Source organism: Acinetobacter geminorum (genome assembly GCF_013009345.1).
GTDB classification, from domain to species: Bacteria; Pseudomonadota; Gammaproteobacteria; order Pseudomonadales; family Moraxellaceae; genus Acinetobacter; species Acinetobacter geminorum.
On record NZ_JABELE010000020.1, the window covers coordinates 1 to 50,593 of the forward strand.

General features: G+C 38.3%; 46 protein-coding genes and 1 pseudogene. 28 read left to right on the plus strand and 19 right to left on the minus strand.

The features are described from left to right. Nucleotides 1-294 precede the first annotated feature (294 nt). Together HJG58_RS16160 and HJG58_RS16165 are read right to left on the minus strand one after the other, a co-directional pair. Nucleotides 295-852: a peptidylprolyl isomerase gene (locus HJG58_RS16160; protein ID WP_069037330.1), complete on the minus strand. Its 558-nt coding sequence runs from the start codon at nt 850-852 to the stop codon at nt 295-297. 157 nt (nt 853-1,009) lie between these two features. Continuing rightward, nucleotides 1,010-2,080 (minus strand): alpha/beta hydrolase, encoded by a 1,071-nt coding sequence (locus HJG58_RS16165; protein WP_069037331.1) that lies wholly within the window; start codon nt 2,078-2,080, stop codon nt 1,010-1,012. A gap of 210 nt (nt 2,081-2,290) precedes the next feature. Here HJG58_RS16165 and HJG58_RS16170 point away from each other — a divergent pair, with 210 nt between their 5' ends. After that, nucleotides 2,291-2,641: a hypothetical protein gene (locus HJG58_RS16170; protein ID WP_069037332.1), complete on the plus strand. Its 351-nt coding sequence runs from the start codon at nt 2,291-2,293 to the stop codon at nt 2,639-2,641. Nucleotides 2,642-2,806: 165 nt separating this feature from the next. Here the strand turns inward: HJG58_RS16170 and HJG58_RS16175 are convergent, their stop codons facing one another. Further along, nucleotides 2,807-3,037: a hypothetical protein gene (locus tag HJG58_RS16175; RefSeq protein WP_000733015.1), complete on the minus strand. Its 231-nt coding sequence runs from the start codon at nt 3,035-3,037 to the stop codon at nt 2,807-2,809. A 392-nt stretch (nt 3,038-3,429) separates the two neighbouring features. Next, entirely contained in the window at nt 3,430-4,296 is an 867-nt protein-coding gene (locus HJG58_RS16180) for an MBL fold metallo-hydrolase (protein WP_069037333.1), read from the minus strand. Between the two features lie 107 nt (nt 4,297-4,403). Here HJG58_RS16180 and HJG58_RS16185 point away from each other — a divergent pair, with 107 nt between their 5' ends. The 6 genes and pseudogenes from HJG58_RS16185 to HJG58_RS16210 all read left to right on the plus strand — a co-directional run bounded on the left by HJG58_RS16185 (nt 4,404) and on the right by HJG58_RS16210 (nt 10,885). Then, nucleotides 4,404-5,297 (plus strand): LysR family transcriptional regulator, encoded by an 894-nt coding sequence (locus tag HJG58_RS16185; protein WP_069037334.1) that lies wholly within the window; start codon nt 4,404-4,406, stop codon nt 5,295-5,297. Between the two features lie 162 nt (nt 5,298-5,459). After that, nucleotides 5,460-6,014, plus strand: a complete 555-nt coding sequence (grpE, locus tag HJG58_RS16190) for a nucleotide exchange factor GrpE (protein WP_002115470.1) — start codon at nt 5,460-5,462, stop codon at nt 6,012-6,014. Between the two features lie 118 nt (nt 6,015-6,132). Further along, nucleotides 6,133-8,073, plus strand: a complete 1,941-nt coding sequence (gene dnaK, locus HJG58_RS16195; RefSeq protein WP_002115449.1) for a molecular chaperone DnaK — start codon at nt 6,133-6,135, stop codon at nt 8,071-8,073. Nucleotides 8,074-8,399: 326 nt separating this feature from the next. Then, a complete protein-coding gene (locus tag HJG58_RS16200; protein WP_170249642.1) occupies nt 8,400-9,305 on the plus strand; it encodes a matrixin family metalloprotease in 906 nt (301 codons plus the stop codon). Between the two features lie 95 nt (nt 9,306-9,400). After that, nucleotides 9,401-10,409: pseudogene (locus HJG58_RS16205) on the plus strand (M57 family metalloprotease). Between the two features lie 101 nt (nt 10,410-10,510). Beyond that, nucleotides 10,511-10,885: a hypothetical protein gene (locus HJG58_RS16210; protein ID WP_014207668.1), complete on the plus strand. Its 375-nt coding sequence runs from the start codon at nt 10,511-10,513 to the stop codon at nt 10,883-10,885. 63 nt (nt 10,886-10,948) lie between these two features. Here HJG58_RS16210 and HJG58_RS16215 read toward each other — a convergent pair whose 3' ends face one another. From HJG58_RS16215 to HJG58_RS16230, 4 genes are all read right to left on the minus strand, one after another. Beyond that, entirely contained in the window at nt 10,949-12,241 is a 1,293-nt protein-coding gene (locus tag HJG58_RS16215; protein WP_069035710.1) for a lytic murein transglycosylase, read from the minus strand. Between the two features lie 623 nt (nt 12,242-12,864). Then, nucleotides 12,865-13,986, minus strand: coding sequence for a 5-(carboxyamino)imidazole ribonucleotide synthase (locus HJG58_RS16220; protein ID WP_032038269.1), 1,122 nt, complete (start codon nt 13,984-13,986; stop codon nt 12,865-12,867). Between the two features lie 9 nt (nt 13,987-13,995). After that, nucleotides 13,996-14,508, minus strand: a complete 513-nt coding sequence (purE, locus tag HJG58_RS16225; RefSeq protein WP_000994663.1) for a 5-(carboxyamino)imidazole ribonucleotide mutase — start codon at nt 14,506-14,508, stop codon at nt 13,996-13,998. 182 nt (nt 14,509-14,690) lie between these two features. Further along, the gene (locus tag HJG58_RS16230) at nt 14,691-15,053 is read right to left on the minus strand and encodes a DMT family protein (RefSeq protein WP_075384089.1); all 363 of its coding nucleotides are present in this window, start codon (nt 15,051-15,053) and stop codon (nt 14,691-14,693) included. Nucleotides 15,054-15,293: 240 nt separating this feature from the next. On the opposite strand from HJG58_RS16230, the gene mpl reads away from it, so the two are divergent. After that, the gene (gene mpl / locus HJG58_RS16235; RefSeq protein WP_069036311.1) at nt 15,294-16,667 is read left to right on the plus strand and encodes a UDP-N-acetylmuramate:L-alanyl-gamma-D-glutamyl-meso-diaminopimelate ligase; all 1,374 of its coding nucleotides are present in this window, start codon (nt 15,294-15,296) and stop codon (nt 16,665-16,667) included. 68 nt (nt 16,668-16,735) lie between these two features. Here mpl and HJG58_RS16240 read toward each other — a convergent pair whose 3' ends face one another. Next, a complete protein-coding gene (locus HJG58_RS16240; RefSeq protein ID WP_069036312.1) occupies nt 16,736-17,986 on the minus strand; it encodes a low temperature requirement protein A in 1,251 nt (416 codons plus the stop codon). Between the two features lie 135 nt (nt 17,987-18,121). Here HJG58_RS16240 and HJG58_RS16245 point away from each other — a divergent pair, with 135 nt between their 5' ends. From HJG58_RS16245 to HJG58_RS16280, 8 genes are all read left to right on the plus strand, one after another. Continuing rightward, the gene (locus HJG58_RS16245; protein ID WP_017481218.1) at nt 18,122-18,718 is read left to right on the plus strand and encodes an undecaprenyl-diphosphatase; all 597 of its coding nucleotides are present in this window, start codon (nt 18,122-18,124) and stop codon (nt 18,716-18,718) included. Nucleotides 18,719-19,035: 317 nt separating this feature from the next. Further along, complete coding sequence (locus HJG58_RS16250) at nt 19,036-19,992, plus strand: TerC family protein (protein WP_000447695.1); 957 nt, start codon at nt 19,036-19,038, stop codon at nt 19,990-19,992. A 188-nt stretch (nt 19,993-20,180) separates the two neighbouring features. Further along, on the plus strand, nt 20,181-20,546 hold the full coding sequence (locus HJG58_RS16255; protein WP_069036313.1) for a hypothetical protein: 366 nt from the start codon (nt 20,181-20,183) through the stop codon (nt 20,544-20,546). Between the two features lie 21 nt (nt 20,547-20,567). Further along, complete coding sequence (locus HJG58_RS16260; protein ID WP_069036314.1) at nt 20,568-21,728, plus strand: glutathionylspermidine synthase family protein; 1,161 nt, start codon at nt 20,568-20,570, stop codon at nt 21,726-21,728. Between the two features lie 292 nt (nt 21,729-22,020). After that, on the plus strand, nt 22,021-23,076 hold the full coding sequence (locus HJG58_RS16265) for an aromatic ring-hydroxylating oxygenase subunit alpha (protein ID WP_069036315.1): 1,056 nt from the start codon (nt 22,021-22,023) through the stop codon (nt 23,074-23,076). A gap of 56 nt (nt 23,077-23,132) precedes the next feature. Beyond that, nucleotides 23,133-24,458: a guanine deaminase gene (guaD, locus tag HJG58_RS16270; RefSeq protein WP_069036316.1), complete on the plus strand. Its 1,326-nt coding sequence runs from the start codon at nt 23,133-23,135 to the stop codon at nt 24,456-24,458. 214 nt (nt 24,459-24,672) lie between these two features. Further along, complete coding sequence (gene hpt / locus HJG58_RS16275; protein ID WP_004795560.1) at nt 24,673-25,200, plus strand: hypoxanthine phosphoribosyltransferase; 528 nt, start codon at nt 24,673-24,675, stop codon at nt 25,198-25,200. 172 nt (nt 25,201-25,372) lie between these two features. Beyond that, entirely contained in the window at nt 25,373-25,624 is a 252-nt protein-coding gene (locus tag HJG58_RS16280; RefSeq protein WP_000269732.1) for a GlsB/YeaQ/YmgE family stress response membrane protein, read from the plus strand. A gap of 53 nt (nt 25,625-25,677) precedes the next feature. Here HJG58_RS16280 and HJG58_RS16285 read toward each other — a convergent pair whose 3' ends face one another. Further along, nucleotides 25,678-26,376, minus strand: a complete 699-nt coding sequence (locus HJG58_RS16285) for a DsbC family protein (protein ID WP_069036317.1) — start codon at nt 26,374-26,376, stop codon at nt 25,678-25,680. A gap of 95 nt (nt 26,377-26,471) precedes the next feature. Then, nucleotides 26,472-27,437 (minus strand): CDF family Co(II)/Ni(II) efflux transporter DmeF, encoded by a 966-nt coding sequence (gene dmeF / locus HJG58_RS16290; RefSeq protein ID WP_216076595.1) that lies wholly within the window; start codon nt 27,435-27,437, stop codon nt 26,472-26,474. A gap of 57 nt (nt 27,438-27,494) precedes the next feature. Between dmeF and HJG58_RS16295 the strand changes: the two genes are divergently transcribed. Beyond that, nucleotides 27,495-27,758, plus strand: a complete 264-nt coding sequence (locus tag HJG58_RS16295; RefSeq protein ID WP_000018128.1) for a metal/formaldehyde-sensitive transcriptional repressor — start codon at nt 27,495-27,497, stop codon at nt 27,756-27,758. A 46-nt stretch (nt 27,759-27,804) separates the two neighbouring features. On the opposite strand, the gene mnmE is transcribed toward HJG58_RS16295, so the two are convergent. From mnmE to rpmH, 5 genes are all read right to left on the minus strand, one after another. Continuing rightward, on the minus strand, nt 27,805-29,160 hold the full coding sequence (gene mnmE / locus HJG58_RS16300; RefSeq protein WP_000556128.1) for a tRNA uridine-5-carboxymethylaminomethyl(34) synthesis GTPase MnmE: 1,356 nt from the start codon (nt 29,158-29,160) through the stop codon (nt 27,805-27,807). A gap of 90 nt (nt 29,161-29,250) precedes the next feature. After that, nucleotides 29,251-31,011 (minus strand): membrane protein insertase YidC, encoded by a 1,761-nt coding sequence (gene yidC, locus HJG58_RS16305; protein WP_170249644.1) that lies wholly within the window; start codon nt 31,009-31,011, stop codon nt 29,251-29,253. A gap of 5 nt (nt 31,012-31,016) precedes the next feature. After that, entirely contained in the window at nt 31,017-31,337 is a 321-nt protein-coding gene (yidD, locus tag HJG58_RS16310; protein WP_003656027.1) for a membrane protein insertion efficiency factor YidD, read from the minus strand. A 10-nt stretch (nt 31,338-31,347) separates the two neighbouring features. After that, nucleotides 31,348-31,740 (minus strand): ribonuclease P protein component, encoded by a 393-nt coding sequence (rnpA, locus tag HJG58_RS16315; protein ID WP_005063921.1) that lies wholly within the window; start codon nt 31,738-31,740, stop codon nt 31,348-31,350. Between the two features lie 29 nt (nt 31,741-31,769). Beyond that, nucleotides 31,770-31,904, minus strand: coding sequence for a 50S ribosomal protein L34 (gene rpmH / locus HJG58_RS16320; protein WP_000831329.1), 135 nt, complete (start codon nt 31,902-31,904; stop codon nt 31,770-31,772). A gap of 681 nt (nt 31,905-32,585) precedes the next feature. On the opposite strand from rpmH, the gene dnaA reads away from it, so the two are divergent. From dnaA to HJG58_RS16350, 6 genes are all read left to right on the plus strand, one after another. Further along, nucleotides 32,586-33,995: a chromosomal replication initiator protein DnaA gene (gene dnaA / locus HJG58_RS16325; RefSeq protein WP_069036320.1), complete on the plus strand. Its 1,410-nt coding sequence runs from the start codon at nt 32,586-32,588 to the stop codon at nt 33,993-33,995. 97 nt (nt 33,996-34,092) lie between these two features. Then, the gene (gene dnaN / locus HJG58_RS16330; protein ID WP_069036321.1) at nt 34,093-35,241 is read left to right on the plus strand and encodes a DNA polymerase III subunit beta; all 1,149 of its coding nucleotides are present in this window, start codon (nt 34,093-34,095) and stop codon (nt 35,239-35,241) included. Between the two features lie 14 nt (nt 35,242-35,255). Continuing rightward, entirely contained in the window at nt 35,256-36,338 is a 1,083-nt protein-coding gene (recF, locus tag HJG58_RS16335; RefSeq protein ID WP_069036322.1) for a DNA replication/repair protein RecF, read from the plus strand. A 52-nt stretch (nt 36,339-36,390) separates the two neighbouring features. Continuing rightward, nucleotides 36,391-38,859, plus strand: coding sequence for a DNA topoisomerase (ATP-hydrolyzing) subunit B (gyrB, locus tag HJG58_RS16340; protein WP_069036323.1), 2,469 nt, complete (start codon nt 36,391-36,393; stop codon nt 38,857-38,859). A 35-nt stretch (nt 38,860-38,894) separates the two neighbouring features. Continuing rightward, nucleotides 38,895-39,287 (plus strand): cytochrome b562, encoded by a 393-nt coding sequence (gene cybC, locus HJG58_RS16345; RefSeq protein ID WP_069036324.1) that lies wholly within the window; start codon nt 38,895-38,897, stop codon nt 39,285-39,287. 124 nt (nt 39,288-39,411) lie between these two features. After that, nucleotides 39,412-40,338: a TolB family protein gene (locus HJG58_RS16350; RefSeq protein ID WP_069036325.1), complete on the plus strand. Its 927-nt coding sequence runs from the start codon at nt 39,412-39,414 to the stop codon at nt 40,336-40,338. A gap of 50 nt (nt 40,339-40,388) precedes the next feature. Here HJG58_RS16350 and HJG58_RS16355 read toward each other — a convergent pair whose 3' ends face one another. Next, entirely contained in the window at nt 40,389-42,317 is a 1,929-nt protein-coding gene (locus tag HJG58_RS16355) for an ATP-binding cassette domain-containing protein (RefSeq protein ID WP_069036326.1), read from the minus strand. A gap of 253 nt (nt 42,318-42,570) precedes the next feature. On the opposite strand from HJG58_RS16355, the gene HJG58_RS16360 reads away from it, so the two are divergent. From HJG58_RS16360 to erpA, 4 genes are all read left to right on the plus strand, one after another. Continuing rightward, a complete protein-coding gene (locus HJG58_RS16360; protein WP_069036327.1) occupies nt 42,571-43,575 on the plus strand; it encodes a putative solute-binding protein in 1,005 nt (334 codons plus the stop codon). Nucleotides 43,576-43,830: 255 nt separating this feature from the next. Next, nucleotides 43,831-44,838, plus strand: coding sequence for a putative solute-binding protein (locus HJG58_RS16365; protein ID WP_069036328.1), 1,008 nt, complete (start codon nt 43,831-43,833; stop codon nt 44,836-44,838). Nucleotides 44,839-45,190: 352 nt separating this feature from the next. Continuing rightward, nucleotides 45,191-46,195, plus strand: a complete 1,005-nt coding sequence (locus HJG58_RS16370; protein ID WP_068615258.1) for a putative solute-binding protein — start codon at nt 45,191-45,193, stop codon at nt 46,193-46,195. A 124-nt stretch (nt 46,196-46,319) separates the two neighbouring features. Further along, the gene (gene erpA, locus HJG58_RS16375; RefSeq protein WP_002115421.1) at nt 46,320-46,655 is read left to right on the plus strand and encodes an iron-sulfur cluster insertion protein ErpA; all 336 of its coding nucleotides are present in this window, start codon (nt 46,320-46,322) and stop codon (nt 46,653-46,655) included. A 60-nt stretch (nt 46,656-46,715) separates the two neighbouring features. Here erpA and HJG58_RS16380 read toward each other — a convergent pair whose 3' ends face one another. Both HJG58_RS16380 and HJG58_RS16385 read right to left on the minus strand, forming a co-directional pair. After that, entirely contained in the window at nt 46,716-47,558 is an 843-nt protein-coding gene (locus HJG58_RS16380) for an alpha/beta fold hydrolase (RefSeq protein ID WP_069036329.1), read from the minus strand. 127 nt (nt 47,559-47,685) lie between these two features. After that, a complete protein-coding gene (locus HJG58_RS16385; protein WP_069036330.1) occupies nt 47,686-48,813 on the minus strand; it encodes an anhydro-N-acetylmuramic acid kinase in 1,128 nt (375 codons plus the stop codon). A 61-nt stretch (nt 48,814-48,874) separates the two neighbouring features. Here HJG58_RS16385 and tyrS point away from each other — a divergent pair, with 61 nt between their 5' ends. Beyond that, nucleotides 48,875-50,107: a tyrosine--tRNA ligase gene (gene tyrS / locus HJG58_RS16390; protein WP_017481201.1), complete on the plus strand. Its 1,233-nt coding sequence runs from the start codon at nt 48,875-48,877 to the stop codon at nt 50,105-50,107. The last annotated feature ends 486 nt before the right edge of the window (nt 50,108-50,593 follow it).

Consider the following 50,593-nt stretch of genomic DNA (forward strand, 5'->3'; position numbering starts at 1 on the left):
AATCAATCAATGAAAATTATTTCGATTAATCAATCAGTAAAAATCCACACAAGTTGTTCTTCAATTCTCTTAATGATTTTTCTGCTCTTCGTCAGAGACAGAATTCAACGCAACACTAAGCTTTCATCTTAACCCTGTGAGCTAAGATATTCTCGTGTATCGCGTCGGGATGAGTGCATTATAGGGAAAAAAAACTGGTACGCAAGCACTTTTATAAATATGCACGTTCGACCGGTTCTTTTTCAGCCAAAAAAAATCTCAAAAATAAGCAAATATATGATTTATATAGTTAATTTATTTTTGAAGAGTTTTAAACTTTATATCTACTATCTTTATAGACTGTTTTGGTACGTTTTGATGCATGCCATAGTTAGATGTAGGGACCTGAACAATACGGTCAACCACATCCATTCCTTTAATTACTTTTCCAAAAACTGCGTAACCCGGATTACCAGCAGAACGATTTAAAAAATTATTATCTGCAACGTTAATAAAAAACTGACTAGTAGCTGAGTCAGGATTTGCAGTACGAGCCATTGCCAGCGTTCCTCGTGTGTTAGCAATTCCATTCCCAGCTTCATTTTTGATAGGTGCTCGCGTAGTCTTTTCCTGCATATTTGCAGTAAGGCCACCACCCTGCACCATGAAGCCCGGAATTACACGGTGAAATATCGTATCTTTATAAAAGCCTGACTTTATATAGTCTTTAAAATTCTTCACACTCTTTGGTGCTTTATCATCATAAAGTTGTATTTCAATATTGCCTAAATTTGTTTGCATTTCAACCAAAGTGTCAGCCCATACTGAATGACTGCTCATACCCAAACAACATAACATTAATAATTTTTTCATATCTTCCTACAATAAAATGCAAAACTTAATGAAGAATAAATTTAATCATCTATATAAAAGAATTCTAGTGAGTATTTATTATCTTTTATTTAGCACTTTATATTTCAGATTTGACTATTAGTCCACGTTCCACGTGAAACATGGACTAGGCTTTTGTTTAACTATTTTTATCCCAGAACTTTCTGAAGTTCTTACTGATCTCGATAGTATATCTTTTTGCCTTTTTAGAAATAGGTGTCAAATTTATAAAACCATGGGTTTGGTCTGGATATTCTTCATAATGCATTTTGACGCCATTTTGTCTTAGCTTATAGCTATAAATTTTCGCTTCATCATGCAATACGTCATGACCAGCCGTAATCACGAAAGCTGGTGGGTTCTTTTTCAAATTACCATAGGTTGGAGAAATAATTGGATCATCTAATTCTATATTATGCTGAGTTGCATAATATTGAGTGACATAATTAATATCATTATCTGTTAAAACCAATCCTTCGTTATAAGCATAGAAAGAAGGATGTCGACTTTTAAAATCTACTGTAGGATAAATAAGAAGTTGTGCTTGTGGAACATAAGGTTTGTTTACTGATCGTTGAGCCACAACAGTACTGATATTTCCGCCAGCACTATCTCCTGCTACAGCAATACGATTTTTTAATATTTTTAGTTGTCTGCGATTTTGATATACCCAAGCTAAGGCATCTTCACATGACTGAATTAAATGTTGAGGTGAAACTTCAGGTGCAAGAGGATAATCAATACTGAGAACTTGTACTTTTGCATATTTTGCCAATATACGACAAACCTCATCATGAGTATCTAAACCACCCACAACAAACCCTCCCCCGTGATAGAAAACAATAAGAGGTAATTTTTTATTCGGGGACGGATGATAGTGTCTTGCGAAAACAGTTCCACTTTGGAGCGGTAAACGAATGTCTTCTACTGAATCAATTTCCGTTGATTTCTGGCGTATAGCCAGCATTTGTGTATCAAACTGCCGTCTAGACTCAATAGGATCTGGACCAATAAAACCAATACGCCCCTGTTTGATTTGTACGGCCATCATACATTTAGTAAATGAGTCGAGATCTGGGTATTGGTAGGCATATCCAAGGATTTTGGCAAGTGATTCTTGAGCTAATCGAGGTAACTTATCAAGAGCTCGAGCAGCAGGCCCTTGGCCCTTATCTAGCAATGTTTGAATTTTTTGATTAAATGCTGTCATGCCTATCTCCATGAATTCCTCTTATCCTTCATATTTTCTACAGAATTCTTTGTTGTTTGACTATATTCGCATACAACTCATGTAATCAAGATACAAAGGTAAAAACCAATCTACGCTAATCTGATTTATAGCAAATGTCATTAACAAATCTGTCGTTTCAAGCAGGAGTTTTTTGCCAATTATTGTTAACAGATAAAAAGAGGTACTACTATGTCAGCAAAACTAGTTGTTACTTTATTAGCAACCAGTCTTTTAACTGTAGGCTGTGTAGCTTATACAGATGATCCTTATTACCGCGGTGGTTACGGTTACCATGATCATGATGATGATCGCTATGACCGCAATGATGGACGTCGATATAGTGACTGGGAACGAAAACGTTGGGAAGAGCGTAAAAGAATATACGAACAACAACGTAAGGATGCTCGCGAACAAGACAAAAAACGTCGTGAATGGGAAAAAAGACGCCATCAGGAGGATAAAAAACGCCACGAGTGGGATAAGAAGCGAGTAGAGGATCGTGACCATAACAACCGTCGAGATTATCGTCATGATGATTAAATTTATGACTACATAAAAGCCCCAAAAGATAAGTCTTTCGGGGCTTTTTTGAGAAATCCACATTCTCTTGATTATAGAATAATGAGTAGCAGCTCATTTCATATATAAATTGGCATCTTAAATATATGCACTCTATAACCTTTTAACTGTTCTTATCGCTAAGAATTACTGAGCAGTTGCAGAACCTGAAACAGAACCAGAAGCACCAGCATCAACTTGACCTGGTTGAGCTTGACCAGAAACGCCAGCATCTACACCCACACCAGCTTGTACGCCAGATGGGCTAGCGCTAGTTTGAGCTGAACCTGATGCATTTAAACCAGCTTCAGATGCACAACCAACAGCTGTAAAAGCAACACCAGCAAGTACTACAGAGATAAGACCTAATTTTTTCATAATCACTTTCCTTTCATTACGACAAACATTTAAATGCAAAGTTCATCTTCGCGCTGCCTATAATTCACAATTTTTTTTTCTGGCGTGCGTATCATTGGTTGTCTTTTGTAGTAATAGAAGTACAAATTGTGCAATTTTTTATTAAAACCTCTTCCTTAGCCGCACCTCTACCTTTTATATAGAAGCTATAACTTAAGCTTTTGTTTAATTTTATCAATTTCTAATTTTTATCTTAGCCTTTTACTCTCGTTAAAAATTTTCTCTTTATAGAAACGCTATATAAGGTGCGTAGAATGTTACAGAGACTTTTTACTTGAAAATGTCTTATTTCATAAAAAAAGCCGGGGATGAACCACGGCTTTTTTAAAAAATTGATGGCGTTTCGATTTAAATTACGGCCATTGCATCTCGCCTTTTACAACTTTTGCGCCTAGCTCTAGGCTATCCACACTCTTTAATGTTGGATATTGTTTCTGCATGAGCTGACTTAGCTCACTCGCATTTTTACTTACTTTAATCGCTTTCTCATAGCTCTTGAGATAGTCGATAGAAAAGTTAACCGCATCTAAACCTTGTGGACCTCCCTCAACCATATGAGCTGGAACAACTGTTTGAGGTTGGAGTGATTTAATACTTTCTAAAGCTTGAATCACTTCATTGCGATCTTTAACTTTTGGTGTATCTGCCATCCACAAATGAATACCTGAAGATACTGGGATACCGCCTACAACAGCTTTCAAAGAAGGAATCCATAAATAAGTAAGTTCTTTCTTACCTTTAATCTCGATCGACTCATTCTCTAGTTTTAAAGTTTTAGCAGTATAAGCTTGAGGTACAATAATTTGGCTAGGCGCATTTGCACCCATTTGTGGACCCCAATACTTCACTTTAAGCGCTTGAGTATCTTGAATATGTTTAACAGTTTCCGGTGTAGCGATGATTTGTACATTTGGGAAGTATTGTTTAAATACATCTAAGCCAAAGTAATAGTCCGGATCGCCATAACTTACGAAAATTGTCTTTAGTGTTTTACCGCTATCGAGAATATCAGCAGCAATACGTAATGCTTCAGATTTTGAAAATTGTGCATTCACCAATAGAACTTCTTTATCGCCTTCAATTAAAGTAGAAGTCACACCGAAATGTTCGGGTTTAGCCAGAAAACTTTGGATTTTCAAATCTTGCGCAAAAGCTGAGGAAGCTACCGTTAAAGCAGTCGCAGTTGCTAGGGCTGAAGCAGTTAATTTAAAAAATTTCATTATGTATTCTCCAATTTCATGAGAAATACTTTAAATTGCAATTCTTGTGAGGTAAATGCACTAAATTAAGATAAACTGTTGCATATATTGTAATAATGATAAAACATATGGACACATTAAAAGCCATACACGTCTTTGTTTCTATTGCTCAGCATGGCAATTTAACCAAAGCTGCCGAACATCTAAATTATTCCCGTGCAATGGTTTCTCGCTATCTTGAGCACCTAGAGCACACATTCTCAACTCGACTATTTCAAAGAAATACCCGAAAAATATCTCTCACCCCAGCAGGTGAAAAAGCCCTCCTCTACTGCGAAAATATTTTACAACAACAGCAACTTTTACAAGAGTTAGCCGCACCTGAACAACATAATGGTACGATTCGTTTTACCTGCGGTTTATTTTTATTTCAATTAGGGGTTGGAGAATGTATCCGCCAATTTAAACAGCAACATCCGCATATTCAATTTGATGTATATCTGACTGAAAATACAATGGACTTAATTGATGCGCAGGTCGATTTAGCCTTACGTATAACGCAAAAAGTTGCAGATGGATTAATTGCGAGACCAGTTTGTCAAATCGAATCTGTATTCTGCGCTCATCCTGATTATTTAAAGCAACACAGCCCCCTCTCCCATCCAAGGCAACTGATTCAACATGAATGTTTAGCCCACCATAGCCAACATCAATTTTGGACTCTTTTTGATAATGAACAGCAGCCTCAAAACTATGCTTTGAACGTCACCTTTAAAAGTAATGATGTAAATGCTGTTTATGACATGTGTGTACATGCTCAAGGTGTGGCAATGTTACCTACTTTATTAGTTAAAAAAGATTTAAAAGAAAAACGATTAGTTCCTTTATTTAAAAACTTTTCAGCTCCTGAATTAAGTTTGTCGGTGGTATATGCTTCAAGGCAACATTTACCCAAAATAACGCAAGAATTTATTGCTTTTATGATCGAAAATTTAGATTTTTACTTAAAACCGCAAAATTAAAAGTTTTAAATTGCCGTGTACGCTTGAATTTTTAGGCAATGCCCATACTTCATCCCTATTAATGAATTACAGCATATGCATGGCAGTTCAGGTTTTACCCAGTAAATGCTGATGCCAAAAGGACTGTACATGTTTAAAAACCCATTTAAACGGAGATCATCAATGGCTAATGAGCAAAATGAGCAAGCTCAAGACATTCAACACGAGCAAGCAGAGCAATCTAATGAGCAAACTCAGGCTGAAGGTGTAGAGCAAGCAAACGACGTTACCGTTGAATCTTTACAAGCGCAAATCACCAAATTAGAAGAAAGCCTAAAACTTGAAAAAGCACGTACTGCGAATGCAGTTTACGAAGCACAAAAAAGTGTAGAGCGTATTCAACGTGAGTCTGACAAGCATAAAGAGACTGTGCTTGAAAAATTTGCAAAAGAATTACTAGATTCTGTTGATAATTTAGAGCGTGCAATTCAAGCGGCTGGTGATGAAGAAACGCCAGTACTTGAAGGTATTAAACTGACCTTGAAGTCGCTGTTAACCACACTTGAAAAATTTGGTGTTGTAGAAGCTGATACAAAAAATGGCTTCAATGCAGATTTACATCAAGCTGTAGGTATTGACCCAAATGCTAAAGCGAATGAAATCGGTAGCGTTTTACAAAAGGGCTATACATTAAATGGTCGCTTATTGCGCCCTGCTATGGTAATGGTTGGTCAATAAATAATTTTTTGAGAGTTTTTAGATTTTTTTTCGCTAAAACGCTTGAAAAAAATAGATTCACTCTCATATCGGATAACAAGCAAAAACATTGCAAAAGAATTTTTGAGGAAAACGTCACATGGCAAAAATTATTGGTATTGACTTAGGTACTACCAACTCATGCGTTGCTGTACTTGAAGGCGATAAAGTAAAAGTAATCGAAAACGCTGAAGGCGCACGTACAACTCCATCGATCATTGCTTATAAAGATGGCGAGATCTTAGTAGGTCAAAGTGCTAAGCGTCAGGCAGTAACTAACCCGAAAAATACATTATTCGCTATCAAGCGTTTAATCGGTCGTCGTTATGAAGATCAAGCGGTACAAAAAGATATCGGTCTTGTACCTTATAAAATCATCAAAGCAGACAATGGCGATGCTTGGGTTGAAGTCAACGATAAAAAATTAGCGCCTCAACAGGTTTCTGCTGAAATCTTGAAAAAGATGAAGAAAACTGCAGAAGACTATTTAGGTGAAACAGTTACTGAAGCAGTTATTACTGTTCCTGCTTACTTTAACGATGCTCAACGTCAAGCAACTAAAGATGCGGGTAAAATCGCTGGTTTAGACGTTAAACGTATCATTAACGAACCAACTGCTGCTGCACTTGCGTTCGGTATGGACAAAAAAGAAGGCGACCGTAAAGTTGCAGTTTACGACTTAGGTGGTGGTACTTTTGACGTATCAATCATTGAAATCGCAGACCTTGATGGCGACCAACAAATCGAAGTGTTATCAACAAACGGTGATACTTTCCTTGGTGGTGAAGACTTTGATAACGCATTAATTGAATTCTTAGTTGAAGAATTTAAGAAAGAACAAAGTGTGAACTTGAAAAATGATCCACTTGCGTTACAACGTTTGAAAGAAGCTGCTGAAAAAGCAAAAATCGAGCTTTCTTCATCAAATGCAACTGAAATCAACCTTCCATACATCACTGCTGATGCAACTGGTCCTAAACACTTAGTGATCAATGTAACACGTGCGAAACTTGAAGGTTTAGTTGCTGATTTAGTTGCTCGTACAATTGAGCCTTGTAAAATCGCGCTTAAAGATGCTGGTCTTTCGACATCTGACATCTCTGACGTGATCTTGGTTGGTGGTCAGTCTCGTATGCCACTTGTACAACAAAAAGTACAAGAATTCTTTGGCAAAGAGCCACGTAAAGACGTGAACCCTGACGAAGCAGTTGCTATCGGTGCTGCGATTCAAGGCGCGGTATTGTCTGGTGACAAAACTGATGTTCTTTTATTAGACGTAACACCATTAACTTTAGGTATTGAAACAATGGGTGGTGTATTAACACCAATCATTGAGAAAAACACGACGATTCCTGCGAAGAAATCACAAGTGTTCTCTACTGCTGCTGACAACCAGCCTGCTGTAGACATTTCAGTTTACCAAGGTGAACGTAAGATGGCTCAACAAAACAAATTGTTGGGTAACTTCCAATTAGGCGACATTCCACCTGCTCCACGTGGTGTGCCACAAATTGAAGTATCTTTCGACATCAATGCTGATGGTATCTTGAAAGTATCTGCTAAAGATAAGAGCACTGGTAAAGAGCAATCGATCCAGATTAAAGCGAACTCAGGTTTGTCTGATGCTGAAATCGAAGCAATGATTAAAGATGCTGAAGCGAATGCTGAAGAAGATCGTAAGTTTGAAGAACTTGCAAAAGCTCGTAACGAAGCTGATGCATTAATTTCAAGCTCGAACAAAGCTGTTAAAGATCTTGGTGATAAAGTTACTGAAGATGAAAAAACAGCTGTAAGCACTGCCGTTTCTGAACTTGAAGCAGCAACAAAAGAAAATGATGTAGAAGATATCAAAGCAAAAACTGAAGCTTTACAAAACATCTTGATGCCTATCACTCAACGTGCTTATGAACAAGCGCAACAAGCTGGTGGTGCTGAAGGTTTTGATCCAAATGCATTCCAAGGTGGTGATGCGGGTCAACAAAAAGCAGATGATGGCGTTGTAGATGCTGAGTTCACTGAAGTTAAAGATGACAAAAAATAATTTGTTTCTTTAATAAAAAACCGCGCTTAGGCGCGGTTTTTTATTGGTTACAAAAATTAACAATAAGATTTTTAATGATATTATCCAAATATTTCTGTCAGAAAGATCAATGATAAAAACTAAATAATTAATTTTAAATAATATTTTTCTATTAAAAAACCACTGTTATTTACTACATTAATTATTTGATTATTGCCAAGTCTGAGAACATCTTTTTTAATTTTTCGATCAATATCACAAACGCCACCTAATCTATTGAGATTTTTATCATTTTGACGAATTAAATTAAGTAGCTAACAATAAGATTTATTTATATTTTTTTTGCCATGAAAAAATTTCTATGGTGGGGATTGAGCTTATGCTTATGCATGGGCTTACAAACAACACTTTTTGCTCAAAGCAATCTGCTAATTCATTCATCTCATCAGCCTTTAAAATACCGAATTGCTTTTATTGATCCGCGGTTTCAACTTACTAAAGAACAACTAGTTGAGGTAAGTCGGCAAGCTGCTGAAATCTGGCAAAAAGAAACTGGAAAGACCTATTTTATTTATGACTCACAGGCTCAATTGTCAATTAACTTAATCTATGATGATCATCAAATATTTAAAGATGAACAACAAAACAATTTGGATGCACTTTTGCAAAAGCAGGAAGCATGGCATATTAAAAATGAAGAAATTATTCTAAATAAACAAGAAATTGCTCGACTATCAAGTGATTTAAACAAGAAAAAGGCCAGTCTAAAAGCGGAGTTTGAACAATATCAACAAGGTGTAACGCGCTTTAATCAAGGAGAACATCATTACTCTAGTGCCAATAATTTAAAAGAATGGCAAAAACAACTAGAGCAAAAATCAGAAAATTTAGGCAATGAATCCAACAGTCTAAGTTTTAAAATTCAAGCACTTAACTTAAAGATTAAAGAGCTAAATCGAGAGCAAAGTGATTTAAGTGCCTTAAAAACACAATTCAAGTTAGAGCAAAAAACTAGTATTCAACCCTTCCATAAAGGATTATTCAGTCAAAACCAAATCCAGATTTACGGCTATGCTTCTTTAAATGATTTACGCTTGACCCTTGCTCATGAACTTGGGCATGCTTTAGGTCTAAAACATACTACCAACCCAAAATCTTTAATGTATCCATATTTAAAAGAGCAAGATATTCATAACTTTAAATTAACAGATTCAGATTTAGATTTATTAGGATCAATTTATAGGTCCAATTAAGTAAAAATCATTAAAGTTAAATAATTAAAAAAACTAAATAAAATTAGATATATTAAATTTTTTCTAAAAAATAATTTGGCATTTGGCAAAAAATAATGAGACTAAAGTCTCATTTATTTATCAAAATCGTACGTTTTTTGATTGATTTTTCATTTTATATTCTTATAATACGTTTTTTTTAAATCTCCCCCTTCGATTATGCGTTTAACATCTTTGTTATTAGGCGTAGCCTTCGCTTTTTCTAATTTTCAGGCTAATGCTAATCTTGCGACTCCAGCTCATACTCAAATCCAGCAAACAACAGGTCAACATTTGACTTATAAAATTGCTGATATTGATCCACGTTTTGGTTTAAGCCAAGACCAGTTGATTCAAATTAGTCAACAAGCTGCGGACATTTGGAAACAAGGCACTGGACATGATTATTTTACTTATGATCCAAATGCAAAATTAGAAATTCGTTTAGTTTACGATAATAGCCAAAGCCGTTCTGAACAGCGTCAAAAAATCGCAGCTCAGTTCCAACAAGAACAGCAACGTGTAATTGATGAACAGCAACAAATTAAGCAATTGAAGCAAACTTTAAGTCAAACTCAGTCTAACCTTGAAAGTAAAAAGCAGATTTTGAACGAAAAATTGAAAAATTTTGACCAGCAAATGATGCAACTTAACCAAGGAAAATTAGCACCTGAATATAGTGCCAAATCTCTGGCTAAAACTCAAAAAGAGTTGCAAAAACAAACTGTTGCTTTAAAGAAAGAAATTGCTGCATATAATCAGCAAGCTAAAGACTTAAATGTCAAAGTTACTCATTTTAATCAGATTAATAATGAGTTTAATAATTCATTGAACCAATTTAAGCAAAATGCTCAAGCGGATGTCTTTAAAAAAGGTATCTACAACGGCAAACAAATTGTGATTTATGAGTTTAAGTCTATTGATGATTTACGTTTAACGATTGCTCATGAGTTAGGACATGCACTTGGTTTAAAACATAGTGATCAACCAAATGCATTGATGTACTCAGTACGTAAAGATGGTGACAAAAAAATCACTGGCCTTACTGATGCTGACCGTGATCTATTAAGTAATTTACCTCAGTAATTAAAAGCTTGATATAAAATGATGTATCTATTTCTAGGTAGATACATCGAAATTGATATCAAAGTCATGTTATTGTGGTCATAAGAGCTAACGAAAATAGAATGGAGATCAAGATGAGTTATTATCATATCCTGATTGAAGTAAATGATCATATCAGCACAATTGAACAGACTCGCGATATTGAACTGTTTGATATTATTGAAATTAAACCATATCTCCATTCTATTCTAATTCCCTTTTTCAATGAGCATGAAATCGAGCTTGAGGATGAAAATATCGAATATAAAGATATTCTTCATCTTGAAGTAAAACAGACTCTGTTACCGATTGAACATTTAATTGAAGAAGAGCAAAAGCAATTACCAAGTGATACTGATGTCACGATCACTGCGTATGAAATCTTTAATGATCGTGATTTAAGCCAAGATGTTACGTCAGTTATTTTTGATATTTTGGAAGCAGTTAAATTAGAGTAATCATCTTATATAAGTACCTATAAAAAAGGTCTGCATGAGCAGACCTTTTTTATTATTTTCAGATTATTGCATCATTTTCTGAGCTTGTTCTTGACGGAATGCACGTAAAATTTGTTGCCCTGCCCGTCCCGTTGGGTTTAAACCTAAACGAGTTTGCTCCTGACGAATAGCTACGCGAGTTTTATCTCCAATAAGGCCGTCAACTGCACCAATATCATAGCCACGATTAATCAAAAACTGTTGGATTTCACGACGTTCTGCACGTGAAGTTCCTGGATCATCAGTTGGCCAAGACGCAACAAATGGACCAGCACCTTTTATACGATCAGATAAATGTGCTATCGCAAGTCCATAGCTTTCCGCAGCGTTATAGCTGTAGATAGCATCAAAATTCTTAAATACTAAAAATACTGGACCATTTACACCTGCAGGTGCCATTAAACCCGCTGAAGTATTGCCAGATAAAGCTCCTTGAACAAGTGGAGAACCATCAATTCGGGTTACCCCTCGTGCACTCCAGCTACTTAAAGCTTTCTTTGAACGTCGCCCTTCTCCATCAATTGACATACCTTGGGGAACTTTGACTTCAAAACCCCACGGCATTCCTGTTTGCCAACCTGCTTTATTTAAGAAATTAGCTGTTGAAGCCAGCGCATCAGCTGTACTCGACACTAAATCTCGACGACTATCTCCATCAAAATCAACAGCTAAACGTTCATAGGTAGATGGCATAAATTGAGTATGGCCAAATGCCCCAGCCCATGAACCTTTCAATTGATCTTCGGTTAAGTCACCACGTTGTAAAATACGCATAGTGGCAAAAAACTCAGTGCGGAAATAACTTTGTCGACGCCCTTCACAACTTAAAGTCCCGAGTGCTTGTAATAAAGGATATTTTCCAGAAATATCACCAAAATTACTTTCAACCCCCCACACTGCTACAATTGTTTCCGGCGGCACACCATAAGTTTGAGAAGCACGGTTTAAAACATCTCGATGTTGCGCCAGTTTTTGTTTACCAAGCTCAACGCGCTCTTCATCAACTAGACCAGAAAGATAATCCCAAATTGGTGTCGAAAATTCTGGTTGATAGTTTAATTTATCAATAACTGAATAATCTGGGGTCAAGTTTTGGGTATAACGATCATAAGTGGTACCCGATACTCCAGCAGCAATTGCTTGAGAACGTAAATTTGCCAAACAGCTTTGGAAGTTATTATTAGGCGTATAATCTCCGCTCGTCACTACTGGAACAGTAGCACTGCTAGATATTGTAGAACCATTAATTACGAGCTCTGCTTGAGCCTGAGTCATCGCTAAAAATACAGAGCCAACAATACAAGAAAAACGTCGCATATTATCCTAGTTCGATTTTTAAATTTAAATTTGTAAGTACCATACCATTATGAGTCCAAAATTTCAGAGAGAAAACGTAAATTTAAATTCATACTCTCTACTTTAAATTCATTTCCCATATTTTAAATTCAAATTTTCTACTTTATTTTTGAATTTAAAATTCTCTAGATCCAAATTATTAGTTTTGAATTCAAAAACGGCACTCGAGTTTAAATTCAAAAGTACTTATTTAAATTTAAAATACAAACCTCTCCTTGTTGTGGATAACTTTATCCACAATACAGCCAAAACACCTCTACCCCTTAATTCTATTCTATATCACCTTATTATTTATTACAGGTTAGAGCCAGTCACCACAGAAATCCGTATTTTTAAATTTAAAATCAGCCAAAATTTTTAAATTCAAAACTTCATACCAATTGACTTCTATTTTTGAATTTAAAAAGATACATCCAACTCTCTCATTTAAATTTAAAAATACTTTTGTGGATAACTAATTTTAAATTCAAAAGTTCCAATTAAAGTTATCCATAACCCAAAAATATGAATGTTCTATTATTTTTTAAATTTAAAAGATAAAAAAAGCGATCCGAAGATCGCTTTTTAGAGTATTAAATTTACTTTTAGAGGGTCATATCTGCTGTTAAAGCGAGTGGTTCTGGCAAAATTTCTGCCAATTGACGACATAAATTCGTCAATTCATTACTATCCACAGGCATTAAAGTGATATGGCCTAATTTGCGGCCAGCACGTTCAGACTTGTTATAAAGATGTAGATGAGCACCATTTAAGGCAAGTACATCTTCAGTTTTAGGATGCTGACCGATGATATTGATCATAACCGTTGGGCGAACAACGTCTGTTGAGCCTAATGGTAAACCTGCAACAGCTCGAATATGGTTTTCAAACTGAGAACAGACCGCGCCTTCAATTGACCAGTGGCCTGAGTTATGCACACGCGGTGCCATCTCATTTGCACACAAACCTTGTTCTGTTACAAATAGCTCTAGAGTCAGCACGCCAACATAGTTGAGATGATTCAGCAAACGTGTAATGTAGTCTTGAGCAACAGGTTGCAAAGCTTCACTATTTGGTGCCGGAACAATTGAATGCGATAAAATACCATTATGATGATGGTTTTCAGCCAGAGGCCAAGTTTTTACTTCACCATTTTGGCCACGCACCGCAATAATTGAAACTTCGCGAGAGAATTTAACAAAGCTTTCGGCAACTAGACTTTTTGCAGGACCAAGCTCAGCCCAAGCAGTATCAATCTGGTCTTCTGAACGAAGTACAAACTGGCCTTTGCCGTCATATCCACCAGTTGCAGTCTTAAGCACGATCGGTAAACCAAGCTCAGCCACAGCCTTTTTCAAGCTTTCTAAGCTATCTACAGCACGATACGGCGCAACAGGAATAGTAAGCTCATCAAACAATGCTTTTTCTGACAAACGATTTTGCGCAGTTGCTAAAGCAACACGGGGAGGGTGCAATGTTTTGGTTTGTGTCAAAACATCAACATCTTCAACTGGCGTATTTTCAAACTCAAGACTGAAAACATCAGCACTTTCAATAAACTGCTTTAAACCTTGCTCATCTTGACTAGAAAAAACTTGGCCTAAAACACCTGCTGGACAATCTGTATTTGCTTCAAAAAAAGTACATTGAATATTTAATGGTAAAGCTGCTTGCGCCATCATACGGCCCAATTGCCCACCACCAAAAATACCGATAGTTTTATCCATTTCAGCCTCTTACACCTGACCCGGAATATTGTTGCTTGCAACTTTATCAGTTTGCGCAGCACGGAAATCAGCAACATTTTTTGCGATTTCTGGACGAGTTAAACCTAAGATTTGTGCAGCCATAATCGCAGCATTGGTCGCACCAGCTGGACCAATCGCTAAAGTACCCACTGCGATACCTGCTGGCATTTGTACAATTGAAAGTAATGAATCTACACCATTTAAAATTGATGATTTAACTGGTACACCCAACACAGGTAAGTCAGTTTTTGCGGCACACATACCTGGTAAGTGCGCAGCACCACCAGCGCCTGCAATAATCACTTGAATACCGCGATCACGCGCAGTTTCGGCATATTCAAATAAACGGTCTGGAGTACGATGAGCAGATACCACTTCCGCTTCAAATGGGACACCAAGCTGTTTAAGCATATTGGCAGTATGTTCAAGCGTTGCCCAATCGGACTGGGAACCCATGATAATTCCGACTAAAGGTTGGGTATCTGTTGCGACCGCGTTCATTGGCATTTCCAAAGCGTAAAATGGTAAAACTCGACTTGTACCAAGCCAAGCATGAGAGAAAAAGATGAGGCCAATATTATAGCTGTTTTTTCACTCACCCCAAAGCCCAAGTTTATGAGGAAAAAGCATGAATCCGATGGATTTAACAACGATCTATCCGAAAACAAGATTTTGATTAATTTTTACTGGCTTCTAAATACGAAATAAACACAACCAAATAGGCATAACATTGCCCATAAGTAATCGAGTTTAAAGGGTTGCTTAAACAAGAAAATCATAAATGGCACAAACACAACTAGGGTAACCACTTCTTGAGTGATCTTCATTTCACCGAGTAACCAGCCTTGTGCGCTTAGCATACGAGTGGCAGGGATCATAAAACTATATTCAAGTAAGGCAATAATCCACCCGAATAGAATTGCTTGCCAGAGTGGGGCATGGTGCAAAAACTTAAGATGCCCATACCATGCAAGTGTCATAAAGCAGTTAGAAATAATTAATAGCGTAAAAGCTAAAACCGTTGGGCTCAAAGGCACATCCTTCATCATCACGATGATTTAAGTATTTTAACGATACAAAATATTATAAAAGATAAAACTGTAATTCAGCTTAAATCCAAAAAATAAAGCTGTAGTTTTATCCGGGCCTCAAACACATAGAACAACAACGATTTTTGACTATCTTTTCGAGTTTAGCCTTGCTATCGTTGCTGGCAAATTTATCAATAATGCACACACAGCAATTCATTTTAATGTTGTGTACAAAAGCAGTGGAGAAGGCGAGCAATGCATCTGCATATCTTGGGTATTTGTGGCACTTTTATGGGCTCTTTAGCACTTTTGGCTCGTGATTTAGGACATAAGGTAACCGGTTCCGATTTAAACGTTTACCCACCGATGTCTACCCAGTTAGAAAATGCAGGCATTACACTCATGCAAGGCTATGATCGTAGTCATTTACAGCCTCATCCGGACTTGGTTATTGTCGGCAATGCCATGAAACGTGGTATTGATGCTGTGGAATATATGCTGAACGAAGGCTTACCATATATTTCTGGCCCTCAGTTTCTTGCAGATCATGTTTTACAAGGCAAACATGTCCTTGGTGTAGCAGGTACTCACGGGAAAACAACAACTACGACCATGTTGGCTTGGGTACTTGATCAAGCTGGTTTAAATCCGGGCTTTTTAATTGGTGGTGTTCCACTTGGTTTTAGTGAAAGTGCTCGTTTAGGCGGTGGAAAATACTTCTGTGTTGAAGCCGATGAATATGACTCTGCTTTTTTTGATAAGCGTTCTAAGTTTGTTCACTATCACCCAAAAACGGCAATTTTAAATAACCTTGAATTTGACCATGCCGATATTTTTGATGACCTAGCAGCGATTCAAAAACAGTTCCATCATCTTGTGCGTACCATTCCAAGTGAAGGCCGTATTATTGCGCCGATTACTGAAACGCATATTGATGAAGTGCTTGAAATGGGTTGCTGGACACCAGTAATTCGTACAAGTTTAGAAGCAAATGAAAAAGCTGCTTTGTCTGCCGAACTCATTTCAATTGATGGCAGCCATTTTAAAATACTCGAAAATGGCAATGTCGTTGGCGAAGTGAAGTGGAGCATGACTGGTCAACATAGCGTAGCGAATGCTTTGGCCACGATTGCAGCCGCTCAACATGTAGGTGTTACGCTTGAACAAGCTTGTGAAGCTTTGTCTAACTTTGGCGGTGTAAAACGTCGTATGGAGTTGTTAGGCACAGTCAATGGTATTGAAGTCTATGATGACTTTGCTCACCATCCAACAGCAATTGACACAACTTTAGATGGCGCACGCAAACGCTTAGGCGAACGCCGTTTATGGGCCATTATTGAACCACGTTCAAACACCATGCGTATGGGCAGTCATAAAGATGGCTTAGCACACTCAGCACGCTTAGCAGACGAAGTCATCTGGTATCAGCCAGAAGGCTTAGATTGGGATTTACAACCAGTGATTGAAGCTGCTTCTAACCATGCTCAAGTGAGCCGTTCACTTGATGAAATTATTGAGCGTATTGTCAATGAAGCAGGTGAGGGCGATGCCGTTGTAATTATGTCTAATGGTGGCTTTGGTGGCTTACATCAAAAATTAATGAGCGCATTAAAAGCAAAAGCTGCTTAAATTTCGCTTTAGATGATTCAATAAAAAACGGGTTTCAAATTGAAACCCATTTTTTATATCAGTGACTTTTAAACCTTTTCTGGCTCTATATTGGCCATAAATTTATTGGAAACCATTAAACGTAAACTATAGACAATGCCCATCGCAAAAACGCTATATCCCACGTTATTACAAATAAACGGAATACATAAAATAATGAGCGCTGTGATTGGATAAAACCATTTCGTGATTCCAGATAAACACTGAAACTCATAAAGTATCCAAATACAGGTGGTATAAAGCACCACACTCACCGCAACGACTATTCCCATGTATAAATCAGAAATATGTGCATGATGAGTTGTAACATCAACGGCAGCAGCAAGCGCAGCACCTACCGCAGCAATACTGACAAAAACAAAATAATGACCGTATCCCCAAACAAATGGGCGTACACCTTTTACATGATGGTGTTGCTCACTACGATCAAAATAAGCCCACCACATTGCGAACATCAACATCAATCCACCGACCATCAAGAAAATGGCAGGGATATTCATTGACTGAGCGGCTAAAGCATCACGTATAGCATTAAAACTACCGACAATCGACTCACCCAACACAATAATTGTGAGTAAGGCATAACGTTCTACAATATGATGAGGATGCCACGGCGTTGGATTATATTTTTCTGCATAGATGGGAATAAATAGCTCCATCACTGCTAAAAATAAAAATAGAGGAATAGAAAGTATGTGTGCAAAATTAGCAACTAACCAACCTACCTGAACCAAGACAATGCCTACAGCATAGCGGTAAGCTGTAATACGCCTTTCTGGGTCATATTTTGCAGCTCGGAGCCACTGAGTCACTAAGGCCATTCGCATGATCACATAACCAATAATGATTACATCAAAATCCTGACTACGAAATACATCAGGGATACCCGCTGCCATCACCAATGAACCTACAATCTGTACAAAGGTAAGGCATCGATACAATGCATCATCATTATCGTAAGCCGAAGCAAACCATGAAAAATTCATCCATGCCCACCACAGCGCAAAAAATACCATCAGGTAGCTTGGTAGCGCATGCCAGAGATGATTTTCAATAATTGCATGATGTAACTGCTGACCTGCTGTTGCAATCGCGACCACAAAAATCAAATCGAACAATAATTCGAGGGGAGTTGCTGCTCTATGCGGCTGTTTTGGATCTCTTGGAGATAAAGGCCTCAAACTTAATTTTTTCTGTTTTTCTTGAGTAGTCATAAAATAACGTTCTCGAATAAAGTGCCAACACGTTAACACTTTAATATTAACGGCCAGAACACGCATTAAAAATTATCTAGACCTGCTGTTTAATCTTTACTCACAAACGAGCTATATTTCATTTTTGTGACAATTCTTTATCAAGACCTTAAGCTTAATTCTTTATCATAGCTCACGTTTTTGTTCTTGTTTGGAATATGAATGTCTTTAGAAACACTCAACCTTAGCTTATTCCATGTGATTAATGGAGCTCAGGATGCGAGTCAATTTATCATTCGTCTTGCTATCTTTTTCGCTAATGATCTCCTCTATATTCTTTTATTCATCCTTACATTTTTATGGTTTTATGGCGATCAAGATTTAAAAAATAGGGTTATTAAATCTGTCTTTTTAACCTGTGTTTCGCTTTTAGTCGGTTATGTTATTTCTCTGTTTTACCATCACTCCAGACCGTTTGTAATGGGTGTGGGTACTACGTTTATTGAACATGCACCAACGGCATCTTTTCCAAGTAATCACATGCTGATTTTCAGCACTATTGCTCTGTCTTATTTGTTTGCTCAGCGCAAAATAATTGGAATTATTCTTTTATTTTTATCATTTGTAGTGGCGTGGTCACGTATTTATTTAGGTGTGCATTTCCCTTTAGACATGTTAGGGGCTTTTATTGTCGCACTACTAGTCAATACAGCAGGTTATTACTTCTGGAATGCTTACGGTACAAGTTTGACCACATTCTGTATTCACCTTTACCAAATTATATGCAAACCGCTTTTAGATCGCGGATTGATTAAATAATCCATAGATCTTTTTGCATTAGAACTACAACATTAAGTTCAGTTGCGTAATACAAAAAAATCTGCCATTCTATGTGTACTTGGATATGTTTTATCCAAAACAGAATTTAGTTTGACAAGGGGAGTAGCCTCCTCCAAACATAACAGCAATGTTATGTGTCAGATATCGTCAATACGCTTTTATTAAAAAGTCGGTATCTGAGCATCGTGAAATTCATGATGTAGGCAAGACCTTGATCATGTTGAAACAGATGTTTAATTCATCTGGCAACTGGTCGAGGTTTTTTTATGCCCAATTGCCGGATGTATGGAGGATTTATGGAAACAATCGGCAATTTATGGCTGTATGTAGCATTCTTTGGCATAGTCATTGTCATGCTCCTGATTGACTTTTTAGGCTTTAAGCAAAAGCAAGGTCAGGATGTCTCAATTAAGCAAGCTGCTTACTGGAGTGTGGCGTGGGTAAGCGTCGCAGCCTTATTTGGTGGTGGTTTATGGCTTTACCTACAACAAACGGTTGGGGTGACCTTAGCAAACCAAAAAACCATGGAATACTTTGCAGGTTACTTACTCGAAAAGTCCCTCGCAATTGACAACGTTTTCGTCTGGTTAATGATTTTCGCAGCGTTTGCTATTCCAGCTGCACTACAACGTAAAATTTTGCTCTACGGCGTATTAGGTGCAATCATACTGCGTACCCTCTTTATTTTTATTGGTGCATGGTTCGTTCAAGAGTTTTCCTGGGTACTTTATATCTTCGGTGCGTTCTTGGTATATACAGGCTTTAAGTTCTTAAAAGGCCAAGAAGAAGAAACCAATATTGAAGATATCAAACTCTTAAAATGGTTACGTAACCATATGCGTATTACACCACAGCTTGAAGGTGACAAATTCTTTGTACGTCAAAACGGTTTATTATGGGCAACGCCGTTATTTCTAGTTTTGATTTTGGTTGAAGCTTCAGACGTGATTTTCGCCGTAGATTCTATTCCTGCTATTTTCGCGGTAACTAGCGACCCGTTTATTGTTTTAACGGCGAACTTAATGGCAATTTTAGGTTTACGCGCAATGTTCTTTTTACTTGCTGGCGCTGCGACTAAATTGCATTACTTGCCATACGGCTTAGGTATCATTTTATTGTTCATTGGTGCGAAAATGTTGTTGCTTGATGTATTCCACATGCCAATCTGGATCTCGTTAAGCTTTATCGTAATAGTGTTAGCAATCACTGCTTACCTTTCTCTACGACACAACAAAAAGCAATTGCAGTCTTAATTCATCACAACAAGGCATCTACACGTGAGATGCCTTGTTATCTAAATTTTCAAAATAGACTGTACTTTAAAAAAACAGATTAATATTATATGCCAACTTAAAATTTATCTTTCCTAATCAGAAACATAATAGATAACAGCTATTCGGTATTTTATGCCGAACATACTTATTAAAATGTGTGGAGTCTCATGCGTTCTAAAAAAATTAATCTTGTCGTTGTCCCTCTATTACTCACGGCATGTAGCCATAATGATGGTCCTTTAGTACAAGACGTATATAACAACCAATATGACTGTGCTCGCGACTGGAATACCCAAACCTGTGAAGAAGAAAATAGCTCCAGTGGACATGGTTCTAGCTATGTTGGTAGTCGCTATTTAGGGCCTGCATATTATCAAAATAATCGAGAAGTTTCTTACCACGGCAATACCTTACATCCTTACAGCAATTTGAGTGTAGGCCGACCAATTATTTCAAGCACAGCGAAAAGTTCGTCTTTTTCATCCCCAATTCGTGGTGGTTTTGGTCGTAGCGGTTTTTCTTTCGGCGGCTAAGTCTTTAGGCATTCACTTAATATGAAAAGAAAAATATTTACTCCACGACCAGACTGGCAAGTGGAGCATCAAAATATTGGTTTTGATTATTTTAATTTACCTTCTCTCGATGGCTCAATTTACTGGTCTGAAGGGGTTGCTTATGAGTTTACCCTTAAACAGGTTGAACAACTGGAAGATGCGGCAAATGAACTGCATCAAATGTGTTTATCGGTAGTAGGAGACCTCATTCAACGGGGAAACTATCCTGCTTATTTCCAAATTCCAGAAACAGCCATAAGCCATATTGAACATTCATGGAAACAAAATGCTCCAATGCTGTATGGCCGCTTTGATTTCGCTTACGATGGGCGAAATATCAAAATGCTGGAATACAACGCCGATACACCTACCGGCTTACTAGAAGCGTCTGTAGCGCAGTGGCTGTGGATAGAACAAGTCTCAGGCATTGCGAACCGAGACCAGTTCAATAGCATTCATGAAGATCTGATTAAACGCTGGAAGACAATTTTACCGCGTGGTAGCCATGTGCATTTTGCTGCTTGTCAGGAAGCGGGAAGGGAAGACTGGGGCAATCTAGAGTATTTGATGGATACTGCTTATCAAGCTCATCTACAAGTTTCCGAGCTTTCTATGGAAAACATAGGATGGAACGGTCAAAATTTTGTCGATCTGCATAATCGCCCCATTCAAAATATATTTAAGCTCTACCCATGGGAATGGATCTGGGAAGAAGCATTTTCTCAATATATCCATCCACAAACACAGTGGATTGAACCTTGTTGGAAAATGTTACTTTCGAATAAAGCGATTCTGCTTGAGCTTTGGAAGCGTTATCCAAACCATCCATTATTGGTCGAAACCCATACCTATAACTCGCAGCAAGCTTTGTCTGGCAAATGGGTGAAAAAACCGATTTTGGCAAGGGAAGGGGCTAATATTCGAGTTTTACAAGATGGCCATGACCAAGGTGCAGCTTCTGGTAGTTTCTATTTTGATGACTATGACAAATATGGTTATGTCACACAAAAATGGGTAGATACCCCATTATTTTCAGGACAACTCCCTACACTCGGATTATGGATGGTCGGTCATCAATGTGCAGGTATGTCCATTCGTGAAGATTGCTATGACATTATTGGTAATGATGCCCACTTTGCAGCACATTATTTTGTTGAGTAATAAAGGCCTAGTAATTTTAAAAAAAGCACTTTTAAAGTGCTTTTTTATTGTGCCTTCGACGCAGTCCATCAGTGTATTGTAAGTGCATTGCGAATAATGAGCTTTAGTTTTAAAAGTTAAATTAGAACAAAAATTCAAAAATATAATGACTTAATCTTATGTAATTTAATACTTTTATTCTTATTTCCTTAATTAAAAAACAATATTGGCAAGCTCTTTGCATCTCCTAAAAAGAAAAAAGCCTAGATTTTAAGGGCTCGCGAGAGCCCTAATTTTTTTAAGGAGTAATGCCATGAATGCTATCCCAACTTTAACGCCCCTTGCCATGCCGTGTAACAGCAGTTTTGAAGCAAAAGATTGGGAAATTTTATCGAACCATTGGTATCCCGTCGCACGTACTCAAGATGTCTCTACTGCACCTCAACGAGTCACGCTACTAGACGTCAATATGGCGTTATATAAAACAGAAAGTGGAGAAATTCATCTGGTTCGAGACATCTGTCCACATCGTGGGGTGCCTTTAACCAAAGGTTGGGTAGATGGTGAGGAGATTGTGTGTCCTTATCATGGTCTACGCTATAACAGCGAAGGGAAATGTACCCAAATACCAGCTCAGCCCGAACTAACTAAAATTTCTGATCGTTTTTCTCTGACCAAATTTCCAGTTGCACAAAAATATGGTCTCATTTGGACCAGTATTCATGGTCGTGATATTGCTAAAGCCAATATTCCTATATTAGATACTTGGGACCACGCAGAGCATCAATCAATTTTACCGCCTTTCGTCGATATTGGTGGTTCTAGTGGACGTCAACTTGAAGGGTTTATTGATGTCGCTCATTTTGCATGGGTGCATCACAACGCCTTTGCGAATCGTGATAACCCTGTCGTCCCTAAATATCACACTGAACGTACCGACTATGGTTTAAAAACGGTCTATATCAGCAATGTTAGTAACTATCCGCATGAATTAAAACATCTCGAACCAGAAAGCTTTTTGTGGAAACGCACCTTTGATGTTTATCCACCTTTTTCAGCCGTGCTTACGGTCGATTTTCCAGAAGACGGTGTTTTAAAAATCTTGAACGCCTGTTGTCCTATCTCAAGTAATAAAACTCGTTTATTTGTTCCACTCACCCGTAACTTTGACCAAACAGGCGATTTAGAAAAGGTATATGCATTTAATGCCCAAATTTTTGCCGAAGACCAAGATATGGTCGAATCACAAAAGCCAGAAGAACTGCCGCTTGATTTAATGATGGAAGCACATTTTGAAGCAGACCGTTCATCAACAACTTATCGAAGGATTTTGGCTGAATGGGGACTAAGTAAACGTTATACCGTTTAAATCTTGGCTAACTGGGGTACAATCAATCGAAAAAAGTGAAAATATAAAGGCTTTCCATGTCATTGATCGCAAATACCACCGTTGTGCGTGGTCGTTTTTTAGATATTCAACAAACTGTCTCTGAGCCAACTGATATTCCAAATCAAGTGCGTTACTTGGAAGATGGTGTATTGATTAGTGAACACGGAAAGATCAAATGGTTTGGTAGATGGGAAGACGCTCAAGCGCACCTACCTGCTGGGGTTGAGATTCAACATTACCCAGAACAGTTGATTGTACCCGGCTTTATTGATACCCATATCCACTTCCCGCAAACCGAAATGGTGGGAGCATACGGCGAACAACTTTTAAGCTGGCTCAATACCTATACATTTCCAACTGAAATCCAGTTTCAGGACAAAGCATATGCAAGTGAAATTGCCCAGTTCTTTGTTCAAGAACTCTTAAAACACGGTACAACCACCGCTCTCGTTTTCTGTACAGTTCACCCTGAGTCTGTTGATGCCTTATTTGAAGCCGCAGAACACGTTCAGATGCGTTTAATTGCTGGTAAGGTACTCATGGACCGCCATGCGCCTGAAGCGCTTTGTGATACGCCAGAAACGGCTTACAGCGACACTAAAGCGCTCATTGAAAAATGGCATGGTAAAGGCCGTGCTCTGTATGCAATTACGCCACGATTTGCGCCGACTTCTACACCTGAGCAATTAGAAAGAGCAGGGCAGTTAAAACAAGAATTTCCGGATGTGTATGTCCATACGCATTTAAGTGAAAACAAAGATGAAATTGCTTGGGTGAAATCTTTATTCCCAGAACAAGCAGGCTATCTAGATGTTTATCAACATTATGGCCTGACTGGTAAGCGTTCTGTATTTGCGCATTGCGTTCACTTAGAAGATCAAGAATGGCAATGTATGCATGATACGCAATCGGCTATCGCATTTTGTCCAACGTCAAACTTGTTCTTAGGCAGTGGTTTATTTCCATTGAAAAAAACATGGGAAAAACAAGTGAAAGTAGGTTTAGGCACAGATATCGGTGCTGGTACATCATTTAGTTTGCTGCAAACTGTTAACGAGGCTTATAAGGTTCAGCAATTACAAGGCGATAAACTTTCAGCTTATGAAGCGCTCTATCACGCGACACTAGGTGGAGCAAAAGCACTTGATTTGCAAGATCAGTTAGGTAACTTCAATGTCGGTAAAGAAGCAGACTTTGTAGTACTAAATCTTAAGCCAACAGCATTACAGGAACTTCGCCAGTCTAAATCTAAATCTGTTGAAGATTCACTGTTTGCATTATTCACTTTAGGTGATGACCGTAATATTGAGGCGACTTATATTTATGGAAACCGTGCTTATCAAAAAGAAACTGTCCAATAAAAACCGAGCTGTTAAGTTTTTGTTATTATTTGGAATATGTACTCTTGCATTAAAGCATGATCGACATAATCCGCAAAATGATAAAATTTCACAGCCATCAAAGGGTGCATGAAACGTCATTTTGCTTTAAAATTTTACCATTAACTCAGATTTTCGAGGTGTTGCAGGTCAACACCTTTTTTATTTTTTCTTTTATATCTTGTAGGAATCTGCCATGACTGTTGCAATGAGCATCATGATTTCAACCGAAGAAATTCAAGCAAAAGTCAAAGAGCTCGGCGAGCAAATTAACGCTCACTATGCAAATAGTGATAAAGAATTGGTCCTGATCGGACTACTTCGTGGTTCTGTTATTTTCATGGCAGACTTGTGCCGTACAATTACCAAACCGCATGAACTCGACTTCATGACAGTGTCTAGTTACGGCGGTGGTACGACTTCAAGTCGAGATGTTAAAATCTTGAAAGATCTTGATGGTGAAATTCGCGGTAAAGATGTATTGGTTGTTGAAGATATTATCGACTCAGGTAATACCTTAAGCAAAGTGATGGAAATGTTGCAAACTCGCGAGCCAAATTCGATTCAATTGTGCACATTAGTGAGTAAACCATCACGCCGTGAAATTGATCTAGAAGTGAAATTTTTAGGTTTTGAAGTTGAAGACAAGTTTATTGTAGGTTACGGTTTAGACTATGACCAGAAATATCGCCATTTACCGTTTATTGGTGAAATTGGTTTATAAATTTCAGAGAAATAGCACCGTAAGGTGCTATTTTTTTATATAAAACTTTAGATTTGAACAAAAAGGACACAAAAAGTCGCAATCTGCTACAGACAAAATAGACAGCTCTACCGCACGATAGAATATGAAGCAAAATCATTAACTTCATCAAAAAAACAACTGGAGAACAAATATGTGGTCACTTATTGTCGCTATTGTAGTTGGTTTCTTTGCTGGCTTAATCGCTCGTGCTTTGCATCCTGGGGATGATAAAGCAGGTTTCATCGTAACAACCTTGATTGGTATTGCAGGTTCACTTTTAGCCACTTATGGTGGTCGCTTACTTGGACTTTACGGCGAAAACTCAGCTGCTGGCTTTATCGCATCCGTGATTGGTGCAGTCATTATTCTTTTTATCTACAACTTGATTGCACGAAAAAGCTAAACTTTAATTCATTTATAAAAAAAGCACCTTATGGTGCTTTTTTTAAATTTATTTTAAAGACCTAACTCTTTCCATACGGCCTGAATTTCTTCAGCAGATCGTGCACCCACCAGTTTAAAGCCATTTGCAAAAATCAAGGTAGGCGTCCCATTAAAGCCGAGTTTTTTTCCTAGTTCCAAATTACGGTCAATGGGGTTTGGACAGCTCGTAACCGTTGGTTTAACGCCTTGCTGAATCAGTTTTTTCCATGAGTAAGATTGATTTGGTGCACACCAAACTTGTCTGGAAACAACAATAGACTGTGGTTTTAAAGGATAGATGAACGTGTAAATAGTCACGTCTTTAAGCTTGTCGAGTTCAGGTTCAAGCTGCTTACAATAAGGACAATTTGGATCAGAAAAAACTGCTAAAACATGCTGGCCATTACCTTTGACTGTTTTAATTGCATCTTTTAAAGGCAGCTGTTTCCAATCAATTGAGTTCTGTCCTAAAACTAGATCTTTAGTTAAGTTCTTCTGGTCTTTTAACCGAATCATAGAGCCTACGAACATATGTTGCCCATCTTCACCAACATAAATGATTTGCTGATCGAGATTAGCGCTATATAGTCCGGGCATTTCGGTTTTCTGAATATTGCTAATTTTTAAATTAGGATATTGTTTTTTAATATTTTCTCTGACCGAGTCCACATTAGCGAAACTCAAACTCGCCGTTAAGCTAAATAATGCCAATATTCCTAATTTTTTAAGCATAAAACCAACTAATACGTAAGAGAGAAGTTTATTTTAATCAGTTCAGATGATTAAAACAGAACTGATTACCGAGTTATAACCAAACTCCCACTCAGTTATGCCAATGTTTCACGTGGAACATAAATAGGTTTTAGAGTATTAATTTCTACAGATATATGCACGATTTCATCATGAATGGACAAAGCATGACGAATCTGATCTGCGGTTAAAGAAATATCATCAGTTTCGAGTGCCAAAATACAAGAAAACTTACCTTTCGCGACTTTCCAGACATGAATATCCGTAATTTCAATATATTTAGGAAACTCAGCAATGACTTCGCGGATCTCTTCAACTACCGGATGATCCATTTCTGCGTCTAAAAGGGTTTTTCCTGTCTCTTTCATTAATCCCAGAGACCATTTTGCAACCAAAATAGCACCTAAAATTCCTAAAAGTGCATCTAAAAAATCCCATCCGAAATACTTACCTGCGAAAAGCGCAATAATTGCAAAAACAGAAGTTACTGCATCTGCAACCACATGTAAAAATGCAGCTTTTTGGTTTAAATCATGATGATGCCCATGATCATGTTCGTGATGGTGATGGTGATGGTGATGGTGATGGTGCCCATCATCGTGAAGTAACCATGCACAAATCAAGTTAATGACCAAACCTAAAATTGCAATCGGAATCGCTTCATTATAAAAAATTTCAACTGGATTAAATAAACGTTGTATCGACTGAAACGCCATAAAAATGGCGACAACCATCAACAAAATTGCACTGCTATAACCCGCTAAAATCTCGATTTTCCAAGTTCCAAAGCTAAAACGGTGATCATTGGAATAATGACGGGCTGCACGGTAGGCAAAGTAGGCTAAACCAAGGGCCAACATATGTGAACTCATATGCCAACCGTCGGCCAGTAGTGCCATTGAATTGAAGAACCATCCACCAAATACTTCCAGTACCATCATGGTCGCCGTTAAAATGGTTGCAATCAAAATACGTTTTTGTGCAAGTGGATTTCCTTCATCAAACTGATGTTGATGATGACGTGATACACTATAATCCTGCATAAAATTTAAACCCAATATACTCCCTACCAGTATATTAAATTGTACAAGAGAAAACAGATGAGTCACATTGGTCAGGATAAAAAAATTGTTAATCGTGTAAAACGACTAAAAGGGCAAATCAACAGCATTGAAAATGCGATAGAACAACCAGAATCTTCATGTATAGATATTTTGCAGCAAGTTGCAGCCATAAAAGGTGCAATAAACGGTTTGATGAGTGAATTAATGGAACAGCACTTACATCATCACGTACTTAAAGGCGCAGAAGTCGATCAAAATGAGCTAGATGAATTTTTAAAAGTTTTAAAAAGATACGGCTGAGAAAAGTACTGGATGACATAGCACTCTACATCATCCAGTTTTTTTATTATTTTCCGATACAGAACGAACCAAAGATTTTGCCTAATAGGTCATCGGCACTAAAGTCACCCGTAATTTCACCTAAAGCATTTTGAGCAAGACGTAGTGATTCAGCAACGAGTTCACCTGCGTTAAATACAACAAGTTGCTCACGTGCCTCTGCCAAATAGAGCTGAGTGCGCTTCATTGCGTCTAAATGACGTGTTCTCGCAATAAATGTATCTTCCTCAGGGTGAAATCCTGCATGCGCTGTAATCGCATCTACGAGGCCTTGTACGCCCATCTCTTGTTTTGCTGAAACTGTGATATGACGGAACCCTTGATAATCGCTTATTTCGGCAGATTGACCAGTTAAATCACATTTATTGCCAATTAACATGAGACGACGCGGTTCAATATGTTCAGCAAAGTATTCTTGAGCCAGTTTTAAGGGGTCATCGCCTTGATTTAAATCGTAGACCAATAACAACAAATCGGCCTGCTCAATTTCTTTGATTGCACGACGAATGCCTTCTTTCTCGACTACATCTCCCGTTTCACGAAGACCCGCAGTATCCGTTAAGGTGATTGGTAAACCATTTAAGCTAATTTTTTCATGTAAAACATCACGAGTTGTACCAGCAATATCAGTCACAATTGCACGCTCAACACCAGCAAGTGCATTCAACAAGCTCGACTTACCTGCATTTGGTTTACCCGCAATAACAACCTGTAGACCTTCACGGAGTAATTGCCCTTGTCGTGCAGAGGTTTGAACAGCATGTACCGACTGCTGAACGTCTTCAAGTAAAGCTAAAATTTTGCCATCAGCCAAAAAATCAATTTCTTCTTCTGGAAAATCAATCGCAGCTTCTACGTGCAAACGTAAATGAATCAGTTTTTCTAAAACTGTATTAATTTTTGTTGAAAAAGCGCCTTGTAAAGAACGGACTGCCGAACGAGCCGCAGCTTGAGAGGTCGCATCAATCAAATCGGCAATTGCTTCAGCTTGTACCAAGTCCATTTTGCCATTTTCAAAAGCTCGCATGGAGAATTCCCCAGCTTTTGCAGCAATTGCCCCAAGCTCAAATAAACGGCCAAGTAAGGCATTTTGAATGACAGGGCCACCGTGGCCTTGAAGTTCTACAACATCTTCACCGGTAAAAGAATGTGGATTTGGAAAGCACAAGACAATGCCTTCATCCATAATACTTCCATCAGTATCATAAAACTTACGGAAACCCGCCATTCGAGCTTCAGGTAAGTTTTTTTGCGTCAGTTTTTGAGCAATATCATAAGCCTTAGGTCCCGATAAGCGAATCACGCCCACTCCACCACGCCCTGGTGGCGTTGCAATTGCGGCAATTGTGGTTTGACTATGCATATTATTCACCTAAAAACCTAAAATACAGCCAAAGAAAAATCCGCCTAAGATTACCATCTTAAGCGGATTGATTCAGCAAAAGTTCAAGGATTAAGATGCCGATTCAGTCTTATTGATACGACTTTTCTCAACGCTCTTATTAATAAACGACTGCTGTAAAATAGTAATACTGTTGTTCACAATCCAGTACAGTACGAGACCTGCTGGGAAGAACAACATAAATACCGTGAACATAATCGGCATAATGCGGAACACTTTGGCCTGCATTGGATCAGCTGGTTGCGGGTTCAGCATTTGCTGCGCAAACATGGTAGCACCCATGATTAACGGCAAGATGAACCAAGGATCCATTGCTGACAAGTCTTGAATCCAACCTAACCATGGTGCATGACGTAATTCCACACTTTCCATAAGTACCCAGTACAAGGCAAGGAAAATTGGCATTTGTAGCAACAACGGTAAACAACCTGAAAGTGGATTTACTTGTTCGCGTTTGTATAAAGCCATCATTTCTTGCGAGAAGCGCATACGGTCTTCACCGAACTCTTCTTTCATGCGTTGCATTTCAGGTGCAATCACGCGCATTTTCGCCATAGAACGATAACTTTTTGAAGATAAAGGCCACAAAATCAATTTTACTAAAATAGTAAGTAAGATAATTGACCAACCCCAGTTACCCACAATGCTATGGAAGAATTGAAGACCTAAGAACAAGAGCTTAGCAATCGGCCATAACCAACCATAATCAACAGTTTGATTTAAACCAACAGCTAAATCTTTTAATTCAGATTGTACTTTCGGACCTGAATAAAGTTTTGCATCCACTTCCATTGAAGTGCCAGCAGGAACATTAATCACTGGTGAGGTAAAACCAATGATATTCATTTGATCCGCAGACTGACGAGATTCAAGCTTAGCTACATAAGGCTGACCGTTAGCTTGAGTCAGTTTAAGATTCCCAGGAATCCAAGCACTTACAAAATAATGCTGAACAATCGCAACCCATCCACCTTTCGCTTCAGTATTTACTTTTTCTTCTGAGAAATTAGCAAATTTAAGCTTGTTGTAATGTGCATCAGGCGTTCCCCAAGCTCCACCTAAGAAAGTTCCTAGAGTGAAAATACCTTGAGAAGATTTACCTGGATCTTCAGAATTATCGCGCTTTAATTGTCCAAACATCTGACCTTGCCAGCTTTGTTGGCTACGGTTAATTACTTGATGTTTTACAACAATTGGATATTGACCTTGGGTAAAGGTAAAAGTTTTAATAATTTCAACGCCTTCAGGTGTTTTAAATACCATTGGAACGTTTAAAACTTTTTCAGATTGACCCTTTTGGTCCTGTACAACTTTAGCATCAGCCAAAGTATATGATGTCTTTTCAACAGCATATAATGGACGACCACCACGACTACTATCTGGTCCATTCAAACCAATTAAGCCAGATTGAGCAACATATGTACGCTTGGCATCATTTTCAAGCATAACAAAAGGTTGATCGCTGTCTTTGCTTTTGTCGTGTGAGAGTAATTCAATACGAACAATATCACCACCTTTTGGATTGATCCAAAGATGATAAAGGTCAGTTTGTACTGAAATAAGCTGTTGATTCACAGGTGCAGTTGCATCTGTGGTTTGTGACTGCGCAATATTTGCTTGTGGCACATCGGAAGCCACTGTTGCATTTTTAGCATTTGGCAAATCAGCAGATACTTCATGCGAACTTACAGCTGCCGCTTGTTGTTGCGGTGCAGTTGCAGCATTTCCATAATCTTTTTGCCAAGCCAAAATGAGCAAATATGCGGTGACAAACATGGCCCCGAGAATTGCAAACCTGGCCCATTGTTGCATATCTATTACCCCAAATGGTTAGAGAGATTTTGCTTCAGTAAACGATCACGAAAGGGTACAGCAACATGATGCGTTTGAGAATCTATTTGATGAAACGAAATAAAACGAATTGCTTTTGGCGGTACCGGATCATATCCAGATCCTCCCCACGGATGACAACGACAAATCCGTTTAGAAGATAACCAAACGCCTTTTATCGCACCATGAGTTTGCAATGCTTCTATCGCATATTGGGAACAAGTCGGGATATAACGACAACGGGGTCCAAGAAGCGGACTAATCGCAATTTGATACAGTCGAATCAACCAACGTAGAAAACGGACCATTGGCTATCTCTTAATTCTGCGAGGTTGTGCCAACTTTAGAATGTTTTTTTGCTAAGCGCTGTAATTTTTGCCAAGCAAAGTCTAATTGTTGATATAGCTCAGCATTCGTAATCGTTTCTATACCAACTTTCGGCATCACCACAACATCTATGTCTGATCCAAAATTCGGCTGATGTAGACGAAAGCTCTCACGAGCAAGACGTTTTATTCGATTTCTTTCATGCGCTCGGCGCACTTTTTTCTTAGCAACAACAATACCCAAACGGCTTTTAGGCTGTTCGGTTAATTTTGCAAGAAATAAAAAATGGGGTTGATGCACTTTAAAAAGCGCACCATCAAATACACTTTTATAATCTGCAGCACAGCGTATTCGCACGTCTGTGCTAAAACTGTAAAGTGTCATCACACCCAAGTCTGGTCAGCGTAACAGTATTAAACAGTTAAGCTATGACGACCTTTTGCACGACGACGAGCTAATACTTGACGACCAGCTTTAGTTGCCATACGAGCACGGAAACCATGAACGCGTTTACGCTTTAATTCAGATGGTTGGAAAGTACGTTTCATATTGAAACTCCCAAAAATGATCTTTCTATAAAGGTCCGCGATTTTATTGTGCAATGTTTACGCTGTCAATGAAAAACCAAGAAAGTTTTGTATTTAACCCAAATTTTTAATCTCTTTAGTTCTTTTTATCCTTGCCATAATTCAGTGCAAAATATAGTTTTAAAAGTTATACACAAACTAATTATCTATTTTTATTATAACTTTTAACATATACACACCTTATATACATATTTATCAACAAAAGAAGATATCCTTTTGCTTTCGATTTGCTATATTTGAATTTAAATTCATATTTTGTAGTTATCCACAAAAGATCGTCACCCTATTAAATAAATTCAAATTTAGAAATTTAAATTTATTCTTATTAGGGAGCACTTTTTCTGTGGATTTCACACTTTTAAATTTAAAAAACATGTATTTGAGTTGTTGATAACTCTGTTTTTATTATATTTATGGATTGTGGATAAGTTTATGTGCTAATTTATCCACAGGTTGTGCAAAAAGTTATACACAAGCCCTTTTGAATTTAAATTTATTCACAAGAGATTTCTTTTTAGACAAAATCAAACGAAATCGTCATGACAGATGTGGATAACTTGGTTAGAATGGCGACCCCTTCTTATCAGGAAGGGTTAATCTTTAGATTATTTGAATTTAAAAACGCAGAAATAGGGGATACACATGCTTTGGACAGACTGCTTAACTCGCTTGCGACAAGAGCTCTCTGATAACGTCTTTGCGATGTGGATTCGCCCATTAGTTGCTGAAGAAGTAGAAGGAATACTGCGTCTTTATGCACCTAACCCTTATTGGACGCGTTACATTCAAGAGAACCATTTAGAATTAATTTCTATATTGGCCGAACAGTTATCAGAAGGCCGTGTACGTCAGGTTGAGATTTTGGTTGATTCTCGTCCTGGTAGTATTTTGTCATCAGGTGAGCAGCCGGCAACTACAACTGCTGCTTTGCAAACTGCGCCCCAACAAAGCATTAAAGTAAAAAAAGAATCGGATTCTGTTTCCAGTTCACCTACTACTAATAGTGTAGTGAACCCTAAAACACCGAAAAAGAAACTATTAAATCCCCAATTTACTTTTTCTTTATTTGTTGAAGGCCGTTCGAACCAGATGGCTGCTGAAACATGTAGAAAGGTATTAACACAATTAGGTGCTTCACAGCATAACCCTTTATTCTTATATGGTCCGACAGGATTGGGTAAGACTCACTTGATGCAGGCAGTTGGTAATGCTTTATTGCAAGCCAAGCCTAATGCACGGGTGATGTATATGACCTCTGAGAGCTTCGTTCAGGATTTTGTAAGTTCTTTGCAAAAAGGCAAAGTTGAAGAGTTTAAGAAAAATTGCCGTTCTTTAGATTTACTGTTGGTCGATGATATTCATCTTTTGGCAGGTAAAGAAGCAAGCTTGGTTGAATTCTTCTATACATTCAATGCTTTACTTGATGAATCTAAACAGATTATTTTAACTTCAGATCGTTATCCAAAAGAATTGACCGAGTTAGATCCGCGTTTGGTTTCTCGCTTTTCTTGGGGACTATCTGTAGGCGTTGAACCGCCAGATATTGAAACTCGTATCGAAATTTTATTGAAGAAAGCCGAAAATAGCGGTGTTGATTTACCTCGAAACTGTGCTTTATTTATTGCGCAGCAAGTGGTTGCTAACGTACGTGAACTTGAAGGTGCACTTAATAAAGTTGTAGCAATTTCTCGATTTAAAGGTGCGCCAATCGATCTTGATGTTGTCCGTGAGTCTTTAAAAGATGTGTTGGCAATCCGTGCACGTACGATTAGTGTAGAAAATATCCAACGTGTGGTCAGTGAATATTTCCGTATTCCGTTAAAAGAATTGGTTGGCCCAAAACGAACTCGAATCTATGCGCGCCCACGTCAGTTGGCAATGGGACTTGCTCGTGAGTTAACTGGTGATAGCTTTCCCGAGATTGGAATGGCTTTTGGTGGGCGTGACCATAGTACCGTAATGCATGCCTGTGAAAAAGTTGTGAGTCTACGAGAAGAAGATCCGATTTTTGACGAAGATTATAAAAATCTACTGCGTTTACTTCAGAGTTAATGAAATAATAAGACGTTGTTGCAAAGTCTACGTAAGTGCAGCATAGTACACAGCTAAAAAATGAAATATTTGCTCCAAGTTGCTAGAGGAATGAATCGTGCGTTTGAAAATCGCTAAAGAAAGCTTACTCAATGTTTTATCGCATGTTGTCGGTGCGGTAGAACGTCGTCATACATTGAATATTCTTTCAAACGTCAAAATTCAGGCTAATGCTCAGGCACTCACCATTACTGGTTCTGATTTAGAAGTCGAGCTGGTTGCCAGTACTGTTTTAACAGAAGGGGCATGCATTGAAGCAGGTGAAACAACTGTTCCTGCTCGTAAGTTGATGGAAATTTGTAAATCATTGCCAACAGCTGCATTGATCGACTTACAAATTACTGAAGATCAAAGATGTATTTTAAAATCTGGTAATAGTCGTTTTGTTTTAGGTACTTTACCAGCAGAAGATTATCCATTATTGACCACTGAAAATAGTCAGGGTACACAAGTACAGGTCACTCAACGTGAGTTAAAGCGTTTATTTGAAAAAACTGCTTTTGCGATGGCTGTACAAGATGTACGTTTCTATTTAACTGGTACTTTATTAGAAATTGATGAAAATCAATTGCGTGCGGTAACAACAGATGGTCACCGTTTAGCACTTTGTGAAATTACAGCTTCTTCTACCTCATCTCAATTGGTTCAAGCAATTGTGCCTCGCAAAGCTGTGGGGGAATTACAGCGTTTACTTAGCATTGAAGATGAACAATTAACGTTGCTTATTGGCCGTGAATTACTAAATGTAACGATTAATACGCCAAGTCGTGATAAAGAGCAGGGTGATATCACTGTTCGCTTTACTACTAAATTGATTGATGGAAAATTCCCTGATTATCGTCGTGTGATTCCACGTGGTGGCGATAAACATGTATTAATTAGCCATGATGTGTTCAAACAATCATTACAACGTGTCGCGATTTTGAGTAATGAAAAATTACGTGGTGTTTTCTTGAATTTTAATCAAGATTCTTTACAGCTACGTGCAAATAACCCTGAACAAGACGAAGCGATTGAAGATTTAGCGATTCAGTATCAAAACATACCGCTTGAAATGTCATTTAATGCGCAATATTTGCTAGATGTTTTAGGTGTGCTTGATGGTGAAGATGTAAATATGAGCATGACTGAGGCAAACCAGTCTGTATTGGTTCAAGATCCGGCACATCCTGATCAAACCTATGTCGTTATGCCGATGCGTGTATAATCTGGCTATTTCATATGCATCTTACGCGTTTAAATATTGAACGTGTGCGTAATTTAAAAACGGTTGCACTCCAAGGGTTGCAACCGTTTAATGTATTTTATGGCGCTAACGGTTCAGGAAAAACTTCAATACTGGAAGCAATCCATTTGCTTGCAACAGGCCGGTCGTTCCGTACGCATATACCTAAAAATTATATTCAGTACTCTGCCGAAGATGCGATTGTCTTCGCACAGTCTGCAACTGAAAAAATTGGGATGCAAAAGTTAGCTTCTGGTGAGCAGTTGATGAAGGTCAATGGCGATACGGTGGCTACACAAGGGCAACTCGCTAAACTACTTCCTTTGCAGCATATCGATCCACAAAGTACAGATATTATTGACCATGGGGCAAAACCTCGGCGGCAGCTTTTAGATTGGTTGATGTTCCACGTGGAACCTGAGTTTTATTTTGCATGGCAATATTATTCACGTGCATTGAAACAACGTAATACTTTACTTAAAACTAGACGGAATCTTTCTTTAGCGGATTTAGAACCGTGGAACAAGATGTTGAGTGATTATGGTGAAATTTTACACTCTCAGCGGTTAAGTATTGTGGAACAATGGAATGTCTTTTTTCAAAATGATTTAAGTCAATTGCTACCTGATTTAGAGATTGAGCTGGAATATAGTCCCGGTTTTCATACAGAGCAGGTACTCATGCAAGACTTGCTCGATCAACATCAAAAAGACATCGAACGACGCTATACCGAATATGGTCCACATCGTGCAGATTTGCGCTTAAAAACCCCGTTTGGACATGCTGACGTTGTTTTATCAAGGGGGCAGAAAAAACTCTTGATTATTGCCTTAAAACTGTCACAAATTGCAATGTTGCATGCGAGTAATAAGGAAACTGTGGTATTATTAGATGATCTGACAGCAGAATTAGACTTAACCGCACAACAACGTTTAATTGAACGATTAAGCCAACTTGGTAGCCAGGTTTTTATGACAACTTTAGATCATGCATCGGTAAAAAAACACTTACATGATCTGTCTATTTCATATCAATTATTCAATGTTGAATCCGGTCAAGTTAGTCTTGCTTCACCATAATTTTTTGATGTTACCCATCTTTGAATAAACCTATATTTGCTAGGGAGAAACCATGAGTTCAGAGTCTCAATCAGCCTCTCAAACAGAACAAACCAATGAAAAGGCTTATGATTCCTCTAGTATTAAAGTATTACGTGGATTAGATGCAGTTCGTAAACGTCCGGGGATGTATATTGGGGATACAGACGACGGTACTGGTTTACACCATATGGTATTCGAGGTTGTCGATAACGCAATCGATGAAGCTTTAGCTGGGCATTGTGACGAAATTATTGTCACGATTCACGAAGATGAATCGGTAAGTGTTTCTGATAATGGCCGTGGTATTCCAACCGATATCCACCCTGAAGAAGGGGTGTCTGCAGCGGAAGTAATTCTTACTATCTTGCACGCAGGCGGTAAGTTTGATGACAATAGCTATAAAGTTTCAGGTGGTTTGCACGGCGTAGGTGTTTCGGTTGTAAATGCGCTTTCAAGTAAATTGCATTTAATTATTAATCGCGCTGGCCAAGTGCACGAACAAGAATATCATCACGGTGATCCGCAATATCCATTACGTGTGATTGGTGAAACGGATAGCAGTGGTACAACTGTACGTTTTTGGCCAAGTGAACTAACTTTTAGTCAAACCATTTTTAACGTTGAAATTCTAGCGCGTCGTTTACGAGAGCTTTCATTTTTAAACGCGGGCGTGCGCATTGTTTTACGTGATGAACGTATTAACCTTGAGCATGTATATGACTACGAGGGTGGTTTATCTGAGTTTGTAAAATACATTAACGAGGGTAAAACTCATCTAAACGAGATTTTCCATTTCACCGCAGATACAGAAAACGGTATTGGTGTAGAAGTTGCATTGCAGTGGAATGAAAGTTATCAAGAAAACGTACGTTGTTTTACCAACAATATTCCTCAAAAGGATGGTGGTACTCATTTAGCAGGTTTCCGTGCGGCTTTAACACGTGGTCTTAACCAATATCTTGAAAATGAAAATATTCTCAAGAAAGAAAAAGTCAATGTGACAGGTGATGATGCCCGTGAAGGTTTAACCGCGATTATTTCGGTAAAAGTACCTGATCCTAAGTTCTCATCTCAAACTAAAGAAAAACTGGTATCGAGTGAAGTAAAACCAGCGGTTGAGCAAGCAATGAATAAAGAGTTCTCTGCTTACTTACTTGAAAATCCGCAAGCTGCAAAATCAATTGCCGGTAAAATTATTGATGCTGCGCGTGCACGTGATGCTGCACGTAAGGCACGTGAAATGACACGTCGTAAGAGTGCACTTGATATTGCTGGTTTACCGGGTAAATTGGCAGATTGTCAGGAAAAAGACCCAGCACTTTCTGAATTATATCTAGTCGAGGGTGACTCTGCTGGTGGTAGTGCTAAGCAAGGCCGTAATCGTAAAATGCAGGCTATTTTACCGTTGAAAGGTAAAATTCTGAACGTTGAACGTGCACGTTTTGACAAAATGATTTCTAGTCAGGAAGTGGGTACTTTAATCACTGCACTTGGCTGTGGTATTGGGCGTGAAGAATATAATCCTGATAAGCTTCGCTATCATAAAATCATTATCATGACCGATGCCGACGTAGATGGTTCGCATATCCGCACCTTATTGTTAACATTCTTCTTCCGTCAAATGCCGGAATTGGTTGAGCGTGGGCATATTTATATTGCTCAGCCACCATTGTATAAGTTGAAGAAAGGTAAGCAAGAACAATACATCAAAGATAATGATGCGTTAGAAACTTATCTCATCTCAAATGCGATTGATGAGCTATCTTTGCATACCAATGCTGAAGCACCTGCAATTACTGGTGAAGCACTGGCGAAAGTGATTCAGGACTATCAAGTTTCACAAAAGAGCTTACAGCGCTTAACTTTACGCTATCCAGCTAGCTTATTGGATGCTTTACTTGAAGTAGAAGCATTCAAGAGTGATCAAAACCATGATGAAGCTTATGTACAACAATGGGCTGATCAGGTGCGCGATATCATTACCAGATTACAGCCAAGTTTACGTCCAGAAATCTCACTAGAGGCCTTTGAACGTGAAAATGCTCAAGGTGAAAAATCTGCGCATTATTGGCCACGTATTACGGTGTATGTACATAACTTGCCGCATGCGTATTTGCTTGATGCAGCTTTATTGAATTCAGCTGAATATGCACGTTTACTGAAAAACTCGAAGAGTTGGTTCACTTTACTTGAAGAAGGTGCTTATTTACAAAAAGGTGACCGCCGTATTCAAGTAGCTAACTTCCATCAAGTTTGGCAACATATCTTGCAAGATTCTCGTCGCGGTATGATGATTCAACGCTATAAAGGTCTTGGCGAGATGAATGCTGAGCAGCTTTGGGAAACAACAATGGATCCTGAAAACCGTAATATGTTGCAGGTGACAATTGATGATGCGATTGAAGCAGATCGTATGTTCTCTTGCTTGATGGGTGATGATGTTGAACCACGTCGTGCATTCATCGAGGAGAATGCTTTAAATGCGGATATTGATGCTTAATTCATAACTTGATTCTAAATCAGTCTAGGGAGAGAATGATGAGTCAGAAATTATTAGCTAGCCTATTAATTTCATGTGTGTTTTTAGGAAGTTCTGCTGTTTCGGCGGCAGACCTAGAAGCGAATATGAAAACTTTAGCTAAGAGTACTAAAGCATTTGCTGAAACGATGGATGTTGATAACGCGAAACAACAGCTTGTTGTAATGCGTGAAGCAGCCGTTTCTTCTAAGCAGTATTTACCGCATAGGCTCGAAGGATTACCATCAGAAAATGTAAAGGTAAAAGAGTATCAAGCTAGTTTAGATCAGCTTGTTGCTGAAATTGATAAAGTAACTGTTTTAGTTGAGCAAGGACAATTAGATCAAGCCAAAGCTGAAGCAATCAATTTAGTCAAAATACGAAATGAAAATCATAAAAAATTTAGATAATTTTTTATGATGATTAAAGAAAAGGCTTTGTTTAATTTAAGACAAAGCCTTTTCTTTTATAAGAACTGAACTTTTAAACTATCATTTAGATGGTAGTTTCCATTTATATCAAGAGAATATAATTTTGAAAAAAACACAAAAACTCTTATGTATTGGAATCATATTTTTTAATTGCTTATTTCAACTGCATGCTGCGATAGCCCCCACCTTTTATGGAAAATTAGTATTTCATCGTTACAGTGATTATGACGCATGGGACAGTAAGCTTTATCTTTATAACTTCACAACACAGCAGACCACATTACTCGGTGCAAATTGGAAAATTGATCATATGATGAATGGTCATTTTTCTCCAGATGGAAAATGGTTAACTTTCATGGGAGTTAACTCTGGGCAGCATTATGGTGATGCATGGGATGTATATGTTTGGAAAGTCGGAAGTGGTGAGTTACCTATTAACTTAACTCAGGGGAATAATAAGCGTGATGAAGATCCTAAATTCATAGATAACCAGCGTATTATTTTTAAACAAAATGGCGATTTAAAAATCGTTAAAATGACGGATCGGACGATGACTTCTGTGACTCAAAATGGTTGGGATATAGAAGAATCGATGCCTTATCCGATGGTGAATACCACCCAAATTTTATATGCGAAAGGTGCTGGAAATAATTCTAGAATTTTCAGTATTGATCAATCGGGTGCTTATGATACACAGCTGACCAATATCGCTTCATATTATCCAGTATGGTGGCAAGGAAGTCGGTTCTTATATGTACGCTGGTACAGTTCAACAAATCCTCATGACCAGATATATATTTATGATATGGCTAATAAACAAACCACACGTTTGTCATTTAACAATATTAATTATGATACTTCCGATCCAGCTCCTTTAGATCAGCGTTACATGGTGGTGTCTCTTGCAGGACAAACCGGGAGTCGAGGCGGATACGATTTATATATTGCAGACAGCTTATCGAGCAGTGTTTGGCCGTTACCGATAAATACCAATTTAAATGAATTAGGGGCTTTTTATACGCCTTATTAACGAATAAAAAAGCCGATTAAGAAATCGGCTTTTTTATTTTAGAAAATGGATTAATCAAAAGAAGCTTCCATTTCTTCTAATTCCATCATGAGTTCCAAAAGCTGCTCTTCGTGTTGCTCAAGTTTAGCTTTCAGCTCTGTCTGCTCATTCATAAGTTTGAGTAGATCATCCTTACGTGCAGCCTCATATAAAGATGTGTCTGCTAAGGATTCTTCAATTTTGGCGAGCTGCGGTTGTAGCTTTTCAATTTGTGATTCAATCTTTTCAATATTTTTACGAATAGGTCGAGTCTGTTCACGACGGCGAGCTGCTTCTTTACGCTGTGCTTCTTTATCAACTTTAGCAGGCGCTGGAGCGGCAGAGGAAGAGTTGTTCTGTGCGACAGCAGTCTGGGCATTGATTTGTTGCTGACGGGCTTCACGTAGCCATTTAGCATAGTCCTGTAAATCACCCTCGAACTCAGTACATTTACCACCGTGTACCAAAAGAAGCTCATCACATACACTCGCAATAAGTTGGCGTTCATGGGAAACCAGAACAACGGCACCTTCAAAATCTTGTAATGCCATGCTCAATGCATGACGCATATCAAGATCTAAATGGTTTGTCGGTTCATCAAGAATTAAAACATTTGGACGCTGCCATACAATCAGTGCTAGAGCTAAACGAGCACGTTCTCCACCAGAAAAGCTTTCACATGGTGTATCCATGCGTTCACCGCTAAAGCCAAAACTACCTAAGAATGAACGTAGAGTGGCTTCACTAATTTGTTTATCTGCTATACGGGCAAGCTGTAGCATTGGACTAGCATTGCCATCTAAAGCATCCATCTGGTGCTGTGCAAAATAACCAATGTTAAGCAGTTCGGAAGCTTTACGTTCACCTGCCAAGAGTGGTAAATCACCAACCAAGCTTTTAATCAGTGTTGACTTACCTGCGCCGTTCATACCCAGTAAACCAATACGTGAGTTTGGTGTAATTTGTAATCTAATTTTTTCGGCTATTTGCTTATCGCCGTAACCAATGCTGGCACTGTCTAAAGTCAGCAATGGTGAACTCATTTTAGTCGGTTCACGGAAACTAAAAGTAAATGGCGTATCAACATGAGCTGGTGCAAGTTGCTGCATGCGCTCAAGTTGTTTAATACGACTTTGTGCCTGACGAGCTTTAGTTGCTTTTGCCTTAAAACGGTCAATAAACTTTTGTAGATGAGCACGTGTTTCTTGCTGCTTCTCAAAAGCTTGTTGTTGCTGGGCAAGACGCTCACTACGTGTGGTTTCAAATGTAGAGTAGTTCCCCGTGTAAAGTGTGAGTTCCTGATTTTCAATGTGAAGAATATGATCTGTAATCGCATCTAAAAAGTCGCGGTCATGCGAAATTAGAATGAGTGTACCTTCATAGGCTTTAAGCCAATCTTCTAACCACAGAATTGCATCCAAATCTAAGTGGTTTGTTGGCTCATCCAGTAAGAGTAGATCAGAACGACTCATGAGGGTACGCGCTAAATTTAAACGCATACGCCATCCACCTGAGAAGCTCTCAACATTCAAACGTAATTGATTTTCTAGAAAGCCAAGACCTGCCATGAGCTGCGCAGCTTTAGAGGGTGCTGAATAACCATGAATTTCATCAAAGCGGCCATGCAATTTAGCCAATTCAAAATCACTCAGTTGATCTGGTTGAGCAAGCTTATTTTGAATATCCCAAAACTCTTCATCACCTGAAAGAACAAAATCAATTGCAGGCATATCTAGGGCTTTTACTTCTTGCGCCATATGCGCCACGGTCCAGCCTGAAGGACGAGTGAGTGAACCTTCATCAGCACCTAAACTTCCAAGTAATGCAGCAAATAAGGTTGATTTACCTGCACCATTTACCCCAGTTAGACCAATCTTCCAACCTGGGTGTAATTGCATAGACGCTTTTTGAAATAGAACACGTCCACCGCGGCGTAAAGAAACTTGGTCAAATTGAATCATCTTATTTTATCGAGGTGAGTTAGGGATGCTGTATTTTAAAGAGAACTGTCGATGAAAACAAAACTTTCCGGATTTTAGTGAGCAGTCGTTAATAATTGCATATATCAAGACATTCTAAATCTTGCTATTCATCCGAAATTTTCAAAATATTGAACGAGATAGAATACTTTTAAAAAAATATGGCTAAAATAAAAACAGTTTGAAATTTGGTTGATTAATGAGTTGCTAATAAAACTAGACTAAGGAAAGTCAAATGAAAAAAAGATTGGGGATGATTGGCGCAGCATTTTGCTGTGCTGTGGGGACAGTGCATGCAGGGCAAAATGTCTGTGTGTTTGATTTATTGGGCAAGTCAGGTGAATCCTATAAAATGATGGAAGAGTGGGCGCTTGCAGCGAAAGAATGGCAAGCAGATATCACTTTAATTCCATTTCAAGATGAAGGCTTAGTTGACCGTAGACTGCGTGAAGGTAAGTGCGATGCCGCCTATATGACCTCCATGCGAGCGCGAAATTACAATAAATTTGCAGGTTCGATTGATGCTATTGGGGGAGTAACCAGTAATGCAATTGCCCAAAAAGCCATCAGTTACGTTTTAGATAAGCGTAATAAACATCGTATGGTTACTGCACAAAATGGAACCAATTACGAGGTCGTTGGTATTGTTCAGATTGGATTGGCTTATTTATTTGTGAGAGATAAAAACCTCAACTCAATTGAAAAAGTACGTGGGACTAAATTTGCTATTTTGCAATATGACGCAGCACAAAAAATTATGGTGGAAAGCGTTGGTGCTAAGCCTATTCCTTCAGAAATTACCGATTTTGTGAAAAAGTTTAATAGTGGCCAAGTCGATGCGATTGCTGCACCCGCTTATGCTTATAAACCTTTAGAGATTGGCAAAGGGGTTGGAGCGAAAGGAGCAATGTTTACTTTTCCCGTGGTTAATGTTACGGGTGATTTAATTGCCCGAAGTGATAAGTTCCCCACAGATTTCGGTATAAAGTCTCGTGCTTGGTTTACACAACAATTATCCCAGAACTTTGCCATGATAAAACGGCTAGAAATGGGCGTACCCTCAAAAATTAAAATGAACTTTTCTGTAGAAGACAAAACTAAATATCAAAAAATTTTACGTGAAGGTCGCCTCAGCTTAACAAAACAAGGTGTATACGATGCAACAATGATGAGTGTGCTAAAGCGTGCGCGCTGTACAGTTGAGCGGACAAATTTTGAATGTACTCTTAGTGGTGAGTAGGTGATTTTTTAAACACAAAAACGCTACATATATTTCAAAGCTGAATAGGGGTATGAAAATTGTGAATATAAAAAGTAACTTACGGAAACTTAGTGATTTTTACTGCTAATAAATAATTTAAATCGAACAAACAATGGTTCGATGAGATAAAAATATTTGAGTAAAAGCTCTATTTTTTTCTAAAAAACATGATTAATATCTGTGTTTGAAAGGAAACTTCAAACAAAAAATCTGTTCCGTGGAAGGATGAAGAAAATGAAAAAAATCGTACTTGCTATGGCTGCCGCTTCTGTTGTTGGTTTTTCTGCTTCAGCGCAAGCAGCGAGTACCGTATGTGTATTCGACCTCTTAGGAAAAGCAGGCGACTCATATAAAATGATGGAAGAATGGGCTCTTGCTGCAAAAGGCTGGGGTGCCCAAATCAACTTAGTTCCTCGTCAGGACGAGGCTGTTGCTGATAATGATTTTAAAGCAGGTAAATGTGATGCTGTAGCAATGACAGCAATGCGTGCACGCCAATATAACAAATTCGTAGGATCTATCGACTCACTCGGTGGTGTTCCAAACAATCAAATCGCTCAGCGTGCAATTACCTATGTATTAGATGCGCGTAATGCAGCAAAAATGACCACAAATATGGGTGGTAAAAAATACGAAGTTGCTGGTATTTCTCCACTAGGTTCAGCATTTATTTTCGTACGTGACAAAAACATCAACTCTGTTGAAAAAGCTGCGGGTAAAAAATTCGCTGTATTGGGTTATGACGATGCACAAAAAATTATGGTGCAACGTGTAGGAGCTCAAGCAGTTCTTTCTGATATTTCAAACTTTGCTGCTAAATTTAACAATGGTCAGGTAGATATGGTAGGCGCACCTGCTTACGCTTACAAACCATTAGAATTAAATAAAGGTTTGGGAGCAAACGGGGTAATGTGGAACTTCCCTGTATTACACGTTACAGCAGATTTAGTATTACGTCCTGAAAAATTCCCAGCTGGTTTTGGTCAAAAATCTCGTGACTGGTTTGTTAAACAGTTACCGAAGAGCTTTGCAATGATCAACCGTTTAGAAGCTCAGATTCCTGGCAAATACAAAATGAATTTAAGTGCAGAAGACAAACTTAAATATCAAAAAATGTTGCGTGATGGTCGTATGGACTTAACTAAACGCGGTGTTTACGATGCAGGTATGATGTCTGTATTGAAAAAAGCACGTTGTTCTGTAGACAAGGCTAACTTTGAATGTTCAATGCCTGGTGAATAATCTTAATATTTCTCAGAAAGCCTAGACTTAGTTCTAGGCTTTTTGTTTTGTATATGCTGTCAATTCTGCCATTGTGGATAACTAGAAAGACGTTAAGCTAAATTTAGATAAAAACTTCATAAGGAAACATGAAGGTATAAAAATGGATCAAGGACTTAAGTGATTAAAATAATTGCTAATAGGTAGGTAAATCGCTATCTATTTTCCATGGAAATAAAATCATAAAAGCAAATACGGTCTATAAAAATATTCCAACATGATTTTTATATGAAGACTATCCGATTCACTCCTTATCGGTGTGAAATTTCTTGGTATCGAAAAACAAAAACTCCACAAGGAAAGGAAAAAGAATATGCAATTTTCCAAAACGCTATTACTTGCGCTGGGACTTACAACAGTTTCTTTTGCAGCCGAGGCTAAACAAACAGTATGTGTTTTTGACTTCGTTGGTAAAAATGGCGATGTCTATGCGCTGATGAAGGATTATCAACTTGCCGCTAAAAACTGGGGAGCTGATATCGAGCTTAAAGTAAACCAGAATGAAGCCGTGATTGCTGAAGATTTTAAAGCGGGCAAATGTGATGGTATTAGCGTGTCAGGAATGCGCGGGCGTCAATTCAACTCATTTACTGGTTCATTAGATGCAATTGGTGCGATTCCAGATCTCAAACTTGCTGTTAAAGTCATGCAAGGCTTAGCGAGCCAAACTTTTAGTAAATATATGGTTAATGGACGCTATGAGGTCGTCGGTATTATTCCCGTTGGTGATGCTTACCTTTTAGTAAATGACCGTAGCATCAATACAGTAGCGAAAGCTGCCGGTAAAAAAATCGCTGTGCTTGACTATGATGAAGCACAAAAAATTATGGTTCAGCAGGTCGGGGCACAGGCTGTTAGTGCTGATGTAACAAATTTTGGTGCGAAATTTAATAATCATCAAGTTGATATTATTGGTGCGCCAGCAGCAGCATTTAAGCCTTTAGAACTACAAAAAGGTTTAGGAACAAAAGGTGCTATCGTGAATTATCCGATCTTACAGGTCACAGGAAATATTATTATCCGTCCTGATAAGTTCCCAGCTGGTTTTGGCCAGAAATCTAGGGAATGGGTTTCGGGTCAGCTGCCACGTGCTTTTACTATCTTGGGTAAAATGAAAGCTGATATTCCACAAAAATACTGGATGGATGTCCCAGCAGCCGATAAGCCAGGCTACCAAAAGCTTATGCGGGAGTCTCGAATTAACCTTACACAACGTGGTGTATACGATAAACGTATGATGAAACTCCTTTGGCAATTCCGTTGTAAGCAAGATGCTAAAAACTTCGAATGTGGCTTACAGGATGAGAATTACAAATAATCTTGATAAAAATACTCAAGATTCGCTTTAAACTTCGAAGACAGACCCTATATTGATTATGCTATACTCAATATAGGGTCTTTTTTATTTTGAAAGGCACAGCAAAATCCGAGGAACAATCATCATGAATGCCCAAGCTCTAGTTTTGACAGATAATGCTGCCAATAAGGTACGCCAACTCCGTGATAGTGAAGGGAATGACGATCTCATGTTACGTGTATATGTAACAGGAGGCGGGTGTTCAGGGTTTTCGTATGGCTTCAATTTTGCTGAAAGCGTAAATGAAGATGATGCAGAATTCGTAAATGGCGATGTAAAAATGCTGGTTGACTCACTTAGCTATCAATATTTAATTGGCTCAGTAGTTGACTATGTAGAAGGTCTTGAAGGTTCACGTTTTATCGTACAAAACCCGAATGCAACAACAACATGTGGTTGTGGTTCTTCATTCTCGATTTAAAAGAATTTTAAAATTTAAAAAACCTCTCTATTTTGAGAGGTTTTTTTATTGATCAGATCATTATCTTTTACAAACAGATTCTAAAAAATATTGCACAAGTTCAGGTGCATTCTGATATGGAATCCAATGCGACGCATCCATAAAAACTGCTTCATAACTATTTTTAAAATAATGTGAGTTTAGCTCGGCACTTTTTTCTGTAACGGCAATATCATGTTTACCCCAAATAAAAAGGGTGGGGACATCTATGGCTTTAAACGGATTTTGAGGTTTGTCCCAAAAAAAGCCACGATACCAATTCAACGCCGTAGTTAATCTATTTTCTTTTATAAACTCAGTCTCGAATATAGCAATTTGCTGTTCAGTCATACCTGATGACTTTAGAAACTTACGACCCAATTTAGGTATCTTTTTAAATAAAAGTTCGGGCAGAATGGGTAGCTGAAAAATTGCAAAATAATAAGATTTAAAAAGTTGTCTGCTGCTTAAACAAGCTTTTAAAAAAGCAGCTTGATGGGGCACAGAAACTAAAGTGAGATGCTGAATATATTGTGGATACTTCATCGCAATGCCCGAAGCGATTGCCGAGCCCCAGTCATGCCCAATTAAATAAACTGGCTGGCCAAGCTGCTCAATGAAACTTGCCACATCTTCTACAAGTTCACTCAATGAATATTGAAATCGGCTTTGAGGCCTAGCATTTAAACTATAACCACGTTGATGAATTGCAAGTGTTCTAAATTGATGCTCATGCAATAATTCAGAGGTTTGCTCCCAACTATGAGCAGTTTCTGGAAAACCATGCAATAAAACAACGAGTGGACCATCTATAGGGCCTGAATCAATTACATCGAATGTCCAAACCCCACGTGTGTATTGATGAATACGTTTGGTCAGATCCATGAAAACATGCCTTAAATCATTTTTGTTGGCATTTATCATGAGTTCTTATGCTCATTTACATAACAGCATTTCGGGTCAGTAAATGTGCTATGAGGTCGAATCTGACCAATCAAATCGATAAATAGCTTTATACCGCCGTGATCGTACCTAGAATTCTGAAATCCGAAGCACCTGTTACTGCTGGCAAATTACCACTTAAACCATCTACAAAGCGCATTGCTAACCATGCAAATGCTGTAGCCTCGACCCAAGTAGGGGAAAGTCCTAACACATCGGTAGGTTGAACAGACCAATTATGTTTACGTAAACGCCAACGTAATTGCTCTAGTAAATAAGAGTTATAAGCACCACCACCACAAACATACACTTCGCCTGTTTCCATCTCAGAGCGATAAATTGCTTTTTGAATTGCACGCACAGTGAGTTTTAATAGGGTTGCTTGGATGTTTTCAGGTGTATCTTCTAACTCATCATAAGTTAAATCATTTCGCCAATCGATTAACTGATCATCCAACCAGTCAATATTAAAGTCTTCACGTCCTGTGCTCTTAGGCGGTTCTTTAGAAAAATATTCATGTGCATGGAGACGGTCGAGTAAAGAGCGAATAGGGTGACCATAGGCAGCCCAATCACCATTTTCATCATATGGATGACCTGTATGGCGATGGCACCACGCATCCATCAAAATATTTGCAGGACCTGTATCAAAACCAAATACGCCGTCACTGTTATTGGCAGGCAGCATACTCACATTAGCAATACCACCCAAATTCAAAATTACACGATGAATACTTGGATGTTGAAATAATGCTTGATGGAAAGCCGGAACCAATGGCGCGCCCTGACCGCCTGCTGCCATATCTCTACGACGGAAATCTGAAACAACCGGAATCTGAGTAATTTCAGTAATGATGTTGGGATCGCCAATTTGTAACGTAAATCCATGTTCTGGACGATGACGAATGGTTTGCCCATGCGACCCAATTGCTTTAATTTGGCTACGGTCTAATTGGTGCTTTTCAATGAGAGTATTAATCCCGTGGCCGATCATTTGGGCCAGAGCAACATCAGCTTTACCCATGCGGTCAATTTCATTGTCATCAGGTAAAGTTAATGCCATAAGCTCATCACGTACCTCGGGTTCGAATGGAACTGTAAGAGTGGCATGAAGCTGTAGTGGCTCAAATGAAGCCGCTACAATATCCACACCATCCATACTAGTGCCAGTCATTACGCCGATATAGATTGCGCTCATATGCAACTTCCCCTGCAAGACGCTGAAAAAATGTTAGTATATCGCACAAATTGAATAACTGATGTGTTTAGGTTTTGTGATGTCAAATTTCTTGCCCGCCGAAGAACAGCTTGCCCTCATCCAACGAGGCACGCACGAAATTATTTCAGAAGAAGATTTACTGAAAAAGCTTAAAGAGAATCGTCCTCTTAAAATTAAAGCTGGTTTTGACCCTACAGCACCAGATTTACATTTAGGACATACGGTTCTTATTAATAAATTAAAAACTTTCCAAGACTTGGGCCATGAAGTTACCTTCTTAATTGGTGACTATACAGCCATGATTGGTGACCCAACTGGTAAAAGCGCAACTCGTCCGCCGTTGTCACGTGAACAAGTAGAAGCCAACGCTAAAACTTATCAAGAACAAGTATTCAAGATATTAGACCCGAATAAAACAAAAGTACGTTTTAACTCAGAATGGTTTAATCAAAAGTCTGCTGCTGACCTTATTCAATTAGCAAGCCAGCAAACTGTATCTCGCATGTTAGAGCGTGATGATTTTACAAAGCGCTATAGCAATCATCAGCCGATTGCAATTCATGAGTTTTTATATCCTTTAGTTCAAGGTTATGACTCAATTGCGCTTGAAGCTGACGTTGAGTTAGGCGGTACAGACCAGACATTTAACTTACTTATGGGGCGTACTTTACAAAGCCGTTATGGCCAAGAATCTCAAGTGTGTATCACTGTGCCGATTCTAGAAGGTCTAGATGGTGTAAATAAAATGTCTAAATCTTTAGGTAACTATATTGGTGTATTTGATACACCAGGAGCAATGTACCAAAAAGTTTTATCAATGCCAGACTCTTTAATTGAACGCTATTTTGATTTATTAAGCTTCAAATCTCTTGATGAGATCAAAGCTTTATTAGATGAAATTGCTGCTGGTCGTAATCCACAAGAAGTAAAACGCATCCTCGCACTTGAGCTAGTTGAACGCTTCCATGATGCAGAAGCTGCTGCTAATGCCCATAAGAGTGCTGGTAACCGTATTACAGAAGGTGAAGTACCTGAAGACACACCAGAAGTGACTATTTCACTTGGTGAGTTTGGAGGAGAAATCTTTATTGCTACGATTTTACGCGTAGCAGGCCTAAACCCAAATGCAGCTGCGGCAAAAGATGCGGTAGCTCGTGGTGCGGTAAAAGTTGACTGGAATGCCGTTGATGCAAGCTTCTCTGTCAAAGAAAAAGGAAGCTTTATTATTCAATCAGGTAAAAAAGCAATTGCACGTGTAATTTTCACTGACTAAGAACGTTATATAGTTAAAAAAGCAGGAGTAATCCTGCTTTTTTATTTCTTGGTCACAAAATTAATTAAGCGTTCCACGTGGAACCATCTAAACATAATTAATAATAAATGAAGTAAGTTAAAAATAAGAAGAAATATAGCTTGGAATAGAGTATTTGCTCTATGGTTTCTAAGGAATCAAGGGACTATATATGTCTATAAGCTGTATTGAAGACATAGAAAATGTAAGATAGGCCAATTTCATGAATATAAAAATTAATAAAAAGTATTGAAAATGCCTAAAAAAAAGCCACATATATCACTTTTTTTGCAAAATAGTAGAAAAAAACGGCACTCAAGTGGAAAAGGCTCAAATACCCCTTGCAAAGGGAATGTAATGGTCTATAATGCACATCCATCGGCGGTGATGTAGATAGAAACTTGTTGAAAAACAGTTACTTGTGATTGAGTTAGTTGCTTTGAGCAGTGAATTTGATGGTAAGTTGGT

Coding starts and splice junctions, on each gene's coding strand:
- HJG58_RS16160 (WP_069037330.1), bottom strand. CDS start 852: ATGAAAAAATTATTAATGTTATGTTGTTTGGGTATGAGCAGTCATTCA.
- HJG58_RS16165 (WP_069037331.1), bottom strand. CDS start 2,080: ATGACAGCATTTAATCAAAAAATTCAAACATTGCTAGATAAGGGCCAA.
- HJG58_RS16170 (WP_069037332.1), top strand. CDS start 2,291: ATGTCAGCAAAACTAGTTGTTACTTTATTAGCAACCAGTCTTTTAACT.
- HJG58_RS16175 (WP_000733015.1), bottom strand. CDS start 3,037: ATGAAAAAATTAGGTCTTATCTCTGTAGTACTTGCTGGTGTTGCTTTT.
- HJG58_RS16180 (WP_069037333.1), bottom strand. CDS start 4,296: ATGAAATTTTTTAAATTAACTGCTTCAGCCCTAGCAACTGCGACTGCT.
- HJG58_RS16185 (WP_069037334.1), top strand. CDS start 4,404: ATGGACACATTAAAAGCCATACACGTCTTTGTTTCTATTGCTCAGCAT.
- grpE (WP_002115470.1), top strand. CDS start 5,460: ATGGCTAATGAGCAAAATGAGCAAGCTCAAGACATTCAACACGAGCAA.
- dnaK (WP_002115449.1), top strand. CDS start 6,133: ATGGCAAAAATTATTGGTATTGACTTAGGTACTACCAACTCATGCGTT.
- HJG58_RS16200 (WP_170249642.1), top strand. CDS start 8,400: ATGAAAAAATTTCTATGGTGGGGATTGAGCTTATGCTTATGCATGGGC.
- HJG58_RS16210 (WP_014207668.1), top strand. CDS start 10,511: ATGGAGATCAAGATGAGTTATTATCATATCCTGATTGAAGTAAATGAT.
- HJG58_RS16215 (WP_069035710.1), bottom strand. CDS start 12,241: ATGCGACGTTTTTCTTGTATTGTTGGCTCTGTATTTTTAGCGATGACT.
- HJG58_RS16220 (WP_032038269.1), bottom strand. CDS start 13,986: ATGGATAAAACTATCGGTATTTTTGGTGGTGGGCAATTGGGCCGTATG.
- purE (WP_000994663.1), bottom strand. CDS start 14,508: ATGAACGCGGTCGCAACAGATACCCAACCTTTAGTCGGAATTATCATG.
- HJG58_RS16230 (WP_075384089.1), bottom strand. CDS start 15,053: ATGAAGGATGTGCCTTTGAGCCCAACGGTTTTAGCTTTTACGCTATTA.
- mpl (WP_069036311.1), top strand. CDS start 15,294: ATGCATCTGCATATCTTGGGTATTTGTGGCACTTTTATGGGCTCTTTA.
- HJG58_RS16240 (WP_069036312.1), bottom strand. CDS start 17,986: ATGCGTGTTCTGGCCGTTAATATTAAAGTGTTAACGTGTTGGCACTTT.
- HJG58_RS16245 (WP_017481218.1), top strand. CDS start 18,122: ATGTCTTTAGAAACACTCAACCTTAGCTTATTCCATGTGATTAATGGA.
- HJG58_RS16250 (WP_000447695.1), top strand. CDS start 19,036: ATGGAAACAATCGGCAATTTATGGCTGTATGTAGCATTCTTTGGCATA.
- HJG58_RS16255 (WP_069036313.1), top strand. CDS start 20,181: ATGCGTTCTAAAAAAATTAATCTTGTCGTTGTCCCTCTATTACTCACG.
- HJG58_RS16260 (WP_069036314.1), top strand. CDS start 20,568: ATGAAAAGAAAAATATTTACTCCACGACCAGACTGGCAAGTGGAGCAT.
- HJG58_RS16265 (WP_069036315.1), top strand. CDS start 22,021: ATGAATGCTATCCCAACTTTAACGCCCCTTGCCATGCCGTGTAACAGC.
- guaD (WP_069036316.1), top strand. CDS start 23,133: ATGTCATTGATCGCAAATACCACCGTTGTGCGTGGTCGTTTTTTAGAT.
- hpt (WP_004795560.1), top strand. CDS start 24,673: ATGACTGTTGCAATGAGCATCATGATTTCAACCGAAGAAATTCAAGCA.
- HJG58_RS16280 (WP_000269732.1), top strand. CDS start 25,373: ATGTGGTCACTTATTGTCGCTATTGTAGTTGGTTTCTTTGCTGGCTTA.
- HJG58_RS16285 (WP_069036317.1), bottom strand. CDS start 26,376: ATGCTTAAAAAATTAGGAATATTGGCATTATTTAGCTTAACGGCGAGT.
- dmeF (WP_216076595.1), bottom strand. CDS start 27,437: ATGCAGGATTATAGTGTATCACGTCATCATCAACATCAGTTTGATGAA.
- HJG58_RS16295 (WP_000018128.1), top strand. CDS start 27,495: ATGAGTCACATTGGTCAGGATAAAAAAATTGTTAATCGTGTAAAACGA.
- mnmE (WP_000556128.1), bottom strand. CDS start 29,160: ATGCATAGTCAAACCACAATTGCCGCAATTGCAACGCCACCAGGGCGT.
- yidC (WP_170249644.1), bottom strand. CDS start 31,011: ATGCAACAATGGGCCAGGTTTGCAATTCTCGGGGCCATGTTTGTCACC.
- yidD (WP_003656027.1), bottom strand. CDS start 31,337: ATGGTCCGTTTTCTACGTTGGTTGATTCGACTGTATCAAATTGCGATT.
- rnpA (WP_005063921.1), bottom strand. CDS start 31,740: ATGACACTTTACAGTTTTAGCACAGACGTGCGAATACGCTGTGCTGCA.
- rpmH (WP_000831329.1), bottom strand. CDS start 31,904: ATGAAACGTACTTTCCAACCATCTGAATTAAAGCGTAAACGCGTTCAT.
- dnaA (WP_069036320.1), top strand. CDS start 32,586: ATGCTTTGGACAGACTGCTTAACTCGCTTGCGACAAGAGCTCTCTGAT.
- recF (WP_069036322.1), top strand. CDS start 35,256: ATGCATCTTACGCGTTTAAATATTGAACGTGTGCGTAATTTAAAAACG.
- gyrB (WP_069036323.1), top strand. CDS start 36,391: ATGAGTTCAGAGTCTCAATCAGCCTCTCAAACAGAACAAACCAATGAA.
- cybC (WP_069036324.1), top strand. CDS start 38,895: ATGATGAGTCAGAAATTATTAGCTAGCCTATTAATTTCATGTGTGTTT.
- HJG58_RS16355 (WP_069036326.1), bottom strand. CDS start 42,317: ATGATTCAATTTGACCAAGTTTCTTTACGCCGCGGTGGACGTGTTCTA.
- HJG58_RS16360 (WP_069036327.1), top strand. CDS start 42,571: ATGAAAAAAAGATTGGGGATGATTGGCGCAGCATTTTGCTGTGCTGTG.
- HJG58_RS16365 (WP_069036328.1), top strand. CDS start 43,831: ATGAAAAAAATCGTACTTGCTATGGCTGCCGCTTCTGTTGTTGGTTTT.
- HJG58_RS16370 (WP_068615258.1), top strand. CDS start 45,191: ATGCAATTTTCCAAAACGCTATTACTTGCGCTGGGACTTACAACAGTT.
- erpA (WP_002115421.1), top strand. CDS start 46,320: ATGAATGCCCAAGCTCTAGTTTTGACAGATAATGCTGCCAATAAGGTA.
- HJG58_RS16380 (WP_069036329.1), bottom strand. CDS start 47,558: ATGGATCTGACCAAACGTATTCATCAATACACACGTGGGGTTTGGACA.
- HJG58_RS16385 (WP_069036330.1), bottom strand. CDS start 48,813: ATGAGCGCAATCTATATCGGCGTAATGACTGGCACTAGTATGGATGGT.
- tyrS (WP_017481201.1), top strand. CDS start 48,875: ATGTGTTTAGGTTTTGTGATGTCAAATTTCTTGCCCGCCGAAGAACAG.